Here is a 55,895-nt window from a genome sequence, read left to right as displayed (position 1 = left end):
AGACGGTAGTCGCCGCGCTGGAGACGCCCCATTCTTCGCCGTCGCCTTTGGCCGCGACGCCGGCTCCACCCGCCGCGCAGCGGATCGCGGAGGAGGAGGCGGACAGCGCGCCGCTGCCGCCGCCGCGTCCTTCCGAATTCGGCCTGCGCGTGCACATGCCCATCATCCGCAGCGCGCGAAAGACGGCCTCCGCGCCGGCGCCGGAAGAGGATAGCCGCTCCTTTTTCGAGAAGGTCTTCGGTCCCTTACGGCCGACTGGCGAGGCGCTCGCCTATGCGGCGCCGGAGATGGGGCTGTTCGACGGCCTCCGCAATGTGACGCGCGGCAATCCGACGGCGGCTTATGACAATCAGACGGCCGTCTACGACATCAGCGGACATACGGTCTATCTGCCGGACGGCACGCGTCTCGAGGCGCATTCGGGCCTCGGCGACAAATTCGACGATCCGCGTTTCGCGCATGTGCGGATGCGTGGCGTCACGCCGCCGCATACTTACGATCTCACCTTCCGCGAGCGCCCGTTTCATGGCGTGCGCGCGATCAGGCTGACGCCGATCGGCGGCGAGGGCGCCATCTTCGGCCGCGCCGGCCTGCTCGCGCATACCTACATGCTCGGTCCGCGCGGCGATTCCAACGGCTGCGTGTCGTTCAAGAATTACGCCGCCTTCCTGCGCGCCTTCGAGCGCGGCGAGATCAAGCGCCTCGTCGTCGTCGGCAAGCTGTGAGCGTTCCCGCTCGAAGCAATCGTTCCCGAGGAAGCAATGGTTCTTTCCTCCTGATGCGAAGGACTGCGACCCTTCCCCCTCATGCCGAGGAGGTCGCGCAGCGGCCGTCTCGAAGCACGAGGGGGAACTCCTATTGGGCCGCATGTGAAATTTCCCACATGCTTTAGAGACGTGGCCCGCTCGCCGCTCCTCGGCATCGATCGTTTTCGGTTTTCACAATCACAATCCCTTCGGCTCGTCGAATGCCGGTAGCTTGCGGCAGCCGAGCGCGCCATATTCCTCGACGCGCTTGCGCGCTCCCGGCGTGCCGCGCCGCGGCGGATCGAGCGCGATCCAGGAAAACAGCGTGAAGGCCGCGTCGCAGGGCTTGCCCACGGCGACATAGGCGTTGGCGAGATCGACGAACACGCGCTCATGCACTTTGGCGCGATCGTGGAACAATTCGATCGTCGTCTTATATTCGCCGATCGCGGCGTCATAGCGTTTGGCCGCGAACAGCGCCCTCGCGCGCAGATAATGAAAATCCGCATAGATCGGCTGTTCGGAGATCAGCGCGTCGGCGATCTTCAACGCGGTGTCGGCGTCGCCGATGCGCAGGAACAATTCGCCGGCGCGGCCTTTCTCCATGGCGCTGTCCGGGCAGGCCGCGGCAAAGCCGCCAAAGCTTCGCGCCGCGACGCGCTCCTCTCCTTCGGCGATCAGCGCCTCGGCGAGAGCCGTGATCGCGCGCTTGTCGCAGGGCTCGCGCAGCAGCTTGGCGAGCTGCGTCGAGATTTTCGGAGAGGCGACCAGCCGCGCGCGCAGCGGCTCCATCTCCAGCCGGGCGTAGACGGGCGCAAATTCGTCGGCCGGGGTCGGCGCGCCGACGGCGTTCGCGGCCGTATAGGCCTCGCGGCGCAAAAAATCGCCGAACTCGGGCGCGACGACGACAGCGAGGCCGAGAGCCCCGGCGACCGCCGCGACCACGCCGATCCAGAGTCGGCTCTTTTCCGGCGAAGGCGGCGGGGCGATGCGGTCCCCGCGATCGATCTCCATGGTCCGATCCCAAAATGTGCGCGTCGACAATAATGACGAAAACTAGACGAAGATCGCGGCGAAAGCGCGTCCGGCGTTTCCCTCGCTTCACACCTCCCCCAAAATCTCCTCCAGCGCGGCGTCCAGCGCCTCGGGCTCCGGCTCCTCTATCGTCGCGCTCTGCGTGAAGATCAGCGCGCAGCGCACATTTTTGTGCGGATAGAGCCGCCGCGCGGCGGCGCGATAGACGGCGAGCTGCCGCAATTGCGCCGGCGTCGCCGGATGGCGCGGCGCGCCGGTCTTGAAATCGGCGACGATGACGTCGGTTTCCGTCTCGGCGAGGCGATCGATGCGGCCGCAAATGGCGATCTCGCCGCGTGGGCTGTCGAGCCGGGCGACGATCTCCACCTCCGGCGCCGAGCCCGGACCGAATAAAGGCGCGAGCGAGCCATGGCCGATCACCGCGAGCACGGCGGAAACCAGCGCCTTGCGTTGCGCGGCGTCGAGCGGGGCGGCGCGCAGCTCCAGAAAGCGCAGCGCCGCCTCGGTGCGCCGCTCCGGCGGCGTGTCCGGCAGGCGTTGCAGCAGCGCATGGGTGAGCCGTCCGACCAGCAGCCGCTCGCGGTCACTCCGCGTCGGCGCGGCGGAATTCTCCTCGCCGGCGAAAGGATCGGCGGCCGCCAGCGCGGTGGCCGGCCGCAGGGGCGGGGCCGGCGCGCGCTCCTCCGGCGCCGGCGCGCGCGCGTAAAGCGGGACGATGGTCGCCGTGGCTTCTCGCGTCTCGTTCGCCGCCGTCGCGCCATGCGCCGCATCGCCATAGCGCAAAATCTGCTTCGTCTCGTCGAGCGGGTCCGGCGCGCTGTCGCAGGCGGGCTCGAGGGCGTTGCGGATCGCGTCGTACCAGCAGCCGGCGCCGCGTCCCGCCGGCCCATGGAAGCCGCCGACATAGAGCCGCTCTTCGGCGCGCGTCAGCGCCACATAGAGCAGCCTGCGATGCTCCTCCCGCGCCGCCTCGCGTAGCGCCTCGCGCGCGCTGGCGACGGCGGGCGGATCGGCGGCCATATTGCTGGACCAGACCAGCGCCGCGCCATCTTCCTCGCCGAGCCGGAAGATCTTCGGATCATGCCGGCCGGAGGGGCCGCCGCAAGTGTCCGGCAAAAAGACGATCTTCGCCTCCAGCCCTTTGGAGGCGTGCACGGTCATCACGCGCACGGCGTCGCCGGCCGCCTCCATGTCGCGCTTGACGGAGAGCTGCAGGCTCTCGACTCCCGCGAGAAATCCGGCGAGGCCCTGCGCCTGCTCGCGCTCGAAGGAGAGCGCGAGGCGCAAAAATTCGTCGATCGCGTCATTGGCCTCCTGGCCGAGCCGCCCGACCAGCCTCTCGCGCCCGCCGCCGGCGCTGAGAATATGGCTGTAGAAATCGAATGGCGCGCGCGTGCGCGCCTCGCGCGCCCAAGCGTCTACCCGCGCCGCCGCCTCTCTATGCGCCGGCTCCGGCGAGGCGGCGAGCGCATCGATGAGCGCGCCTTCGCGCTTGGGCGCGAGGGCGATGAGATCATCATCGGTGAAGCCGAAGAGCGGCGATTTCAGCAGCGTCGCCAAAGTGAGGTCGTCCTCGCGCAGCAGCGCGACGCGGCCGAGCGCGACGAGGTCCATGACTGCGATGTGGCCGGAGAGATCGAGACGATCGGCGCCGGCGACGGGAATCGCCTCCGCCTTCAGCGCGCGAATGACGCCCTCGAAAAAAGCGTCGCGCTTGCGCACGAGGATCATCACATCGCCGGGCCGCACGGGGCGCATCGCGCCCTTGTCCTCGACGCATTCGCCATTTTGCGGCGCGAGCAGCGCCTTCACCTTGCGTGCGATCTTGCGCGCGAGCCGCGCCGGCGGACCGGCCTCGTTCACATAATCGAGCGGCAGGCGCCAATCCGGCGGCGTCTCCGCGCCCGCGGACGCCTCTGGCTCCCAGATTTCGACGAGACCCGGAACATCGGTCTTCCAGGCCTCGTGCAATGGCGCGGGCTCGTCGCGGTCCGCAGCGAGGCCGCGTCTGTTCTCCTCGACGGAGAAGACGATATCCACCGCGCCCAGCACTTGCGGCGAGGAGCGGAAGGAGCGCGTCAGCCGCACCGTCTCGAAGCCGAGCTCGGCGTCGCGGAAACGGCGCGCGAAATCGCGGCGCATGGCGTCGAATTTCTCCGGCGCGGCGCCTTGAAAGGAGAAGATCGACTGCTTCTCGTCGCCCACGGCGAAGAAGGTGCGGATGCGCTGCGTGGCGCCGGCGCCGGCGCAGAATTCATCGGCGAGCGCGGCCAATATGTCCCATTGCGCCGCGCTCGTGTCCTGCGCCTCGTCGACGAGAATATGATCGATGCGCGAATCGAGCTTGTAGAGCACCCAGGAGGGGCTCGAGCTTTGAAACAGCCGGCGCGTGCGCTCGATGAGATCGTCGAAATCGAAGAGGCCGCGATTGCTCTTCATCCGCTCATAGGCGGAGAGAATGGCGTCGCCGATCCGCGCCAGCGCCATGGAGCGATCGAAAGCGGCGGCAGCCTTGCGCTTTTCCACCAGCGCGACGAGCCGATCGCGCTCATCCTCGAGCCGCGCCAGCAATGCGGGCTGCTGCTTTTGCAGTGCGGCCGAGATCATCTTCTGCTTGCCGAGCCCGCGCGGCTCGCCGTCCTTCTTGAAGAAGACCGACAAGTATTCCTCGACACATGCCGAGCGCTGGTCATTAGCGCCGCCGGCCAGCCCAGCAGCGATCATCAATTGCGCGCCGAGCTTCCCATCATTCGCGCCGCCGCCGCGCAGCGCCTGCGTGATTCCCGGCCAGTCACGAGGCGAAAGCCCGCCTTCGATAATCTCCCGCTCCACCGCCTCGAGCGTTTCGCCCTCGCGCAGCCCTAAGCGCTCGCGCAGCAGCTCCGCATAATCGCCGGACGACAGATTGCGATGCGCGGCCCTATGGCCGAGCAATTCCGCGATCAACTCGTCGAAGCCCCCGCCCGAGCAGAGCCGCGACACCGTCTCAAGCGCCGCGCGCAATTCGCCTTCGTCCAGCACGGCGCGGGCGAGCGTCTGCCGTCGCGCGCGCTCCAACAGCTCGGCGCGCTCCAAATCGTCGAGCACGCGGAAGGACGCCGCGACATTGGCCTCGAAGGGAAAGAGATGCAGAATCCTTTCGCAAAAGGCGTGGATGGTCTGAATTTTCAGCCCGCCGGGCGTCTCCACCGTGCGCGCGAACAGGCGCCGCGCGAAGACCAGCTCCGCGCGCGACGGCTGCGGCGCGCCGGTGGCGAGAATGGCGGCGGTCAGCGCCTCATCGTCGAGCAGCGCCCAGCCGGCGAGAATATCGAAAATGCGCGCCGCCATATTGGCGGCCGCGGCCTTTGTGTAAGTGAGGCAGAGAATGCGCGAAGGCGGAGCGCCGGCCAGCAGCAGCCGCACCACGCGCTGTGAGAGAACATGCGTTTTGCCCGAGCCCGCATGGGCCGCGACCCAGGCCGATTGCGCGGGATCGGAAGCGGCGCGCTGCCGCTCCCGCGTGTCCTTGGCGATGGGGCGTCTGTCGCTCATCCAATTTCCATTCGGAGCGAAGGAAAGCGCTCTACGGCGATGTCTTCTCTATGTTCTCGGCCACCACCTCGTCGATCATGCTGTCGAGATCGGTCGCCTTCGTCTCCTTGGCGAAGAGGAGCGCGACGATCGTCGAGGCGCCGAGCACGGCGAGATAGAGGCCGACCGATTCCGCTCCGTAATTTTGCGCGATCCATGTCGCCACAAAGGGCGTCAGCGCCGCGCCGAGTATGGAGGCGAGATTATAGGAGACGCCCGAGCCCGTATAGCGCGTGTTGGTGGGGAAGAGTTCCGGCAATATGGCCGACATAGGCCCGAAGGTGAGGCCCATCAGCGACATGCCGATGCTGAGGAAAACCAGAATGAGCCCGCGATTGGCGCTCTCGCCCGTGCCGATGAGATCCTTGGATAGGAAGAAGCGGAAGGAGAGGCCGAACAGCACAATGCCGGTCGTCACGATCAGCAGCAGCTTGCGGCGTCCGATCCTGTCGGCGAGATGCCCAGAGACGGGGATGAAGCCGGCGAAGAACAGCACGGATATGAGCTGCAGCACGAGGAAATCGCGATAGCCTATGCCGAGATTGCCGAGCGCGACCTTGCCTATGCCGTAGGAGAGAATCCACGTCGTCATCAGATAGAAGAGACCATAGGTCGCGACCATGATGAAAGTGCCGAGCAGGAGCTCTTTCGCATTGTTGCGAAACACATGGGCGAGCGGCGATTTCAATTTCTCGCCGCGCTCCAAGGCGCGGGCGAAGACCGGCGTCTCATGCAGCTTCAAGCGCACATAGAGGCCGAGTGTGACCAGCAGAATGGAGAGCAGAAAGGGCAGCCGCCAGCCCCAGGCGAGGAAATGCTCGTCCGGCGTCGCGCGCGTGGAATCGAAAGCGAAGAGAATGGTGAGCGTCAGAAAGAATCCATTGGCGAGAATGAATCCGAAAGGCGCGCCGAGCTGCGGCCACATCGCCGCCCAGGCGCGCTTGCCCTTATCGGCGGTCTCGGTGGCGAGCAGCGCCGCGCCGGACCATTCGCCGCCGAGGCCGACGCCCTGGCTGAAACGGAAAATGGTGAGCAGGACCGGCGCGAACAGGCCGATCTGATGATAGGTGGGCAGAAGGCCGATGGCGAAAGTGGCGAGGCCCATCAGTAGCAGCGAGCCGACCAGCGTCGCTTTTCGCCCGACGCGATCGCCGAAATGGCCGAAGAGCACGGAGCCGATCGGTCGCGCGACAAAGGCGACGCCGAATGTCGCCATGGAGGCGAGCAGCGCCGCGCTGCCCGCGCCGGCCGGGAAGAACAAGAGCGGAAACACCGACACGGCGGCGGTGGCGTAGATGTAGAAGTCGAAGAATTCGATCGTCGTGCCGACGAGGCTCGCGAAGATGATGCGATTTCTGTAGCTTTTATCCGACCCTTCGAGAGCCATTTCAAATTCCTCGCCCCTGTCCGAATGCAGCGCGTCGATCCGGCGTTTGCGAGGATCGAAGGCCGTTTCGGGAAACCATACAAGAAATGTAGTTTGACCGCTATCGAAGGCGGTCGCCGCCCCCGGCTCCGATCTTTTGCTTAGCGAGACGTGAATCTTCGGCTGCGTGGCGTCGTCTCGAAGCGGGAAGAATGGCACGAGAGGTGGACAAAGCCCGTCCGAATCGGGGGCGGCGGAAATGGGCGGCCGATTCCTTTCCGAAGCGTCAAAAAGTGTGGTGGAGGCTTCGTGTCTTCGATGGCGCAGGAAGCTGCGCCGATAGGCTTAGCGGAAAGTGAATCCCATGCCCGTTTCCGCCGTCCCGAAGTGAGAGCGGCGGCACGAGACGCGCACAAACCACGTCCGAATCGGGAGCGCTGAAAAACGGCGGCCGATTCCTTTCCGAAGCGTCAATCAGCGAGGTGAGGCTTCGTGAACGCCGCGCCTCGGCGCGCGACCACGCCGCTCGCTCACCGTGGCGGCGCGGCCTGCCGGGCCTCTCAGGGCAGCGTGCGGAAGAAAAGGCCCCTGACCCGGCCGTCGGGGGCGAGGTCGATGCGCCATTCGGTCTCGTTTTTTTCGAATTGCGCGCGATAGACGTCCCAGCCGTCCACGCCGACGCCGACGAAGCGAATCTCCCCGAGCGCGCCTTTCGCCGAGAGCTCCTCCGCGACCGCCTCCGCTCGCTCGCGCGCCAATGTGGCGAGCGGCTCCGTCATGCGCGCGGCGTCGATCTCTCCACGCCGGGCTTCGTCGATCGTTCGGCGGATCGCTTCTTCGCTGTCCGGCTGCGGCCGATTATCATGGATTCTGCGCGTCAGCTCATCCGCTGCGCGCTGGGCCTCCGTTTCATCGATCCGCCGCGCGACCAGCTCGACGCCGTTCTGATGGATCGTCAGCGCATTCACTGATTGGTCGCTGTCTATGGAAAAGACGAGCTGAGCCGGGACGACCTTGAGAAAGAACTCGGTCTCGCTTTCTGGAAAAACCTCATAGGCGGCCTGCCCGGTGACTTGACTGAAGAGCCGGTCGCCGACGCGCGTGATCGTGATCCCGCCCCCGATGGCGTCGAAGCGATAGGCGCCGACATAGCGATCGTAGATTTCTGGATTTACGGGCGTCGTCTTGCGCGGGCGCGCCTGCTCGTAGCGGCGCTGCGCGATCAGGTCGAGCGATGTCTGCGTCATGGTCGTCTCCTTTGCGAGCGTTATGAGTTCGTCGAGCGAGAGCGTCCCGCCCGTGGAGAGCTTCGTTCGGGCGGCGCCGACGAGCGCCAGCTTCTCGCCGATGCGCTGGCGCTGTTCGGTGAGCGCCGACTGCTGCATTTCCAGAGTTCGGTCGAGATCGACCGCGCGCCCCTCGAGCAGCGCGGCGATGCGTGAGAGGCTGAGGCCGAAGCGCTTTAGAGCGAGCACCTCGTGAAGGCGGGCGATCTCCTTTTCCCCGTACAGCCGCCAGCCCTTCGCCGAACGGGCCGGCGTCAGCAAGCCGCGCTGCTCATAGGTTCTGAGACCACGAATGGTGACGCCGATGCGCTCCGCGCATTCCGCCGCAGTCAGCAACACGTCTTTGCGCCTCGACTCTCTCACTGGACGAGCCCTCCTGTTCCTCAGGGTCTAATCTATGACCCAAGGGACGGCGCAAGCGTCATTTTGCGACCTCGGAAGCGGCGCGGAGTGACGCCCCGTGTCTGGCGTCGCCGCCGCGCGCAAGGCGCGGGATGTCGCGTCGATAGGCTCAGCGAAAAGTGAATGCGCCGCCGCCTCCGCCGTCTCGAAAGTGGAATTGCGGCACGAGACGTGGATAAACCCTGTCCGAATCGGGAGCGCCGAAAATGGGCCGTCGATTCCTTGCCGAAGCGTCAATCATCATGGTGAATGGCTTGTAAACGCCGAATCTTCGCGGCTCGGCGCGTCGCCGCCTTCACAGGCTTAGCGAGTGGTGAATCGTCGGCCTCCTCGCTCCGTCCCGAAAGTGGAATTGCGGCACGAGAGGCGCACAAACCCTGTCCGAATCGGGGGTGCCGAAAAAGGGGCGGCGATTCCTTGCCGAAGCGTCAATCATCATGGTGAAGGCTTCGTAAATGCGGTGTCTTCGTGGCTCGGCTCGTCACCGCCTTCATAGGCTTAGCGACGGGTGAATCGTCGGCCTCTTCGCGCCGTCCCGAAAGTGGAATTGCGGTACGAGACGCGCACAAACCCTGTCCGAATCGGGAGCGTCGAAAATAGGCTGTCGATTCCTTGCCGAAGCGTCAATCTTCATGGCGAAGGCTTCGTAAACGCGGTGTCTTCGCGGCTCGGCGCGTCGTCGCCTTCACAGGCTTAGCGAGTGGTGAATCGTCGGCCTCTTCGCGCGGTCCCGAAAGTGGAATTGCGGCACGAGACGGGCACAAACCCCGTCCGAATCGGGAGCGTCGAAAATCGGCGGCCGATTCCTTGCCGAAGCGTCAAAGAACAGGATGAACGCTTCGTGACTTCGCGGTGAAGCGTCACTCCTCGCCGCCGCCGCCCTCGCGCGACCATTCCTTCACCCGTGCGAGATGGTCGTAGTCGCTGTAGCGCGAGGCGAACTCCACCCATGGCCGCGAGGGATAAGGCGTGTCGGCGAGACGAAACTGATTCAGCAGCACGAAGAGATTGGCGCGATGCTCGGCGACGACGTCGCCGAAACTCTTGTCTTTGAATTTCAGCCATTGCGTCTCGCCGCCGGTCTTGCCGCCGAGCCGCACATAGGCGGCGCCGGCGACGCGCGGCGCGCCGATGGAGTCGAAGGAGCCGGCCTCGATCATCGCCGCCTCCAATGTCAGCTGCGGCGAGAAGCCCGCGCCGACTTGTGAGGCGGTCGGCGGATTGCCGGTCTTATAGTCGAAGACGAAAGCTTCACCGCTCGCGTCCACCTCTATGCGATCGGCGACGCAGGAGAGGGTGAAGACGCTGCCGTCGGCGAGCGTCAGCTTCCATCCGGCGCCTTTCTCTATGAAAATCTCGCGCGCCTGCTCGCGGCGTTCACGCTCGAAAGCGAGCGCATGATCGAGGCCGGCTTCTATGCGCGGCCAATCGAAGGCGAGGAAGGACGGATCATCCAAGAACTCGCCGAGCTCGGCGCGCGCGATCTCGACGAGAAGCGCGCGCGCGTCTTCGGGCAGTGGGCCTTTGGGATGCGCCTCCTGGAATTTCGCCAGCGCCGCATGGATCGCGACGCCGATCTCGCGCACGCCCTTGGGCGCACCGAGCGGCGGCAAGGGCGGCAGGCGCAGAATAGATTCGGCGAAGACGGAATAGGGGTCGCGGCGCAGCTTTTCGATGCGCGTGACGCTGAGCCGCGTCGGCCGCAGCTCCACGGGCGGGCGCGGCAGCGGGCGCGAGATGGCGCGAATCTCCTGCGGGCGATCCAGCGCGGCGGCGAGCGCGCATTTTTCATCGCCGCGCGCTTTGCAGGCGGCAAAGGCCTCGCCCGAGAGCGCCGCCAATCGCGCGATGAGGCGCGACACCACGGTCGGCGCGCCGTTGCGCTTTTTCGCGCGGCTGATGACGACCTTGGCCGCGCCGAATGCCATGGCGAAATCATGCGCCGTCTGGCCGATGCGGCGCTCCGGCGGCGAGAGGCCCAATTGCCGGCGCATGGCGCGATTGAGAAAGGCGCCGGATTCGGCTTGTGGCGGCCAGATCGTCTCGTCGAGCCCGGCGAGCAGCACGAGATCGGCGTCGAGCAGGCGCGCTTCCAGCAGCCCGAGAATCTTGAGGCGCGGATGCGCGCGGCGCGGGCTCGGCGCGCTCGCCTCGAAGGCGAGGCGATCGAAGAAAGAGGCATAGCCGGCGACGTCGAAGACGAGCGCGCTATCTGAGGCCTCCAGCGCGTCGAAGAGCTGCAGCAATTGCTCGACGCCCTCGCCCGCGGGCTCCGCGCCGGCGATTCGCTCCAACGCCAGCGCATGGGCGCGCGCCCGCTCGCCGAGGCGCGCCTCCGGCGTGAGCGCGGCGAGGGGAAGAAGCGCTTCATCGAGGCGGGCGAGGAGGTCGTCGATCGCGCGCCAATCCTCTTCGCTGATGCGCTTCAGCGCTGGATGGGCGTGCGTCTCTTCGGCGCGCCGGCGCGCCGGCGTGGCCATTGCGGCGAAGGAGCCGCCGCTCTCGACATTGCGCAGCACGGCGATCTCGACGAGCGGAGCGAGGCGCTCGATCTCCGCACGCTCGAGACCAAGGCGCGTCAGCGGATGGGCGAGAAGCGCGGCGGCGTCGATGGCCGAGGCGCCGTCCTCCGCCGTGGCGGCGACGAGCCGGGCCAGCGCGCCGATCGGCGTCGCGCCGATCGGGCGGCCGGCCGAATCGTCTACCTCCACGCCCCAGCGCGCCAGCTCGGCGCAGACGCGGCGGGCGATGTCGCGATCGGGCGTGATCAGCGCCGCCGTGCGGCCCGGCGTCTCCAGCGCCTCGCGCATGGAAAGGGCGAGGGCCAGCGCCTCCTCACGCTCGTCCGCCGCCTCGATGAAGGAGACGCCGGCGAGCGCATTCGCGAAGCCCTCGGCCGCGGCGGCGCGGAAGTCGCGCCAATAATCGGTGCAATCGGCGGGGCGCAGCGCCTCGGCCAGCAGCCGCGTCCGCGCCTGCAGCACGGGCGGAGCGAAGCCGATGGGGAGGACCTCCTCGCGCGTGACGCCCAGAGTGGAGAGGAGACGCTTCAGCAAAGTCTGCGGATGGGTGAAGCTCGGCTCGTCGCGCTCATTCTCGCCATCGTCGCCGACGCGGCGCCAGGCGGCTTCGTCCAGCTCGAGATCGAGGCCGGGCAGAATCACCGCCCCGCGCTCCAGCCGGGCGATCGCCGCCAAAAGGCGCGCCGTCGCCGGATGCGCGCCGGTAGAGCCGAGCGCGATCACCGGGCCGCGCGCGCCGCCGCGCTCGAGATGCGCGATCTGCGCCTCGATCAGCGCCGTCTGTCGCGCGGCGCGGTCGATGAGGCCGCGGGTAGAGAGAATATTCGGCCAATCCTCGAGCGCGATTTTCAGAAAATTGGCGGTGATCGCGAAGAAGCGGTCATAGGCCTCCTCGGCGAGGCCGGCGAGCGCGCCGGCGCTGAGCTTCTCGATCGCGAATTCGTCGATCAGCCGCGCCAGCTCGCCGGAGAGCGCATAGGCGCTGGCAGGGGAAGGGGCGATCAGCAGCATTTCGCGCGGGTCGTGCTCGACAGCGCCGGTCGAATCGATGGAGACGATGGCGTGGCGCAGCGCGCGCGCCCATTGCAGCACCAGCTCGGCTAGAATCAGCCGGCGGTCGAGCTCTTCGATCGCCGGCGCCAGCGCCAGCTCCAGCGTCGCCTCGCCCGAATCGAGATCGGCGTGGAACAGCGCCGAGGCCTCCTGCTCGTCGAGATCGCCGAGCGGCAATATGCGCGGCAGCAGCGCCGCCGGCGCCTCGATCGCGGTGGAGAATTGCGCCGCCAGCGCCCGCGCGGCGCGCTGAGTCGGCACATAGATCGTGGTGGCGGCCAGAGCCAGCGGGCCGCTCTCGCGCGAGAGGCCGGGGATGATCGCGCCATCCAGCAGCGCGCGCGTGAAGGCGCCGAGAAAGGAGGCGCCAGGGGCTATGGAAAATACGTAGCGAGGCGCCATTTTCCTACTCGGCGGGTGGAAAGAAAGCATGAGCGGAGCAATTCACACCTGAATTCTGTGTATTGCGCGTGATTGCGGAATTGAAACCCGCTGGAAGAGGAGAATACTCCGGGGCGGCGACCGTGGCGATGGTTTGGCGGTGCGCCGGCTTTTTCGAGAGCGAATAGGTTTCGAGGGAACTCGCCGATGGACCGATCGTCGAGCGATTCGCACGCCGAGCTCCGAGAGACTTCTGCGACGACGCGGCCTTCCCGCCGCGCCGCGGGGGGCGGGGACGATTTGCGCCACGCCGAGGCGGCGCGGCTGGAGGCCGTCCTCGCATGTCTGTCGGACGCTGTCTTGTCGATCGACGACAAGGGCGTGGTGGTCGGCGTCAATGGCGCCGCGGGCGCGCTGTTTCGCTGCTCCGCCGAGACGCTGCTCGGCCGGGAGGCGGCGCATTTGTTGCCTGGAAGCGGTCTCGCGGCGGGGGAGCGGCGATCGGACGGTCTCGCTCTGCGCCCCGATGGCTCGACCTTCCCCATTTCCCTCGCCGTCAATGAGACGCGCGGCGCCGTCCGCCAGCGCATCGCCGTCATTCGCGATCTCACCGAGGAGCGCGCCGCCGAGGCGCTGCTCTGTGAGCTGCGCTCGGAGCTCGCCTATGCCGGACGGCTCGCCGCAATGGGCGAGCTGGCCGCCGCGCTGGCGCATGAGATCAACCAGCCCTTTTCCGCCATCGCCACTTATGTCCGCACCGCGCGCTGGCTGCTGCAGCGTAAGCCCAAGCAGAGCGGCGAGGTCGAGGATATTCTCGACAAGGCCGGGGCGCAGGCGATGCGCGCCGGCGATATCGTGCGCCGCTTGCGCGAGTTCGTCACGCGCGGCGAATCGGTGAAGACGGTGCAGAGCCTCAGCGCTCTGGTCGAGGAGGCGAAATCGCTGGGCGTCGCCAGCGCGCGCCAGGTCGGCGCGCAGATCAGCGTCGCCGCCAAGGCCGAGAATGACGAGGTTCTCGCCGATCGCGTGCAGATCCAGCAGGTCATCGTCAATCTCATGCGCAACGCCGTCGAGGCGATGGACGGCGCGCCGCGGCGCGAGCTGTCGCTCTCCACCTCGGCGGCCGACGGCTATGCGCGGCTCGACGTGGCCGACACCGGCCATGGTCTGAAGGACGGCGCCGGCGCGCTGTTTCAGCCCTTCCGCAGCAGCAAGGCGAGCGGAATGGGCATAGGGCTTTCGATTTCCCGCTCCATTGTCGAGGCGCATGGCGGACGCATTTGGGCCGAGCCCAATCCGCGCGGCGGCGCGATTTTCAGCTTCACGCTTCCTCTCGCGGAAAGGGCCAGCCTATGAGACCAGCGCCGCTCGTGCACCTCGTGGACGATGATCCGGCGATCCGCGACGCGTTGACGCTGATGTTCCGCTCGCGCGGCTTTCGCTCGCGCGCCTATCGCGCGGCGGAGGAATGTCTCGCCGAGGCGGGGCCGAAGACATCGGGCTGCATCGTCGCCGATATGCGGCTGCCGGATATGTCCGGCGTCGAGCTGACGCGGCGCCTGCGCGCCTACGGGGCGACGCCTCCCGTCGTCATCATCACGGCTTGCGCCGGCGCCTCTCTCGCGGTGGAGGCGATGGCGGCCGGCGCCAGCGATCTCTTGGAAAAGCCCTTCGACGACGAGGCGCTGCTCGCCTCCGTGCGGCGCGCGCTGGCGGCGCGGCGCGGCGAAGGCGACATAGACGCCGAGACTCGCGCCGTTCTCGCGCGCTTCGGCGCGCTGAGCGAGGATGAGCGCCGCGTGCTGGCCGGCGTCGCCAAAGGCCGGCCGAGCCGCGACATAGCCGAAGGGCTCGGCCTCGAATTGCGCGCAGTGGAGCTGCACCGCGCCAATATCATGGCCAAGGCCAATATCGGCACGCTGGTCGAGCTGGCGCGGCTCTCGGTGATCGCCGCCAGCGTCAAGGCGAGCGAGGGACGCGAGCCTAATCCGCCGCTGCGGCGCCGCCGTTCAAATCCTCGGGGCGCGGCTGCAGCATGATGTTGTAGCCGGCGTCGACGAGGTGAATCTCGCCGGTCACGCCGCCCGACAGCTCCGACAGGAAATAGAGCGCCGAGCCGCCGATCTCGTCCAGCGTGATCATGCGGCGCAGCGGCGCATGGGCCTTTTGAAACGCGCCCATCGCGCGCGCGCCGGTGATGCCGGCGCCGGCCATTGTGCGGACGGGGCCGGGCGAGATGGCGTTCACGCGAATGCCGCGCGCGCCATAATCGGCCGCGAGATAGCGGACGGAGGAATCGAGCGCCGCCTTGGCGACGCCCATGACGTTGTAATTGGGCATCACATGCGTGCCGCCGCCGAAGGAGACGGTGAGCATGGTCCCGCCATTCTTCATCATCGCCGCGGCGCGTTTCGCCGCCTCGGTGAAGGAGAAGCAGGAGATGACCATGGTGCGGATGAAATTCTCGCGCGATGTGTCCGCGTAGAGGCCTTTCAGCTCGCTCTTGTCGGAATAGGCTAGCGAATGGACCAGAAAATCCAGCTCGCCCCATTCCTCCTGCAGCCGCGCGAAGACGGAATCGAGGGACGCGACATCTTCCACATCGCAGGGGATCACCAGATTGGAGCCGAGCTCCTCGGCGATCGGGCGGACGCGCTTGCCGAGCGCCTCGCCCTGATAGGTGAAGGCGAGCGAGGCGCCGTGCCGCGCCAGCGCTCGCGCTATGCCATAGGCGATGGAATGATCATTCGCGACTCCCATGACAAGGCCGCGTTTGCCCTGCATGAGGCCCGTTGAAACCGTCATCTTCGATTGGTCCTATTCTCGTCAGGCGTCCGGGTGCTTGAACACCAGCGACGCATTGGTGCCGCCGAAACCGAAGGAGTTGGAGAGCACGGCGCGCAGAGCGACATTGTCGCGCCGCTCGCGCAGGATCGGCATATCGGCGAATTCGGGATCGAGCTCTTCGATATTGGCGCTCTCGCAGATGAAGCCGTTCTGCATCATCAGCAGCGAATAGATCGCCTCCTGCACGCCGGTCGCGCCGAGCGAATGGCCGGTCAGCGATTTCGTCGCCGAGATCGGCGGGCATTTCTCGCCGCGGCCGAAGACCTCGCGGATCGCCTCGATCTCTTTCAGATCGCCGACCGGAGTCGAGGTGGCGTGCGGATTGATGTAGTCGATCGGCGTCTTCACGCCGGCGAGCGCCTGGCGCATGCAACGCATCGCGCCCTCGCCGGAAGGGGCGACCATGTCATGGCCGTCCGAGGTCGCGCCATAGCCGGCGATCTCGGCGTAGATCTTCGCGCCGCGCGCCTTGGCCCGCTCATATTCCTCGAGCACCAGCACGCCGGCGCCGCCGGCGATGACGAAGCCGTCGCGATTCTTGTCATAGGCGCGCGAGGCGGTGGCCGGGCGGTCGTTATAGGAGGAGGACATGGCGCCCATGGCGTCGAACAGCACGGAGAGCTCCCATTCGAGCTCCTCGCAGCCGCCGGCGAACATAATGTCCTGCTTGCCCCATTGGATCATCTCATAGGCGTTGCCGACGCAATGATTCGACGTCGCGCAGGCCGAGGAGATGGAATAGTTCACGCCCTTGATCTTGAACCAGGTGGCGAGCGTCGCCGAGGCGGTGGAGGACATGGCCTTGGGCACGGCGAAGGGGCCGACCTTCTTCGGCCCCTTGCTGCGGGCGATATCGGCCGATTCGACGACCACTTTGGTCGAAGGGCCGCCCGAGCCCATGATGATGCCGGTGCGCTCATTGGAAATCTCGTCCGGCGCGAGGCCGGAGTCGAGGATCGCCTGATCCATGGCGACATGATTCCAGGCCGTGCCCATGGCGTGGAAGCGCATGGCGCGCCGGTCGAGGAGGGTGGACGGGTCGAGAGTCGGCGCGCCATGCACCTGGCAGCGGAAGCCGAGCTCGGCATATTTGTCCGCCTTGACGATGCCGGATTTCGCCTCATGCAGAGAGGAGACGACTTCCTGCGTATTGTTGCCGATGGACGAAACGACGCCCATGCCGGTCACGACCACTCTTCTCATGTCCAAACTCCCTCGCGCCGGCGGGCTCGGTCGTCCCGTCTGGTTATGGCGGCGTCTCGCGCGCCCCGATCGGCGTTCCGTCAGGCCGTCACGCGGCTTCGGGCTTGGCGAGACCGACCTTCAGGTCTTTCGCTTCGTAAATACGTTCGCCGTCCACCTCCACCCAGCCATCGGCGATGCCGAGGACGAGCTTGGATTTGAACACGCGCTTGAAATCGACGCCGTAGCGGACGAGCTTATTGTGCGGCCGCACCTGGCCGCTGAATTTCACCTCGCCGACGCCGAGCGCCATGCCGCGGCCGGGCAGATCCAGCCAGCCCAGAAAAAAGCCGGTGAGCTGCCACAGCGAATCGACGCCCAGGCACCCCGGCATCACCGGATTGCCCTTGAAATGGCAATCGAAGAACCAGAGGCTCGGATTAATGTCCAGCTCGGCGCGCACATAGCCTTTGCCATGCGCGCCGCCCTCTTCGAAAATTTCTGTGATTCGGTCGAACATGAGCATGGGCGGCAGCGGAAGCTGCGCATTGCCGGGACCGAACAGCTCCTCCCGCGCGCAGGCGAGCAGATCCTCATATCCGAATGACGAGCGCCGTTCGCTCATGATGTTCCTTTTTGCGTCTTCGACGTGACGATTCCCGGTCGCGCCGCCGGCCGGAAGCCGCATTCGTTAACATAGGCGCCGGCCGGGTCAAAGGGGGCGAGCCGCTCGTTATACGCCGGCGAGGAAAAAGTTGTCTCTATGCCCGAGCTTCCCTATTGTAAGCGAAGAGACACATTGCCGGGCGGGAATGAGAGGCGAATGACGGTCGAGCGAGCCATGGTCGATGCGACGGAGCGGGTCGACGCCTTGCGGCGGCTGCGCAGCCGGCTGATGGCCGCCGGAATGCGGCCGACGCGCCAGCGCGTCGCGCTGGGCGGCCTGCTGTTCGGCAAGGGCGACCGCCATGTGACGGCCGAGAAGCTTTTCGAGGAGGCGCTGGCCGCCGATCTGCCGGTCTCGCTCGCCACCGTCTACAACACATTGCATCAATTCACCGATGTCGGCCTCTTGCGCGAGATCGCGGTCGATGGCGCGCGCATCTATTTCGACACCAATGTGTCGGAGCATCATCATTTTCTGCTCGACGGCGAAGGGCTGGTCGACATTCCCGGCGCCCATGTCGACGTCGCCAGCCTGCCGGCCCCGCCCGCGGGCATGAGGATCGCCCGAGTCGATGTGGTGGTCCGCCTGTGCAAGGACGAGGACTGAGGTCCGGCTTTATCCTCCCGAGCGCCTGCGGCGCTCGATCACTCGATCTTCTCCCCCGGATAGACGCCCCACAGGCCCTCCTGCTTCACATAGGCGTCGAAGCCCTCGCCCGAGACGCGGCACCAGGAGCCGTCGCAGCGACGCAGGCTGGCGACGACGCCGGGCGAGAGTTTCGCCACCGGCGTCGTTCTATCGCTGGCGTAGGCGAGGATCGGCTCCTTCTTCCAGGGCGCGACGAGGGCGGTGCGGCGGCCCGAGAGCAGCGAATGCAGCACCCAGCCCTCGGTTCCCTCCGAATCGCGAATTTTCCGCCAAATCTCGAATTCCGCGGTGATTTCAACCGGAAGGCCGGCGCGCTCGAACACCCAGAGCGTCGGGTGCTCCTTGCTCGGGCCCTCGTGCAGATTGACGCGGTCCGATTTGAGGCTGACATAACGCGGCAGCGGCAGGCCGGACGCCGAGCCGGTCTGCTGCTGCGCGCCGGCCTTCGCCGCCGCGCCGACGAGCAGTGCGACGATAATGAAACGGACCGCGGCGGCCGCGCATCTTCGGCTCGGAAGGGGCTTTTCGTCCATTTCTACTCTTCTCCCCGAAGACGCCTCTCGCAGCTGCGAACGACGCCTCGTCTTGTCTTTGTCCCGCCATCTGCTAGGAAGTTCGATAGGAAAGGGGCGTGGGCGGCGAAACGCTCTTTTCATCCATCGTCGTTAAGACATGGTTGAAGAGACGCAAAGCCGCCCCGAGGCGCGATCGGCGGAACGGCTCCCTCGGGCGCCGGACAGATCGGTCGATCCATGCGGGAGGACGAAGGGGAAGATGGCGAAAAAGAAGCCGCTCGTCGTGGTGACACGTCGGCTCCCCGAGGTGATCGAAACCCGCATGTGCGAGCTGTTCGACACGCGCCTCAATGTGAGCGACCGGCCGGCGACTCACGAGGAGCTTGTCGAGGCCGTCCGCACGGCGGATGTGCTGGTGCCGACGATCACCGACCGCATCGATTCCGGCCTCATCGGCCAGGCCGGCGACCAGTTGAAGCTCATCGCCAATTTCGGCAATGGCGTCGACCACATTGACGTCGCCTCGGCGCTGCGCCGCTCGATCACCGTCACCAATACGCCCGGCGTCCTCACCGAGGACACGGCCGATCTCACAATGGGCCTCATCCTGGCCGTGGCGCGCCGCCTCGTCGAGGGAGCCCGCACCATTCCAGACGGCTCCTGGGGCGGCTGGTCGCCCACTTGGATGCTCGGCCATCGCATCACCGGCAAGCGCCTCGGCATTGTCGGCATGGGCCGCATCGGCCAGGCGCTGGCCCGTCGCGCCAGCGCTTTCGGCCTCTCCATCCATTATCACAACCGCCGCCGCCTGCCGGTCGAGATCGAGGACCAGCTCGAGGCGACCTATTGGGAATCGCTCGACCAGATGCTGGCGCGCATCGACATTCTGTCGATCCACTGCCCGCATACGCCGGCGACCTATCATCTGCTCTCCGCCCGCAGGCTCAAGCAGCTGCGCCCGCACGCCATCATCGTGAACACCGCCCGCGGCGAGATCGTGGACGAGAATGCGCTGATCCGAATGCTGGAGGCCGATGAGATTTCCGGCGCGGGCCTCGACGTCTTCGAGCACGAGCCGGCTGTCTCGCCCAAGCTCGTCAAGCTCGCCAAGGCGGGCAAGGTGACGCTACTGCCGCATATGGGCTCGGCCACCAATGAGGGCCGCGTCGACATGGGCGAGAAGGTCATCATCAACATCAAGACCTTCATGGACGGGCACCGCCCGCCCGATCGCGTTCTGCCCAGCATGTTGTGAGGGCGCGTTTCCGCTTCTCGCTCGCGCGCGTCGGAGATTTCCGGCGCTTTTCCGTTCAGAAAAAAACCACAAGACGCGCGCCATATCTCCTGAAGCGATTCGCGAAGGGATCGTTCTCGAAAAGGATCGAAGGATGAGACGAATTCTGACCGCGCTCCGGATGCCGACGGCGCTTCTGGTCGGCCTCGCCGCCTGCGGCCCCGTGCTGGCCAAGGGCAAGCCGGCGCAAAAGGAGAAGGAGCAGCAGGAGGCGACGGCGCAGGAGCCGCCGCCGAACTATAAGCCCTTCCCACATAATTATATTTTCAATCTCAAGGACATAAACGGCAAGGCTCCGCCCGCCGACATTTGGATTCGCATCGACACGACGATGCGCGGCTCGGGCTTTTCCGGCTGCAAATCCTGGTCCGGCGTTTTCGTGGTCGGCGGCAATCGGCTCGGGCCCAAGGCCATGCCCGCCGTCGCCGACGCCAAATGCGATCCCGCATTGCAGGCGATCGAGCGCGATTTCTGGCAGGTGATGCTCTCCGGCCCCTATTGGGACACGCAGGGCTCGGACCTCATCCTCAAGGGCGCCAAGGGCGGCGTGCTGCGCTTCACCCGTTCGCTCTGATCCGTTCGGGGCTCGAGCCCGGCGAGGATCGCGCAATGCTCGAGGTTCTCGCGGTCTCCGGCTATCGTTCGCTGCGGGAGCTGATCCTCCCGCTCGCGCCGCTCAATGTCGTGACGGGCGCCAACGGCAGCGGAAAATCCAGCCTCTATCGCGCTCTGCGCCTTCTCGCCGACACCGCCCGCGGCCGGCTGGTGAGCTCGCTCGCGCGGGAGGGCGGCATTCAGTCCACCCTCTGGGCCGGGCCGGAGCAGATCGGCCGGGCCGTGCGCGCCGGCCGCTATCCGGTGCAAGGGCTTGCGCGCAAGGGGCCGGTGCAATTGCGGCTCGGCTTCGGCGCCGCCGATCTCTCCTACGCCGTCGATCTTGGTTTTCCCCCGCCCGGCCTCAGCACATCGGCTTTCTTGCTCGACCCTGCGATCAAGCGGGAATGCGTCTGGTCTGGGCCTTTGTTCCGGCCCTCTGCTCTGCTCGTCGATCGCCACGGGCCGGGACTCAGGGCCGTGGACGAGAGCGGCGCCTGGCGCGTGATTCCGACGCCGATCGCGGATTTCGAGAGCATGATGACGGAATTCTCCGATCCGCGCGCCGCGCCGGAGATGATTTCCGTGCGCCGAAAGCTGCAGTCCTGGCGCTTCTATGATTGTCTGCGCACGGATGTGGAGGCGCCCTGCCGAAGACCGCAGGTCGGCACGCATACGCCCATCCTCGCCGACGACGGCGCGGACATCGCCGCCGCGTTGCAGACCATTCTCGAGATCGGCGACGCCGAAGGGCTCGCGCGGGCCGTGGACGACGCTTTTCCCGGCGCCGCCATAGAGATTGAAACGCGCGATGGCTGGTTCGAGCTCGCCATGCGCCAGCACGGGCTGCTGCGGCCGTTGAAAGCGGCGGAACTCTCCGACGGAACCTTGCGCTATCTGATGCTGATCGCTGCGCTGCTGACGCCGCGTCCGCCGGAGCTGCTGGCGTTGGACGAGCCCGAGGCGAGCCTGCATCCCGATCTCATTCCCGCTCTGGCGCGGCTCATCGCCGCCGCGGCGCAGAAGTCGCAGATCGTCGTGGTGACGCATTGCCGCGAGCTGGCCGATCTGCTCGTCAGCGAGCCGGAGTCGCACGCGATCGAGCTGACCAAGGATTTCGGCGAAACGCGCCTCGCCGGCGAGGCCTTCCGGCCGCGCTGGGAATGGCCGAAGCGTTGACGCGCGTCAGCTCACCTTTTCTTCTTCCTGCGCCTTGGCGGAGAGGCGCTTCACGCGCTGCCAGAAGGCCCAGGCGCCGAAGATGACGAAGGGCATGGCGGCGGCCGCCGCCTCCTCGCCGGTGAAGCCGAAGGGCAGGTAGCCGGCGTCCTTCACGCCCTTGAAGAAATAGAGCGAGAGGCCGGCGACATAATAGCTGAGCGCGGCGATGGAGAGGCCGCCGACCAGCTTTTGCAGGCGCATCTGCAACCGCGCGCGGCGATTCATATCGTCGAGCAGATCGCGGTTCTGCTGCTCCATCTCGAAAGTGATGCCGGTGCGCATCAGATCAGTGGCGCGCTCCACCTGCCGGGCGAGACGGGCCTGCCGCGTCTCGAAGGCGTTGCAGGTCTCGATCGCCGGATCGAGCCGCGCGCTGAAGAAGGCCGAGATGGTGGTGTATTGGCTCTCCTTCGCCTCCTGGATGAGATTGAGGCGATTCTTGACGATGGCGTGATAGGCGCGGCTCGCGCCGAAGCGGAAGGCCGTGCGCGTCGACAGCGCCTCGCTCTGCGCCAGAAGGTCGCTGAGGCGTTTCAGCAGATCGCGGCTGGTGCGCATGTCCTGCGTCCGGCTCAGCGCCTGGGTGATGTCGGAGATTTCGCGCTCCATGGCGCGCAGCTCCGGCCCGGCCTCGCGCGCTTCGGGCAGGCCGAGCAGCGCCATCGTGCGATAGGTCTCGATTTCCAGCACGCGCTGGATCAGCCGCCCGATCTCCAGCGCGCCGACGGCGTTGGCCTTCACCAATAGGCGCGTGAAGCCGAAGGCGTCCGGCGCGAAATCGGTCATCACATGCGCCGCGCCCTTGGCCGCGCGGATCACGCAGAGGCTCTGCGAATTGAACAAATTGACGAAGGGCTCGTGCGAATGGCCGCTCTCGATCGCCGATAGATGCGCGGCGACGATCAGCCGGCCGGGAGGACGAAAGGCGATCTCGCCGGTTCCGATCGGATCGGGATGGGTGAAGGGATCGCCGGCGTCTTTCTCGGTCGACCAGGTGTAGGTGGTGAATTCCGTATGCTGCTCCCAGCGCAGTCGCCAATCGCCGATCGAGAGGCGCTGGAATTTGGCGTCATCCGGGCGCGGAACCAGCATATGGGCGCGGCAGAGATCGGCGAGAGCGGCGCGGTCGGCCCTGGCCTCCTCCTCATTGGTGGCGAAGGCGAAATGATAGACGCGCTGCGGCAGGGTGATCGGCAGGAACGGCCGCGCGTGCAATTCTGCGAGAACCGCGGCGCGGGCTTCGTGCTCGACGAAGCGTCCGACGATGGGCGCGCCGCTCTCCTGGTCTGACGCCATGCTCTTTGCTCTCTCGTCTCGTTTTGCTCTTCCCGGCGAGCTAGGTCCTCGCCGAATCGCTCTCGAGGATAGCGAGCGAGCCTGCCTCGGGAATGTGACAAAACGAGCGAAAAGGCGAGGCGTCGCCGCCTCGCCGTCAGCTGCGTCTGTCAGCGGTGATGAAAGCCGCCGCCATGGAAGCCGCCGCCACCGAAGCCGCCATGATGAAAGCCGCCACCGAAGCCGCCATGATGGAATCCGCCGCCGAATCCGCCATGATGGAATCCGCCGCCGAATCCGCCGACGCGGTGGAATCCGCCCCCGCCGAATCCGCCGATATAATGGGGACGATAGCCCCAGCCGCCGCCATAGCGGGGGCGATAGCCCCAGCCGCCGCCATAGACGACCGGGCCGCCGCCCCATCCATAGCCGGAATAGTAAGGATAGGGGTAGGGATAGCCGTAATCGTAGGGATAGGCGTAACTGGGCGCGTAGGCTCCGGCCGCGATCAGGCCGGTGGCCGCCGAGGTGACGACCGCCGCCGCCGGATCATAGCCATAGCGATAATAACGCAGCGCATGACGTCGATGCAGAGGCCGACGATGATGTGTGTAGCGCACGTAATGGCGATGCGGATAGCGGCTGTAATGGACCGCCTCGATCGCGCCGGGCGGGGAGACGACCGATTTGCCGGCGACGCTGGTGACGCCGGCGAGCGCGTCTCCCGAGGACATTATGATAGCGAAGGTCACGCCGATCGCGGCGAAAAAGCCGGATTTCCATGAGTTGTGCATTTTCTCCTCCTTACTGCGACGCAAAAGCATTTTGTATCAGGGCTCGAATTTCAGCTCTTTGGCGAAATGCGTCAGGCGGGCGGCGACGCGGGCGCGCACGCGCGTCGCGGTCGCCGGAAACTCTTCCAATATGCGCAGGAACAGCGCGCGGGTGATTTTGAGAATTGTCGCCGGCTCGCGCGCTATGGCGGTCGCCGGGCGCGTCGTCTCGGTGATGAGCGCGGTCTCGCCGATCAGCGCGAAGGGCCGCAGCACGCGCTCGGCGGGACGGCCGTCATCATGCTTCTCGAGGGCGATGGAGCCATTGGTCAGAATGAAGCCGCCGTCGGAGGGCTCGCCGCGGCGAAACAGCGCGTCGCCGGCGCGCAGCAGTTTGGTCTCGGCGCTGAATGTCAGAAGGCGCAGCGCCTCGATCTCGAAATCCTCGAATAGAGGAATGCGTCTCAGATTGGCGATGTCGTCGTCGAGAGCCATGTCTCGGATGCTTTCTTCGGGGCGTCTCGCCGGGCGTGGTCAGCGCGCGCGGGAGAAGACCAATCGATAGCCGTTCTTTTCGGTGAGAAGAAGGCGGGCTTCGGTCGGGTCGGTTTCGATCTTGCGCCGCAGCCGGCTGACGTGAGTCTCCAGCGTGCGCGTCGTCACGGTCGGATGATAGCCCCAAACCTCGCGCAACAACATGTCTTTCGTCACTACCGCGCCTCCAGCCGCCGCGAGGCGCGTCAGTATCTCCGCCTCTTTCTCGGTGAGCGGCACGCGCCGGTCGGCGACGCCCGAGAGCTCGAAGGCGCCCGGCCGATAGCGATAGGCGCCGATGGCGACGATCGGATGCGCCGGCTCCTCGGCTCCCGCCCGCAGCCGTGCGAGAAGATGGGCGAACCGGAAGGGCCGCGCGATATAGTCGGAAGTGTGCGGCGCCATAGGGTCGCCGGGCGCGCCGATGAGGAGGACGGTTCCGGGGAAGTTTTCGCGGGCCGAGCGCGCGAAGGCCTCGCCGATCGTGGCGTCGACGAGCAGAAGATCGCAACCGCCCGCAGAGAGCAGTCGCGTCGCCTCCTCGGCGGAGGCGGCGGACGCGACCGTGAATTCGGGATAGCGGGCTAGCTGCTCGGCGAGAGACGCGCGCAAGCCCGCCGCCGCGAGCAGCAATATGGCGCGCTTTTGCGGCGTCGGCGCTCCGGTCATGGCTCTATGATCGGCCAAGGGTGCGCGCCGTTCAAGGCGCAGGGCGAGGTGGAGAGAGGGATGAGCCAGGGTTTTTCCCGCCATCGCGGCGGGGTCACGGCGCTGAAGGTCGCGCGGCGGATCGGCGGACGGGAGCATGAGGGCCGGCTGATCGCGGGCGATCTCATGCTGCCCTGCGCGCTCGGCCGCTCCGGGATCACGCGCCGCAAGCGCGAGGGCGATGGCGCGACGCCGGCGGGAAGCCATGAGCTGCTCTATGTCTATCTACGGCGCGGCCGGGCTGCGACTCCGCGCTCCGTCGCCGCGCGCTTCCTCCGTCCGGACGATCTGTGGTGCGACGACGCCCGGTCCTTTCTCTATAACCGGCCGTTGCGTGGGAAGACGCCGCTCGGTCATGAGCGGCTCTGGCGGTCCGATCGGCTCTATGATGTCGTCGGCGTGCTCGACTACAACATCCGCCCGCGCGTGCTGGGGCGCGGCAGCGCCATTTTCTTCCATATAGCGACGGAGACGCTGGGGCCGACGGCGGGCTGCGTGGCGCTGCGGGCGCGCGATATGGCGCGGCTGCTGCCGCGTCTCGCCGCCGGTGTCCGCATTGTCGTCGATTAAGGCTTCGAATAGTCGCGCTCGCCCATAATGGCCGAGCCGATGCGGACATGCGTGGCGCCGAGCTGAATGGCGAGCTCGTAATCCGAGCTCATGCCCATGGAGAGCTCTTTCAGCCCGTTGCGGGCGGCGATCTCGGCGAGCAGGGCGAAATGCGGCGAGGCCTGCTCGCCGACCGGAGGCACGCACATCAGCCCGGCGATCTCCAGCCCATGCTTCTCGCGGCACTCGGCGATGAAGGCGTCGGCCTCATGCGGCAGGACGCCGGCCTTTTGCGGCTCCGCCCCGGTGTTGACTTGCACCAGCAGGCGCAGGCGTTTGCCTTGGCGGCGCATTTCCTCGGCCAGCGCCTCGGCGATCTTGGGCCGATCGACGCTCTCTATGACGTCGAAGGTCTCGACCGCCTCGCGTGTCTTATTGGATTGCAGCGGGCCGATGAGATGCAGCTCGACGCCGGAGAAGCGCTGGCGCAGCTCGCCCCATTTGGCGCGCGCCTCCCGCACTTTGTTCTCGCCATAGACGCGATGGCCGGCCTCGAGCAGCGGAACCGCGGCCTCTGCCGGAAAGGTCTTGGTGACGCAGACGAGGGTGATCTCGGCCGGATCGCGGCCGCAATCGCGGGCGCGCAGCGCGATGGCGTCCTTGGCGGCGTTCAGCCGATCGACGACGATCATGGGAGATGCGGCCTCAGCGGACGAATTTCAAAATAGTGAAAATGGCCCCGATGAGAACCAGATTGAAGCCGAACACCCACCGGAGAATATCCGTCTTGGACTGAGAGACTTCCAGCTTCAGGCGTCCTTCCACCTCGATGAGTTCTCGCTTCAAGCGCCCTTCGACTTCGGCGAGGTCGCGCTTCAGCAATTCCATGTCGTGCCGAACCTCGCCGACGTCCGCCTTTGTGGCCACGCTCTCGGAGAACGCCGTCTCCAACGCCTCGGCGGAGGCGCGCGCCTGCTCAGGCGAGAAGCCGCCGCGGGTGAGGCGATCGATATAGGCGAGGGGGTTGAAGAGCACTTGCGCCGACATGGCCCGGATATAGCACGCGCACTGCTTCCCGGCGAGAGGCGCCTTTGACAAGCCCCGCCCCGCCCGGCATTACAGGCGAAACTCCACAATTCGATCAGGACCGCTCGGACCCATGAGACCAGAACGCTACGACTTCGCCGCGGCCGAGCCCAAATGGCGAAAGATTTGGGACGAGCGGCAGGTTTTCACCTCCGGCGATACGACGAAGCCGAAATATTACGTGCTCGAAATGTTCCCCTATCCGTCGGGGCGCATTCATGTCGGCCATGTGCGCAATTATTCCATGGGCGACGTCATCGCCCGCTACAAGCGCGCCAAGGGCTTCGACGTGCTGCATCCCATGGGCTGGGACGCTTTCGGCCTGCCGGCGGAGAACGCCGCGCAGCAGAGCGGCTCGCATCCGGCGACCTGGACCTACGCCAATATCGCGAGCATGCGGACGCAGCTGAAATCCATGGGCCTGTCGCTCGACTGGTCGCGCGAGATCGCCACTTGCGACCCCGCCTATTACAAGCATCAGCAGAAGCTGTTCCTGGATTTCCTCGCCGGCGGCCTCGTCGACCGCAAACAGTCCAAGGTGAATTGGGACCCGGTGGACATGACCGTGCTCGCCAATGAGCAGGTCGTCGACGGGCGCGGCTGGCGCTCCGGCGCGCTGGTCGAGCAGCGCGAGCTGACGCAATGGTTCCTGCGCATCGGCAAATACGCCGATGATCTTCTCACCTCGCTGGACACGCTCGATCGCTGGCCGGAGAAGGTGCGGCTGATGCAGCGCAATTGGATCGGCCGCTCGGAAGGGCTGCTGGCGCGCTTCGCCATCGCCGGCGATCCGATGGGCGAGATCGAGGTCTTCACCACGCGGCCGGACACTTTGTTCGGCGCGAAATTCGTCGCGCTGGCGCCCGACCATCCGGTCGCGCGCGCGACCGCGGCGAAGGACCCGGCGCTCGCCGCTTTCGCCGAGGAATGCCGTCATATCGGCACGTCGGTGGCGGCGATCGAGACCGCCGAGAAGAAGGGCTATGACACGGGCCTGCGCGTCGTCCATCCCTTCGATCCCTCTTGGACGCTGCCCGTCTATGTCGCCAATTTCATCCTGATGGATTACGGCACGGGCGCGATCTTCGGCTGCCCGGCGCATGACCAGCGCGACCTCGATTTCGCCAATGCTTACGGCCTCGGCGCGACGCCGGTCGTCTGCCCGGAGGGCGTCGATCCTGCGACTCTCATCGTCAGTGAGACGGCTTTCGACGGCGAGGGACGGCTCGTCAATTCGCGCTTTCTCGACGGGCTCACCGTCGCAGAGGCGAAGGAGGAGGTCGCCAAGCGCCTCGAGACCGCGCAACTGCACGGCCGTCCGCAGGGCGAGCGCAAGATCAATTACAAGCTGCGCGATTGGGGCATTTCGCGGCAGCGCTATTGGGGCTGTCCGATCCCCATCATTCATTGCCCGGATTGCGGCGTCGTGCCCGTGCCGGACGCCGATCTTCCCGTGAAGCTGCCGGAGGATGTGACCTTCGACAGACCGGGCAATCCGCTCGACCATCATCCGACATGGAAGACTGTCGCCTGTCCGAAATGCGGAGCCGCCGCGCGGCGCGAAACCGACACGATGGACACTTTCGTCGATTCGTCCTGGTATTACGCGCGCTTCACCGATCCGCACAATGAGTCGGCGCCCGCCGCGCCAGAGCAGCTCGCGCGCTGGCTGCCGGTGGATCAGTACATTGGCGGCATTGAGCACGCGATTCTGCATCTGCTCTATTCGCGCTTCTTCTCGCGCGCCATTCGCGACACGGGCCATGGCGGCGTCGCCGAGCCTTTCGCCGGCCTCTTCACCCAGGGCATGGTGGTGCATGAGACCTATCGCGCCGCCTCCGGCAAATGGGTCGCGCCCAGCGAGCTGCGTTTCGAGACCGGCGACAAGGGCCGCCGCGCTTTCCTCATCGAGGGGGGCGAGGAGGTCGCGATCGGCGCGATCGAGAAAATGTCCAAGTCGAAGCGCAACACGGTCGATCCGGACGACATTATCGCCAGCTATGGGGCCGATACGGCGCGGCTCTTCGTGCTCTCCGATTCGCCGCCCGATCGCGATGTCGTGTGGACGGAGGAGGGCGTGCAGGGCGCCTGGCGCTTCGTGCAGCGCGTCTATCGTCTGGCCGGCGAGCTCGCCAATGCCGCGGCGCCTATCGGCGCCGGCGCGCCGGCCGAGTTCGGCGCGGCGGCGCTCGATGTGCGCAAGGCGACGCATCGCACCATCGCCGCCGTCGGCGACAATATCGAGCGCCTGCGCTTCAACACGGCGATCGCCCGCATTCGCGAATACGCCAATGAGCTGACCGCGGCGCTCGACAAGGTGGAGACGGTTCCGGTCTCCGCTGATCTCGCCTTCGCTTTCCGCGAGGCGGCGGATGTGTTCGTGCAGCTGATCGCGCCGATGACGCCGCATGTGGCGGAGGAGTGCTGGAGCGATCTCGGCCATTCCGAGATCGTCTCGCTGGCTCCTTGGCCGGAGGCCGATCCTACTCTCGTCGCGCAGGACATGATAAGCTTGCCGGTGCAGGTGAACGGCAAGAAGCGTGCGGAGATTCTCGTGGCCCATGACGCCGATGAGGCGACGATCCGCGAGGACGCGCTGGCGCAGGAGGCCGTGCTGCGCGCCATGGAAGGCAAGCCGTTGAAGAAATTCATTCTCGTTCCCAAGAGGATCGTCAATGTGGTCGTTTGAACGGCGGCGCGCTCTGTCCCCTTCCGAATCGGGCCGAGGGGCGTTTCCACCTCCCCCTGGAGGGGGGAGGTCGATCGCCGCAGGCGAGCGGGAGGGGGTGACGCCCGAGTCTCGGAAGCGACTCCACCCCGGACCACTTTGCGGTCCGACCCTCCCCCTGAAGCGGAGGGTGAGGCGCACCCTTTCCGGCGTTGGCCCGGCTGTCTTCGGCGTTTTCGCCGCTCTGGCGCTCTCGGCCTGCACAGTGCAGCCGCTCTATGGCCCCATCGGGACCGACGCCCCGCTGACGGCGGAGCTTCATGCGGTCGCGGTCGATCCGATCCCGGACCGCATCGGCCATTATGTCCGCAACGAGCTGATCTTCGCCCTGAACGGCACAGGCTCGGACGAGCCGCCGCGCTATCGGCTCATGGTCGCGCTGAAGGAGCGTGTGCAGACGCCGATCCTCGACACTGTCACCGGCCGCGCGACATCGGCGACCGTGATCGTCGACGCCGAATATAAGCTCATCAATATCGCCGACGAGCAGGTCATCACCAAAGGCGTCGCTTTCGGCGTCGCCAGCTATGATCGTTTCAGCAATCGTCTCGCCAATGTGCGCGCCGCGCGCGACGGCGAGATTCGCGACGCCAAAGTCATAGCGGATATGATCCGGACGCGGGTGGCGACGGCGTTGTCGAAGTGAGAGAGAATAGCGAGTAGAGCTACTCGCTACTCGCCGTTACCCGAGCGCCCATGACCGCCATCAAGACCCGCGACGCCGAGCGCTTCGTGAAGGCGCCGCCGGCCAATGTCTTCATGTTCTTGCTCCATGGCGCCGATGCCGGCCTCGTGCGCGAGCGCGCGCTCGCCATTGTCGCGCAGCGCGTCGACGATCGGCATGATCCGTTTCAATGCGTGGAGATGAGCGGCGACGCGGTCGCGGCCGATCCGCTGTCGCTGCTCGACGAAGCCAATACGATTCCGCTGTTCGGCGGCAGGCGCGCGATCATCGTCGAGACGGGCGGCAAATCCATTGTCTCGCCGCTCGAGCAATTGCTCGCCGCGCCGCCTGTGGATTGCGCCATCGTGCTCACGGCCGGCGCGCTGAAGCGCGATGCGCCGCTGCGCAAGCTGATCGAGCCGTCCAAGATCGCCGCGGCGATCGAGTGCAATCCAGACGATGAGCAGGATTTGCATGCGCTGATCGACAACAGCCTGCGCGAGGCGGGCTTTTCCGTCACGCCGGAAGCGCGGCTGCTGCTGCAGGCGGCGCTCGGCGAGGATCGCCGCATGAGCCGTTCCGAGCTCGCCAAGCTGATGCTCTATAAGCATGGCGCGAGCGCGATCGAGGCCGGCGATGTCGAGGATATCGTCGCGCATGCCTCCAATATCGCCTCCGATCGCTTGGTGCTGGACGCTTTCTCGGGGCAGGCCGACGCCGCTGGCGAAGCCTTCGACAGAGCGGTCGCCGGCGGCGGCGACGCCGGGCAGCTATTGAACGGCGCGCTGCGCTACGCGATGGCGCTGCATCGCGCGCGGCTCACCGTGGATCGCGAGGGACGGCCGGATTTCGGCATCACCATTTTGATGCGCAGCGGTTTCGGCTTCTCGCAGCGGCCGCAGCTCGAGCAGCATTTGCGTATCTGGTCCGCGGCGAAAGTGGCGGCGCTGCTGCCGGCCTTGCGCGACGCCAATCATCGCGCCCGCGCCAATGCCGCTCTGGCGGAGATGGAGGCAGGCCGCGCGCTGTTGCGCATAGCGAGTCAGGCCGGGCGGCGCTGAGCGCCCTCTCCCCCGCTTGCGCGGGAGAGGGGCGCTCGTCGCCTCAATGCGCGAGCGCTTTGACGATCTGCTCCACGGTCTTTTTCGCGTCGCCGAACAGCATCATCGTATTGGGGCGGAAGAACAGCTCATTCTCGACGCCGGCATAGCCGGAGCCCATGCCGCGCTTCAGGAACAGAACCGTCTTCGCCTTCTCGACATCGAGGATCGGCATGCCATAGATCGGCGATTGCGGATCGGTCTTGGCGGAAGGATTGGTCACGTCGTTCGCGCCGATGACGAAGGCGACATCCGCCTGGGCGAATTCGGAATTTATGTCCTCGAGCTCGAAGACCTCGTCATAGGGAACATTGGCCTCGGCGAGCAGCACATTCATATGGCCGGGCATACGGCCGGCGACGGGATGAATGGCGTATTTCACCTCGACGCCTTCCTTTTTCAGAAGGTCCGCCATCTCGCGCAGCGCGTGCTGCGCCTGCGCCACCGCCATTCCATAGCCCGGCACGATGATGATCTTGCCGGCGTTCTGCATGATGTAGGCGGCGTCTTCAGCCGAGCCTTGCTTGACCGGGCGCTTCTCCACCGCGCCCGTCGCCGCCGCCGTCTCGCCGCCGAAGCCGCCGAGAATGACGGAGACGAAGGAGCGGTTCATCCCCTTGCACATGATGTACGAGAGGATGGCGCCCGAGGAGCCGACCAGCGCGCCGGTGATGATGAGCGCGAGATTGCCGAGCGTGAAGCCGATGCCTGCCGCCGCCCAGCCCGAATAGGAATTGAGCATGGACACGACGACCGGCATATCGGCGCCGCCGATCGGAATGATGAGCGTCACGCCGAGCACGAAAGCGACGAGAATGATGAGAAACAGCCAGAAGCCGCTCTCCGTCGTCGCGAACAGGACGGTGAAGCCGAGCAGCGCCAGCCCCAGCAGAATATTGATCGTGTGACGCTCGGCGAGCAGGATCGGCTTGCCGCTCATCTTTTCGGCGAGCTTCATATAAGCGATGATCGAGCCGGAGAATGTGATCGCGCCGATCGCCGCGCCGAGCGACATTTCGAAGAGGCTTCCGCCTTCGATGTGGCCGGGCGCGCCTATGCCGAAAGCCTGCGGCGCATTGAAAGCAGCGCCCGCTACGAGAACTGCGGCGAGGCCGACGAAGGAATGGAACAAGGCGACGAGCTGCGGCATTTCCGTCATCAGCACGGTGCGCGCCTGCCACGCCCCGATTCCGCCGCCAATGGCGACGCCCGACAACATGAACAAAATTCCGCTGAAGCTCGGCGCGCGCAGCAGCAGCGTCGTCACCACGGCGACGCCCATGCCGATCATGCCGTAGAGATTGCCCTGTCGCGACGTCGCCGGCGAGGACAGGCCGCGCAGCGCCAGAATGAACAAAATTCCGGCGGCGAGATAGAGAAGGACCGCGAGATTGCCGCTCATGGCTCAGCCCTTCTTCTTGTACATCGACAGCATACGTTCGGTGACCATGAAGCCGCCGAAAATATTCACGCTGACGAGGCCGAGCGCGACGAAGCCGAACCATTGCGCCCACCACGCGCCGCCGCTGGCGTCGGCGTTTGGGTCGACGCCGACCGCGAGCAGCGCGCCGACGACGATGACGGAGGAGATGGCGTTGGTGACGGACATCAGCGGCGTGTGCAGCGCCGGCGTCACCGACCAGACGACATAATAGCCGACGAAAACCGCCAGCGCGAAAATCGCGAGGCGGAAGACGACCGGATCGACGCCGCCGGTGAGGCCGTGCGAGGAGGCCGCCGCCGCCACTTGCGCCAGCTGGTCGGAATAGGATTGCGCCTGATCGGCGAGCTGGCGCGTCGCCTCGGCTGCGCGGCGAGCCGTTTCGAGCATTTGCTGAGTCGTGTCGGATGCCATGTGCCAACGCCCTTTCTTCGCTCGGCCCTCACGGGGCCGGCGTGATCAAGCCGCAAATCGCGAATCGATGACGGCGCCGTCGCGGGTGAGGGCCGTCGCCTTCACCAATTCGTCGTTCCAATCGATGGCCAGAGTCTTCGTCTCTTTGGAGATGAGAGTCTCGACGAAGGCGAGCAGGTTTTTTGCGTAGAGGCTGGAGGCCGTCGCCGGCAGGCGGCCGGCGAGATTGACCGCGCCGACGATCTTCACGCCATTGTCGATGATCGTTTCGCCGGGCTTGGTCAGCTCGCAATTGCCGCCACGCTCGGCGGCGAGATCGATGATGACCGAGCCGGCGCGCATGGAGCGCGCCGCCGCCGCCGAGATGAGCACGGGCGCTGGCCGGCCCGGAATCAGCGCCGTCGTGACGACGATATCCTGCTTGGCGATATGCGCCGCGACCAGCTCCGCCTGCGCGGCTTGGTATTCCGGCGACATTTCCTTGGCGTAGCCGCCGGAGGTCTCGGCCTGGCGGAATTCGTCATTCTCGACGGCGATGAATTTCGCGCCGAGCGACTCGACTTGCTCCTTGGTGGCGGGCCGCACATCGGTGGCGGAGACGATGCCGCCGAGTCGGCGCGCGGTGGCGATCGCCTGCAGGCCGGCGACGCCGACGCCCATGATGAAGATTTTGGCGGCCGGAACCGTGCCCGCCGCAGTCATCATCATCGGAATGGCGCGGCTATATTCCGCCGCGGCGTCGATGACGGCGCGATAGCCGGCGATATTGGCCTGGGAGGAGAGAACGTCCATCACCTGCGCGCGGGTGATGCGCGGCATGAATTCCATGGCGAAGAGCGTCGCGCCGGTCTGGGCGAGGGCGGCGAGCTCTTTCTCATGTCCGAAAGGATCGGCGATGGCGACGATTGCGGCGCCGCGCGCTATGCCGGACAGCTCGCCCGGCGCCGGTCGGCGCACGCGCAGCACCACCTCGGCATTGTCGGAGGCGGCTGCTGCGCTCGGCGCTATGGCGGCGCCGGCGGCGGCGTAATCGGCGTCGGAGAAGCCGGATATGGCTCCGGCGCCCGATTGGACCACGACTTCCGCGCCGAGGTTCTCGAGCTTCTTGACGGTTTCCGGCGTCGCGGCGACGCGCGTCTCGTTTTTGTCAGTCTCGGCTTGAACAGCAATGCGCATTGACGAAACTCCATTTTGCGGAGAATCGGTTTCGCGTGGCCGGATGGCCGCGCGGTTCGCATTCGGTCAGAAACTGTAGAGAGGACCCGTGGAGCGGCGCATCGGCGATCGACGCGCCGGGTCTTCAGCGCGCGAGGAAGAAATACAGCAGAAGCAGCGTGACGACGCTGGCCGCCGTTCCCACCTTCAGCAGCGTCAGAAAGCCGTTATAGGTGGCGAGATGCTCCGCAATGTCTGACGAAGCCTCGTGATGATGGTCGGCCATTTCTCTCCCCTCGCGCTCTTGCGTTTCGGCTCGCCCGTCGAGGGGCGAAGCAGTGTGATGCTAGACGAGCGCGCTCGATCCTGCAATGTCGCAATCGTCGCGGTTTTGTCCACGCATTCGACAAAAAAGCCCCGGATCGCTCCGGGGCTTCTTTATTTCCTGTCTCGGATGGAGATCAGAAATCCATGCCGCCCATGCCGCCGCCGGGCGGCAGAGCCGGGCCGCTGTCCTTCTTCGGCTGCTCGGTGATCGTCGCCTCGGTGGTGACGATGAGCGCCGCGACGGAAGCCGCGTCCTGCAGAGCCGTGCGGACGACCTTGGTCGGGTCGATGATGCCGAGCTTCACCAGATCGCCATATTCGCCGGACTGAGCGTCATAGCCGAAGCTGTAGTCCGTGGCCTCGAGCAGCTTGCCGACCACGACCGCGCCGTCGCCGCCGGCGTTGTCGACGATCTGACGGGCCGGAGCCTGGATCGCCTTGCGGACGATCTCGACGCCGGTCTTCTGGTCGGAATTGGCGACCTTGACGTCGCCGAGCACGGCGATGGCGCGCAGCAGGGCGACGCCGCCGCCGGGCGAGATGCCTTCCTGCACCGCGGCGCGGGTGGCGTTCAGCGCATCGTCGACGCGGTCCTTCTTCTCCTTCACCTCGACCTCGGTCGCGCCGCCGACGCGGATCACCGCGACGCCGCCCGCGAGCTTGGCGAGACGCTCCTGCAGCTTCTCACGGTCGTAGTCCGAAGTGACTTCCTCGACCTGAGCCTTGATCTGAGCGACGCGGGCCTCGATGTCCTTCTTCTCGCCGGCGCCGTCGATGATCGTCGTGTTCTCCTTGTCGATGCGGATGCGCTTGGCGCGGCCGAGCAAGGGAAGCGTGACGTTCTCGAGCTTGATGCCGAGATCCTCGGAGACGACCTGGCCGCCGGTGAGGATGGCGATGTCCTCGAGCTGCGCCTTGCGACGATCGCCGAAGCCCGGGGCCTTCACGGCCGCGATCTTCAGGCCGCCGCGCAGCTTGTTGACGACGAGCGTGGCCAGAGCCTCGCCCTCGACATCCTCGGCGATGATGAGCAGCGGCTTGCCGGTCTGCACGACGGCCTCGAGGATCGGCAGCAGCGGCTGCAGCGTCGACAGCTTCTTCTCGTGGATGAGGATGTAGGGGTCCTCGAGCTCCGCGACGAGACGCTCGGCGTTGGTGATGAAATAGGGGGAAAGATAGCCGCGGTCGAACTGCAGGCCTTCGACGATGACGGTCTCGGAGTCGAGGCTCTTGGCCTCTTCCACCGTGATCACGCCCTCATTGCCGACCTTCTGCACCGCCTTGGCGATCTCCTGGCCGATGAAGCTGTCGCCATTGGCCGAGATGGTGCCGACCTGGGCGATCTCGTCGTTGGAGGTGACTTTCTTGGAATTCTTCTTGAGGTCGGCGACGACCGCCTCGACGGCGAGGTCGATGCCGCGCTTCAGATCCTGCGGGTTGAGGCCGGCCGCGACGGCCTTGGCGCCTTCCTTGGCGATGGCCGCGGCGAGCACGGTCGCCGTCGTGGTGCCGTCGCCGGCGAGGTCGTTCTGCTTGGAGGCGACCTCACGAACGAGCTGCGCGCCGAGATTCTCGAACTTGTCGGCGAGCTCGATCTCCTTGGCGACGGTGACGCCGTCCTTGGTGATGCGGGGAGCGCCGAAGCTCTTCTCGATGACGACGTTGCGGCCCTTGGGGCCGAGAGTGACCTTCACCGCATTGGCGAGGATTTCGACGCCGCGCAGGATACGGTCGCGGGCGTCGGAGGAAAAACGAATGTCCTTGGCTGCCATTTTCGTTCGGCTCCGTTGAAGAGAATAAGGTGCGAGGGTCTAGCGGCTCAGGCGATCACGCCCAGAATGTCGCTTTCCTTCATGATGAGGAGATCTTCACCGTCGATCTTGACCTCGGTGCCGGACCATTTGCCGAACAGCACGCGGTCGCCTTCCTTCACGTCGAGGGCGACGAGCTTGCCGCTCTCGTCGCGGGCGCCCGGGCCGACGGCGATGATCTTGCCCTCGGCGGGCTTCTCTTTCGCGGTGTCCGGAATGATGATGCCGCCTTTGGTCTTGTCTTCGCCTTCGAGGCGCTTGACCACGACGCGGTCGTGGAGGGGACGGAACGCCATGTCGTCTTCCTTCGTTGCTGCCCGGCCGGAGCGCGCGGGCGAAAGATTGAATAAAATGCCTATTAGCACTCAAAGAGGGCGAGTGCCAGCAGGCTGGTCGAGACATAGGAAGGGGCCCCCTCGCCTGTCAAGTGCGGGCCGCGCCGAAATCGGGCGCCAAAGTCGCAATTGCATAAATTTGTGTCTTGTCCTGCCTTTTATTCTCTCGTCGCGGCCGAATTCGGGCAATGTCCGGCGCCGGAGCGGGAGTGTTCCGCGAAGTTCTGCGGGCCTCGCCGCGTCGCCGCGCGCCGCGCGATAGGCCCGTGCTTCGGCATATGATTTGCTTGCTCGCGAGGCATGACAATGGACGCCGTGGAATCGACAAAGACCGCATTCGACGTCATCGGAGGACAGGATGCGATCGACCGTCTCGTCGAGACGTTCTACCGCAATATGGACGAGCTGCCGCAGGCGCGTGACATTCGCGCGATTCATGCTGCGGATCTCGGCCCCACCAAGGCGGTTCTGAAGCTCTATCTGGCCGAATGGCTGGGCGGACCGAAGAGCTATTCGGAACAGCGGGGACATCCTCGGTTGCGGATGCGTCACATGGGTTTCGCGATCGGCCCTGCCGAGCGCGATGCATGGATGGCCTGCATGACTGGCGCGCTCGATGAGGTGGTCGATGATGTGAGACTGCGTGACTCCCTGAAGCAGAACTTCGCCAAATTGGCGGATTGGCTACGTAACGATCCGGATAATCAACATGACAAGCATCACTGAAACGGCGTTTGCGACTTTGGAAGAGCAGAAGCGGCTGCTCAGCCCGGTTCACAAGGGACCGACCGAGAAGGCGGGGCGCTTCGGCTTCCGCGGCAAGCTCGCCCTGAAATTCGCCCAACAGTTCGCCGATGAGGCGCGCCCGCCGGAACTCTGCTCCGATCAGGTCATTGCGGTGGCGGAAGCCGGCAAGCCCACCTTCGACTTCTTCGCGCAGTGGGTCCTCTCCTTCGAGCATCTCGGAAACGTCGCCGAAGTGCTGAAGGGACTGCTCAGCCCGGAAGGCAAATATTTCATCTTCGCCAACAATATCGATCTGCTCAGCAAATATCAGGTCGAGATCGACGGCATCAACTTCTATGTGCTGCCGATCGACGAATCGACAGTCTACAACGAACTGCTCGAGCTGTTCTACATAGAGAAGAACGATCTCAAGAAAGCCACGACCGCCGGCAAGATCGACGCCGTCGCCAATGCGGGCATCGCCTTCGACCAGACTTTCGAGAAGATCACCTTCGAGAAGGGCCTGGAAGTGATGGGTCCGGTGCGCAACCGCAACGAGAATCGCCCGGTCTGACGCGACCGGACATCACGGTTTCGATCACGCAATCCAGGGGCTGTTTCGGCTCTGGATTGCTTTTTTGGGGGGGACCGACGCTTCTGCCGCGGCCATGGGCGGTCCGCTGGCCGACGCAGATGGTCAGTCGCCTTCCAGCCGCGCTTTTGCGCAGGCGCGGACCAGCTCGTCCTCGTCATCGAGGAAAGCGGGCAGCAATTCCGCCGCGCATCGCTCCGCGACGGTGAAGCGAATGCGCAGATCCTCGTCTTTGCTCATCGCCACGAGGCGGTCCTCGGGCAGCCGCTCGGCGACGACGAGGCGGACGAGCGGCTCCGGATCCTTGATCAGGAGATGCAGCTTGTCCAACGGGATACGGCGGGCCACCCAGCGCCGGACTTCCGGATCTTCGTCATGGACGGCGATGGTGAGCAATTCCGGGGCTATGCGTCGAACCACATGAATGCGGACCAGATAATCCGGATCCGAATACATGGCGAGCAGCGCGGCGCCCTCCAGCCGATTGGCGATGACGATGCGCACGCGCGGCTCTGGATCATGCGCGAGATGCGCGATGCGCGCGGCGGGGAGGCGCGACGCCACAGTCGCGCGGACCTCCGGCTCAGGATCGTCGAGTAGAGGCGGCAGCCGCAGGACCGAGGCGTAACGAGCCGCGCGCGCGCGCACCTCGAAATAGGCGTGATCCAGATAGGAATCAGCCAGTTGCGGATGCCCGCGAAAGAAAAGATCGACGCGTTTCGCGCGTCGATCGCGCACGCAGGCCGAGCCCTTGCGGCACAAGCCTTCGAGATTGAGCGCCACATGGGAGCATTCCCTGCAGCGAATGGGACGTCCGCGCCAGTCGAGCGGATCGTCGCTGATTCTCTCTGGTTCTGCGGCCATTGGGAGCCGTCTTCTTTCGTGGAATCAAAACTTCTTTACAGGGATATCATATTTTTGCAGCGCATAGCCGATTTGCCGGGGGGTGAGCCCGAGAAGCCGAGCCGCTTTGGCCTTCACCCAGCCGGCTTGTTCCATGGCCTCGATCAGCTTGTCCCGATCGGAACGATGATCCGTCTCGATGACGGTGCAGTTCTCGGCGCCGGGACAGGCGGCAGGTTGCGCCGGGGCGACGGGAGCCTCCGGCTCCTCGACGACAGGCGCCCGCGCGACCGCGGGCCGCGCGGGCGGCGGCGGAGCCTGCGGCTTGGACACGATCGGCAAAGGCGTGAAGCTCGGCGGATGGAGCCCGCCGATCGAGGTTTCACGCGAGCCGTTCCAGAGCACGGAGGACAGGCAGCCGTCGTTGCGACAGGAGAAATCCTTGTCTACGATCGCGTCGTTGCGCGCCAGCGTCGCAGTGCGATAGACGCAATTCTCGAGCTCCCGAATATTGCCCGGGAAGCTGCATTCATTGAGCACTTCCATCGCCGACTCGGAAAGCGTCAGATGGACATTCTGCTCATTATTGAAGCGGCGCAGGAATTCATTGGCGAGCGGCGCGAGATCGCCCCTTCGCTCGCGGAGCGGCGGCAGGAAAATCGGCACCACGCTGATCCGATAGTAGAGATCGGCGCGGAATTCGCCCTTCTGCACCGCTTCCTCGAGATTGCGGTTGGTGGCGCAGACGAAGCGCACATCGACCTTCATCGTCCGCGTGCCGCCGACGCGCTCGAATTCGCCTTCCTGCAGCACGCGCAGCAGCTTCGCCTGGAATGCGGGCGTGATGTCGCCGATCTCGTCCAGGAACAGAGTGCCGCCGTCGGCGAGCTCGAAGCGGCCTTTGCGCAAGGCGGCGGCGCCGGTGAAGGCGCCTCGCTCATGCCCGAAAAGCTCGGATTCCAGAACGCTTTCGGGCAGGGCCGCGCAATTCAGCTTGACGAAGGGCCTGCTCTGCCGTGGCGAGAGATTGTGGATCGCCGCCGCGAACAGCTCTTTGCCAGTGCCGGACTCGCCCCGCAGCAGCACGGTCGATTTGGCTTTCGCGACCACCCGAATCTTCTCGACGACCGCTCTGACCGCCGGGCTGTCGCCGACGATTCCTTTTATGCCTTCCAGCCGCGCCTCCACATGCGCGACCCGGTCGCCCTTCTCGAGCCTGGCCTTCTCCTGCATCAGCCGATCGCGATCACGGGCGATCAGCTTGTGGAGCCGAAGCGTCTGGCCCACCAGATTGGCGATCATTGTCAGGAAGCGGACGTCGTGATCGAAGCGCACGGATGAGCGGTCGCTATAAACGCGATCGACCGTCAATGTGCCGACGACGGAGTCGCCTTCCTTGATCGGAACGCCGATCAGCGAAAAGGGCTGCCCATCCGTCGGACCCCATTCGGAGAGATCCGTGCCCTCGAACAGCGGCGAGGCCATGACATTCTCGACCACCAGCGGCATTTTGGTCGCGACGATCTGGCCGACCGCGCGCTCGGGAAGATGCTCGAAGAATTTCTTGGCGTTTCCTTCGCTCCAGCCCGATCCGACGACCACTTCCGGGTCCCCATGTGAATCGAGCAGAGCGATGAGGCCGTGCCGCATGTCGAGAAAGCTCGACAGCAGCGCCAGCACCCCCGCCAGCGTTTTCTCGAGCCGGTTGGGCGAGGCCAACAGTTTCGAAATTTCGTAGATTCCGACGAGAGCAGATTCGCTCGGGTCGAACGCGCGAGCCTGAGCCGTGTTCATGCTGCTTCCAGCTTCGTATCCCATCGACGTGCCTGACGTTCCGCGGGAATCGATAGTTCACTGTGGAATGATTAGCAACTAACGTGCCGTTGCTGTGACGTCTTCTGGGCAGACTCGCGGCGGACGACGAGCCTGCGCCGCTCGATTCAGGCAACGCCTTGCGCTAGCTCGTAAATCACTGTCCAGCCGACGTATCCTTTGGGGTCGAGCACTTTCAAAATATCCAGATTTTCCATCGCCTTCGGCTTATTGCCGCGCTTGAGCTGGATGAAGCTCAACGCCTTCAAAGTGTACAATGCGAAGCGCTCCGGCGAGCCCGGCGCCGTTTCTTTCAGCGGCCAGCTATGCGGATCGAGCGGCCAGCCGCATTGGCGCAGCGCTTCCTCGAGGCCCTGATTCGCGACGATCCAGGCGATTTCCAGATTGCCCATATAAGTATGAATTTTATAGAGGCAGTAATAGGCGGGCAGCTCGTGCGGAGACAGCTCGAGCGCCTCTCGAAACAATTCGTCCGCGCGCGCCTTGTCGCTTCGATAGGCGAGGACGCCCTTCTGCAAGAGTTCATTGACGGCCGGCGACAATTCGCCGAAGTCCACGAGGTCGGATTCGCGAGTGAGATCGTTCATGCCGCGCCCGCAGGCAAATGTCGCGCCAATCGCGCGCCTCGCCAATCGACCGCTCGGCCCCACGGCGTGACGCGAAACCGCGGCGGCCGGGAACGTCGCGCGGACGCCGGAAGCCGGACAAGTGATCCCGAGCGGCATAGTGTCGCGTTAACGACAGCCTGCTGAGGCGCTTTCCGACATGTGTCGGTATTTGGACAGGTTCCAAACAAACGGTTTTTGTCTCATAGTTTCAATCAGCTAATCCGGCGTTGAGGCATGGCACGCTTGTTGCGAACCTCGGGCCCGGACACCGCTTCCGCGACAGCGCCGGCGCAATGGCAGACGGATATGTCGCGACTGCGTTCCGCAAGGGTTTGAAACTCTTCAAATCGTGAGGAACCGAACATGGAATCTCTTTCTACCGAAACCGCCGCGGTCGGCGGGGCTGAATCGATCGACGACGTGATGCAGAAGATCGCCGAGCACAAGGGCTGCGGCACCTCAGGCGGTTCCGGCAAGGCGAGCTGCGGCTCGGGCGCCGGCGAGAACGACCTGCCGCAGGAAATCTGGGACAAGGTCAAGAATCATCCTTGCTACAGCGAGGAAGCCCATCACCACTATGCGCGTATGCATGTCGCGGTCGCGCCGGCGTGCAACATTCAGTGCAACTACTGCAATCGCAAATATGATTGCGCCAACGAGTCGCGCCCTGGCGTCGTCTCCGAGAAGCTGACGCCCGAGCAGGCCTCCAAGAAGGTTCTGGCCGTCGCGTCGACGATCCCGCAGATGACCGTTCTCGGCATCGCCGGCCCGGGCGACCCGCTCGCCAATCCGGAGAAGACCTTCAAGACCTTCGAGCTGATCGCCGCGACTGCGCCGGACATCAAGCTCTGCCTGTCGACGAATGGTCTCGCTCTGCCGGAGCATGTCGACACGATCGCCAAGTTCAATGTCGATCACGTCACCATCACCATCAACATGGTCGATCCGGACGTCGGCGCGCAGATCTATCCCTGGATCTACTACAACCATAAGCGCATCTACGGCCGCGAGGCCGCCGAGATTCTGACGCAGCATCAGATGCGCGGCCTCGAGATGCTGACCGAGCGCGGCATTCTGTGCAAGGTCAACTCGGTCATGATCCCGGGCATCAACGACAAGCATCTCGTCGAGGTGAACCGGGCGGTGAAGTCGCGCGGGGCGTTCCTGCACAACATCATGCCGCTCATCTCGTCCCCCGAGCACGGCACCGTGTTCGGCCTCAACGGCCAGCGCGGCCCGACGGCTCAGGAGCTGAAGGCGCTGCAGGACAGCTGCGAAGGCGAGATGAACATGATGCGCCATTGCCGCCAGTGCCGCGCCGACGCGGTCGGGCTGCTCGGCGAGGATCGCAGCGCCGAGTTCACGACCGACAAGATCATGGCCATGGAAGTGACCTATGATCTCGAGAGCCGCAAGGCTTATCAGACGAAGGTCGAGGAAGAGCGCCTGAAGGTCGCCGCCGCCAAGAACGCCGAGCTGGCGACGCTCGCCGGCGAGGACAATGTCGACATCAAGATCCTGATCGCCGTGGCGACCAAGGGCTCTGGCCGCGTCAACGAGCACTTCGGCCACGCCAAGGAGTTCCAGATCTACGAGCTCAGCACCTCTGGCGCGAAGTTCGTCGGTCATCGCCGTGTCGACCTGTATTGCCAGGGCGGCTATGGCGAGGAGGACAGCCTCGACACGATCATCCGCGCGATCAATGATTGCACGGCGGTGTTCGTCGCCAAGATCGGCGGCTGCCCGAAGAACGATCTGGTCAAGGCCGGCATCGATCCGGTCGATGAATTCGCCTTCGAGTTCATCGAGCAATCGGCGATCACCTACTTCAAGCGCTATCTCGACAAGGTGAAGAGCGGCGAGATCGAGCACAAGGAGCGTGGCGACGCGACCATCCGTCAGGGCGCCTTCATCACGGCCTGACACCGAAGCGATAGACATTCGCCAACATCGAAGCACGAGCCGCGTTGCGGCCCGTGCTTCGATCGAAGCGCCGAATGAGCGGAAAATTCGAGTTATCGAAGGTCTGCGATTCTCGAACTCAATGACGGCTCGATGGAGGAGCAAGCAGATGACCTATAAGATCGTTGCTTCGCAATGCACGTCCTGCTCGGCGTGCGAAGCTGAATGCCCCAATGTGGCGATTTCCGAGAAGAACGGAACCTTCGTCATCAACCCGAAGAAGTGCACCGAGTGCATCGGCTATTTCGACGTGCCGCAATGCGTCGCCGTGTGCCCGGTCGACGACACCTGCGTCATCGACACGTCGCTGCCGCGTTATCAGGCTGCCGGGGGCGCGGCATGAACATTCAATTCACTCCCGCCGCGGAGAAGTTCATCCGTCGCCTCGTCATGTTCGACGGCGGTCCGGGCTATGGTCTGAGCCTCTATGTTTCTCCCGGCGGCTGCTCGGGCATGAGCGCGGAATTCTCCGTCCAGCCGGCGCCGCGTGAGGGCGAGCAGGCGTTCGACTTCCCGAACTTCAAGCTGTTTCTGCCTGCGCAGAGCCGCTTGCTGCTCGATGGCGTGACGATCGACTTCAAGGAGACGGCCACCTCCACCGGCTTTTCCTTCATCGATCCCAAGGCGAAGGCCTGCGGGTGCTCCTCGACGACGCAGACGGTCGTCGAGCTGCCGGAGCTCCCCGTGGCGTGAGTGGATAGGAACGCTTCATGTTGAACGGAGATGGCGCTCTACGCAATGAGGCCTTCGATACGGGAGACGAGATTCTCTCTTCCCCTGTCTTCGGCGCTGGATTGCCGGCGGAAGCCGAGCGTCATCTCCGCGAAGCGGCGCTTTCCTACCATCTCGGCGATGTCGCGGAACAGCACTTGTTCGAGGCGCGTCGCCTGGCTCCGACCCATGTGGCGGTGCTGATCGGGCTCTACCGGTTCTATTTTTACAAGAATCGTCTCGAGGACACGCTCGAGATCGCAAAGACATGCCTCACCCGTGCGGCGATCGACAATTCCTTGCCTCTCGACTGGCGCGAGGTGAGAAAGGGCGACGCCGACTTCGCCAATTACGAGGCCGTGCTGCCGCGTTTCTTCATGTTCGTGCTCAAAGGCTACGCCTATCTGCAGATGCGCATGGGCGAGCATGAAGAAGGGCGAGAGGCCGCGCAAAAGCTCCTCGAGCTCGACCCGACCGACAAGGTCGGCGCCACTTTGCTGCTCACCGTTCTCGCGCAACGGGAGGCCGAAGATGTCGACTGACGAGATCGACGAAGCCGTCGACTGGCTCGGCGTCCCTGTCGAATGCGCCGGATGTCCCCATGAGGAGCTCTTGGCCGAGGGGCGCTGCAAGCCGCTTCGCGCCTGCGTATTCGACCGCTATGCGCGTCGGATCGACCGCTTCTTCGACTGGAATCCGGAACTGGCGCGCCACTATATCGCGCATCCCTATTTCGAAGTGCGCGCCTGGGCCGCCAAGGCCGTGGAGATTTTTCTCCTTCCAGCGCTTTTGGACGATCCCGAAGAGACCGTTCGCTGGGCCGCGGCCCGGCGGCTTCCCGATCGCTATCTTCTCAAGCTTCGCAATGATCCGCACCGGGAGGTGCGCATCCGTGTCGCGCATCGGTTGGATCCCATCGATCTTCTGCCGATGATCGAGGATCGAGACTATTATGTTCGCCAAGTCGTCGCTCGTCGCATCTCGCCGGATCTCCTCGTGCTGATGATCGACGACGCCGAAGTCGAGGTCAGGCGCGTCGTGGCGGAGCGCATCGCGCCGCAAGCGCTGAAGCGCATGACGACCGACGCGGATGCGAGCGTTCGCTTCGAGGCGACGCAGCGGCTCGAGGTCGCGCAGCTTCCCGATCTCATCGGCGATTCGGACTGGCGCGTGCGCTATGAGGTGGCGCGCCGCGCCCCTCTCGCAGACATTCGACCGCTTCTCTCCGACGAGGATCCGATCGTGCAGGAAACCGCGGCGGCGCGTCTTGGCGCGACGCCGGATCCGTCTGGCAAGAAGGCTTTCGAGCGCAACCACAGCCACATCGAGGAACGGATATGAGCAATATCAACCGTGACGACGGCGCCGTCGAGCTCAACGACCCGCCCGCCTTCAATTATGGCGAAAAGGTCAAGTCGAAAAAGGTCGTGCGGAACGACGGAACTTTCCCCGGCAAGGATGTCGGCGAGATTCTCGTCAAAAAGGGCGAAATCGGCTACGTCTCGAGCATCGGCACATTTTTGCAGCAATTCTACATCTACGGCGTCGAGTTCGTGGAGACCGGCTATAAGGTCGGAATGCGCAAAAAGGAGCTCGAGCCCGTCGAGGTGGTGACCCAAGAGGCGGCTCAATGATCAAATATGACTGGGGTATGCGGGTGCGCGCCACTGTCGATCTCTTCAACGACGGTTCGCATCCGGGTCATGAGCCCGAGGCGCTTCTCGTCAAAGCCGGCGATCCGGGCGAAATCGTCCAGATCGGCCAGCATGTCGAGAGCGACACGCCGGTCTATATCGTCGAATTCGGCGGCAAGACCGTGATCGGCTGTTTCGAAGAGGAGATCGAGCCGGTCTGATCGGCGATTTTTCACACGACTCGCGGTATGAACATTGCTAAACGACTAGGGTCAATCTAACAGCGAGGCGCAGTGTGAAAGTCATGATCCGCAGAGGTTCCGACGGCATTCTTTCGGCCTATGTGCCGAAGAAGGATCTCGAAGAGCCGATCGTCGAACAGGAGAGCCCTCAATTGTGGGGCGGCACGGTGACGCTCGCCAATGGTTGGGTGCTTCAGCTGCCGGAGATGGCGGCGGAGACGTCGCTTCCGATCACGGTCGAAGCCAAGAAAATAAGTGGAGACTGACAAATGCCGATCGCGACCGAGCAACTCGAGGCGATCGACGCGACGCTCGCGACGGCGGCCGCCGATCATGCGGCCGTTTCCGCTCTGAGGCAAGTCGCTCCGGGCCTTACGGCGATAAGATGCGATAAGGCGGACATGCAGGATGAGACGCCGTTCCGCACCTACGAAAACTGCGACTTGTTTTTGATCGACGCGCGCGAGCATTGCGTCAAGATCACCGCAGACCCCTCTATCGCCACTGGATTGGTGGTTGCCCCGAAAAGGTGAGCGACAATGAAGACGTCCGTTCTGCCGATGAATGATCCGGACCTCGCCCAGAGCGATCTGGACGCGGTCGTCGAGACGATTACTTCGCCGCGGCTGTCGTCGGGCCCGAAGGTCGAGGAGTTCGAGGCGGAATTCGCGGCTTATCTCGGCCGCAAACATGCGATCGCGGTCTCCAGCGGCACGATCGGTCTGTTGCTCACCCTGCGCGCCTATGGAATCGGGCCCGGCGACGAAGTCGTCGCCTCGGCTCATTCTTTCCGTGAGACGACGCACGCCATTGCGCTGTGTGGCGCTCGTCCTGTTTTCGCGGACATAGATTATTGGGCCGGCACTCTCGCGCCCGAGAAGGCGGAAGCGGTCATCACAGACAAGACCAAGGCGATCGTCGCCGGCAACACCAACGGCCATCCCGCGCCATGGGAGCCGCTTCGCCAATTGGCCGAGGCGAAGAAGGTCGTGCTCATTGAAGACTCCACCGAGGCGATCGGATCTATCTACAAGGGCAAGCTCGTCGGCTCGTTCGGCGATTGTTCGATATTCGACTTCTCTCAGCCCGGCGTTATCGCCTGCGGCGAAGGCGGGATGATCGTCACCGATGACGACGATCGCGCTTCGGCGATCCGCAATTTGCGCAGCCGTCGCGTCGCAGAGCGGTCTTCCGTCGTCCTGGGCGCCTATCCTCCCATGCAGGCGGCGATGAGCGACATTACCGCAGCGCTCGGGCTCGCCCAATTTCGACGGCTGGAGCTGCTTCTCGCGCGTCGCACGCGCGTCGAGCGCTGGTTCTACCAATATGTGAAATCCTTCGAAGGGATCAAAGATCCTTTTATCGCGCCGGATGTCGACGAGGTTCACTGGTTCCTCTATGTCGTGCACCTCGGCACGCGCTTCTCGCGGTCCAGTCGCGATCAGATCATCGAAGATCTGCAGACCGAAAAGATCGACGCTTCCGCTTATTCGCATCCTCTGCATTTGCAGCGCTATTATTTCGATCTCGGCTACCGCCGCGGCAATTTTTTCGTGACCGAGAAAGTCGCCGACCGTGCGGTGGCTCTCCCGTTCCATGCGCATTTGACGGAAAACCAAGTCGCTTTCATCGTCGGCACGATGAAAGACGCCTCGATCAATGTCGGCGCAGGCACGGCCATTTATCTGTGATCCCGGCGCCGGCCGGCGGCCGGCGCCGATCCTTGCTCGAAATCATTGTCGATAAACGGACGTGTCTGCGTCGCGAGTGGTCCGCAGCATTCCCGGCTCGCGATCGAAACTGTCCAATATCGTGAGTTTGCGCGCGTTTTTCGACGCGAGGCGCAGACATGCGCCGCGCCTAGCACGAAGTTTAGAGTGGTTCGAAACTTGCTGGGCGAATGCTGTGAGGACCTTTGGCAAGGAGGAGTGAACGACATGCCGGTACTGACCATTCTGCCGTCGGGCAAGACCATCGAAGTTGAGCCGGGCAGCAGACTCCTGGACGCAATTTTGAAAGCGGAAGAAAAAATCCAAAGCAAATGCGGTGGCGAGGCCAAATGCGGCACCTGCCACTTGTTCGTCCAGGAAGGAAGGAAGAGCCTGTCGAAGACGACCCGCGCCGAAAACGAGCAGTTGGACACGATCGTCGGCGTGGGCTCGAAATCACGTCTCGCTTGCCAAGCCAATTTCGGAACCGAGAACGTCACGGTCGAGCTGCTCGGCTTCGACTCGGGTCGCTGAGAACCGGAGGGGAATCAAGATGAGCGACAAATCCGTCATCATTCATGTCCGCTTTTACAATGACGGCTCCGTGCAGGAGATCGGCGAGCGTCCCGCGAGCCTTTCCAGCCAGGAGTGGTTCACCAAGCTGACCAACGCCTACGCAATGGACTACATGGCGCTGTCGGGCGGTCGCGGCGCCTTCAAGCTGACGCCCGAAGAGCTCGACGTCGCCAAGAGCGCCACGCTTCAGTGACAGAGCAGGCAATCCGGGTTCGACGAGAGGAGAAACACAAGTGCTGAGCGCAATCAAAACGGGGTTTGAGCGAGGCCTCGTGATACCCTATCTCGGACCCGGCGTGCTGACGCTGGCGACAGGCGGGAACCCGGTTCCCGCTTCGCCCGAGGAACTGGTCGTGCAGCTGACCAAGGCCGCGACCGTTCCGCATAAAATCCGCAACAACCTCACCGCTGCGGCTCAATACATAGAGAACTTCAAGCATCGCAAGACCATCTCCGCCGCGATGAAGAAGGCGTTCGAGATCTCGCCGGAGCCGAGCGTCCTGCACAATTGGATCGCCGAGCAGCCGAGCCTGCCGCTGGTCGTCAACGCCTGGTACGACGATCTGCAGCAGAAGGCGCTGGCGGGGCGCAAGAGCTGGGGCATTGTGCAAGGCGTGTCGCAGGCCGAACATTTCGGCTATTGGGTGAATTATTTCCGACCCGACTCGTCGCTCGTGCCCAATAAGGAATTCCACCGCGACGGCTCGGGCGCCAAAGCTCCCGCCGAGGCGCCCGAAGAAACCTTGTCGTGGGAAACGCTGCTCTATCAGCCGATCGGTTCAGTGACGCCGGCGGCGAATTTCGTGATCTCTGACTCCGATTATGTCGAGGTCCTGACAGAGATCGACATTCAGACGCCGATTCCAGAGGCCGTTCAGTCGATCCGAAAAGGTCGCGGCTTTCTCTTCCTCGGTTGCCGTTTCACGACACAGCTCGAGCGCAATTTCGCCCGGCAGATCATGAAGCGTTCTTCCGACCAGCATTGGGCGGTGATCGAAGGCCCGCTGACCAAAAACGAGGCGAAGTTCCTCGCCGAGCAGAACATCACGCGAATTGAGACGCCGCTGGCCGAATTCGTCGCGAGCCTCACCGGGCAGGCGATCGTCGCCTCCAGCGCCGACGCGGCCGCTTGAACCGCGCGCGCATCGGCGCGGACCAAGTCAAATTCAGGAACCGAAAATGCTCGAAGACCTTCCAGTCGTATTCAAGTACCATGTGTTCACGTGCTTTCAGCAACGGCCGCCGGGACACCCGCGCGGCAGCTGCACGACGTCCGGCGCGAAGCCGCTATGGGATCGGCTGCAGGCGAAGCTCGGCGCGCAGCCTCTGCCCGACGTCTCCATGACGGCGACAGGATGTCTCGGCTTTTGCCGCGCCGGTCCTCTGATGGTCGTCTATCCGCAAGGCGTCTGGTACGCGCCGCGCACGCCCGAGGACATCGATGAAATCGTCCAATCGCATTTCATCGACGGCAATCCCGTCGAGCGGCTGATCATCGTGCCGCAGGTCTGACGCTGACGTAGTGACAATACGAAAACGCCCGCGATCGCCGCGGGCGTTTTTCATTTGTGAACCGCGCGAAATGGGCGCCGACGACAAAAAGGCCGGAGTCAGCGCTCCGGCCTCGATAGACTTACGCATGTATTCGTCGAATGTCAGAGAACGGTCAACGGAATGGCGACTCCTTGCCGACGACCGAGAAGAACGTCCACTTTCTGCCGCACGAACTCGACCGTCAGCGGCTTCACGATATAGCCATGGGCGCCGGCCGCCTGGCTCTCCTTGCCGAAGCCGTTCTGCAGCGAGTCCACGATCACCAGAACTTTGACGCCGGGAATCCGCTGCGGAATTTCCTTCAATATCGGAAGCCCCGCCGTCTTCACGACATTTTCCGACAAAATCAAGAGATCGGGCTTTGCCGACGCCGCCTTGTCGAAGGCGAAATCGAGGCTTCCGACCTCATGGGTCTCGTATTCATCGTGCAGCATGAACTGAAGCGCCGCCCGAATGATCTCGTCGTCGTCGACGACGAAAATGCGCTTGTTTTCGACCGCCCTGGACGTTTCGACGCCGATTTGCATCTCGTCTGCTCCGTAGTTGACTGCCCGCTTTCTAAGCAATCGCTATGCCGTGCGACAGTCGACAATCGCGACAGCGCTCGTCCGATTCTTACAATAGTTCCGAACGAGCCTGTCGCCTAAATGCCCTTCGTCCGATTCCGCGCATCACTGTCGGCTTTGACACACCCCCGATCGACGGCGCGTGCGCTGTCGATACCTGATTGAGATTAAATAATTATAAGGCGATTTCGAGGGCTGGCACGCTGCTTGCGAGACAGGGCCCGCAAGGCGAGTGGCTGCGGATTGGGCGGCCCCGATCACCAAGGGGGCGATCAAGCAACCGGCGCCGGGCTCGGTCGGACGAAACGACTTCGGCCTGCGCGCCGTGCGCGCCGATCGCAATGAAACGGTATCTTAAGGAGACAGAAATGTCAGAACTTCGACAGATCGCGTTCTACGGCAAGGGCGGTATTGGCAAGTCCACGACCTCCCAGAACACTCTCGCGGCTCTCGCTCAGACGGGCAAGAAGATCCTGATCGTCGGCTGCGACCCCAAGGCCGACTCGACCCGTCTGATCCTGCACGCCAAGGCCCAGGACACCATCCTGTCGCTCGCGGCTGAGGCTGGCTCGGTCGAGGACCTCGAGATCGAAGACGTCATGAAGATCGGCTTCGAGGACATCCGTTGCGTCGAGTCCGGTGGTCCGGAGCCGGGCGTCGGCTGCGCCGGCCGCGGCGTCATCACCTCGATCAACTTCCTCGAGGAGCAGGGCGCTTATGACGGCGTCGACTACGTCTCCTACGACGTGCTCGGCGACGTGGTTTGCGGCGGCTTCGCGATGCCGATCCGTGAGAACAAGGCTCAGGAAATCTACATCGTCATGTCCGGCGAGATGATGGCCATGTATGCGGCCAACAACATCTCCAAGGGCATTCTGAAATACGCCAACTCCGGCGGCGTGCGCCTGGGCGGGCTGGTCTGCAACGAGCGCCAGACCGACAAGGAGTACGAGCTGGCCGAGTCCCTCGCCAAGAAGCTCGGCACCCAGCTGATCTACTTCGTGCCGCGCGACAATATCGTTCAGCACGCCGAGCTGCGCCGCATGACGGTCGTCGAGTACGCTCCCGACTCCACGCAGGCCGGCCATTACCGCAACCTGGCCAACAAGGTCCATGCGAACAAGGGCAACGGCATCATTCCGACCCCGATCACCATGGACGAGCTCGAAGACCTCCTCATGGAGCACGGCATCATGAAGGCGGTCGACGAGTCGCAGGTCGGCAAGACCGCCGCGGACCTCGCCGCGATCGCGTAATCCGTTTGAAAGCTTGCGGCCCGGCCTCGCACGGGGCCGGGCCGATCTTTCAGACACTGACTAATCAGAAAGGGATGGCGTCATGAGCCTGGCTCAACCCGAATCCATCGAAGACCTCAAGGCGCGCAATAAGGCGCTGATCAAAGAGGTTCTCGAAGTTTATCCTGAAAAGACCGCCAAGCGCCGCGCGAAGCACCTCGGCACGTTCGAGGACGGCAAGCCGGATTGCGGCGTGAAGTCCAACATCAAGTCGATCCCCGGCGTGATGACGATCCGTGGCTGCGCTTACGCCGGTTCGAAGGGCGTCGTGTGGGGCCCGATCAAGGACATGATCCACATCAGCCACGGCCCGGTCGGCTGCGGTCAGTATTCCTGGGCGTCTCGCCGCAACTACTACATCGGCGTGACGGGCATCGACACTTTCGGCACGATGCAGTTCACCTCGGACTTCCAGGAAAAGGACATCGTGTTCGGCGGCGACAAGAAGCTCGCCAAGCTGATCGACGAAATCCAGGAGCTGTTCCCCCTCAACAAGGGCATCTCTGTCCAGTCCGAGTGCCCGATCGGCCTCATCGGCGACGACATCGAGGCTGTCTCCAAGGCCAAGACCAAGGAGTACAACGGCCATACGATCGTTCCGGTTCGCTGCGAAGGCTTCCGTGGCGTGTCGCAGTCGCTCGGCCACCATCTGGCCAATGACGCGATCCGCGACTGGGTGTTCGACAAGATGGAGGGCAAGCCCGCTCTCTTCGAAGCGACGCCTTACGACGTTGCGATCATCGGCGACTACAACATCGGCGGCGACGCCTGGTCTTCGCGCATTCTGCTCGAGGAAATGGGCCTCCGCGTCGTTGCGCAGTGGTCGGGTGACGGCACGATCGCCGAGCTCGAGGCGACCCCTCGCGCGAAGCTCAATGTGCTGCACTGCTACCGCTCGATGAACTACATCTCCCGTCACATGGAAGAAAAGTACGGGGTTCCGTGGGTCGAGTACAACTTCTTTGGTCCGTCGAAGATCGAAGAGTCGCTGCGCAAGATCGCCAGCCACTTCGACGACAAGATCAAGGAAGGCGCCGAGCGCGTCATCGCCAAATATCGTCCGCTGATGGACGCGGTGATCGCCAAGTACCGTCCGCGCCTCGAAGGCAAGAAGGTCATGCTGTTCGTCGGCGGTCTCCGCCCGCGTCACGTGATCGGCGCCTATGAGGATCTCGGCATGGAGATCGTCGGCACCGGCTATGAGTTCGGCCACAACGACGATTATCAGCGCACGACTCACTATGTGAAGGACGGCACGCTGATCTATGACGACGTGACCGGCTACGAGTTCGAGAAGTTCGTCGAGAAGATCCAGCCCGACCTGGTCGGCTCCGGCATCAAGGAAAAGTACGTCTTCCAGAAGATGGGCGTTCCTTTCCGCCAGATGCACAGCTGGGACTACTCCGGCCCGTATCACGGCTATGACGGCTTCGCGATCTTCGCTCGCGACATGGACATGGCGATCAACTCGCCGGTCTGGAAATTCGCCAAGGCGCCGTGGGCGGCTTGATCGACTGAGTTGCAAACGCTCTCTTCGCGAACGGGGTCTTCCCCGTTCGCGTTGAAGAGACCGAGGCCGGGTCGCCGCCTCGGTCCGAGAGAGCGGGCGCTCGCGGACAACGAGGGGAATCGACATGCCACAGAATGCAGATAACGTTCTCGACCATTTCAACCTATTCCGTCAGCCGGAATATCTCGAGATGTTCGAGAAGAAGAAGAAAGAGTTCGAGAATCATCACCCCGACGCCGAGGTCGAGCGCGTTCGCGAGTGGGCCAAGACGAAAGAGTATCAGGAGAAGAACTTCGCTCGCGAGGCTCTGACCGTCAATCCGGCGAAGGCCTGCCAGCCGCTCGGCGCGGTGTTCGCCTCCCTCGGCTTCGAGAGCACGATTCCCTTCGTGCACGGCTCGCAGGGCTGCGTGGCCTATTATCGCTCGCACTTCTCGCGTCACTTCAAGGAGCCGACCTCTTGTGTCTCCTCCTCGATGACCGAAGACGCGGCGGTGTTCGGCGGCCTCAACAACATGATCGACGGCCTCGCCAACACCTACAATATGTATAAGCCGAAGATGATCTCCGTCTCCACCACCTGCATGGCGGAAGTCATCGGCGACGACCTCAACGCCTTCATCAAGACGTCGAAGGAAAAGGGTTCGGTTCCGGCCGATTACGACGTTCCCTTCGCTCACACCCCGGCCTTCGTCGGCAGCCACGTCACCGGCTACGACAATGTCATGAAGGGCATGGTCGAGCATTTCTGGAACGGCAAAGCCGGCACGGCGCCGAAGCTCGAGCGCGTCCCGAACGAGAAGATCAACTTCATCGGCGGCTTCGACGGCTATGTCGTCGGCAATATCCGCGAAGTGAAGCGCATGTTCGACTCCATGGGCGTCGAATATACGATCTTCGGCGACCCGAGCGACGTGTGGGATACGCCCACCGACGGCGAGTTCCGCATGTATGACGGCGGCACCACGCTGGAGGACGCCGCCAATGCGATCCACGCCAAGGCGACCTTCTCGATGCAGCATTTCTCCACGGAGAAGACGCTGCCTCTGATCGCCGAGAGCGGCCAGGAAACCTATTCCTTCCATCATCCGATCGGCGTTCGCGCGACCGATGAATTTTTGATGAAGGTTTCCGAGGTCACTGGCAAGCCGATCTCCAAGGAGCTGACCCGCGAGCGCGGCCGTCTCGTCGACGCGATCGCCGATTCCTCGGCCCATCTGCACGGCAAGCGTTTCGCCATCTACGGCGATCCGGATCTGTGCTACGGCCTCGCGGCCTTCCTGATGGAGCTGGGCGCCGAGCCGATCACCGTGCTGGCCTCCAATGGCGGCAAGGTGTGGGAAGAGAAGATGAACGCTCTCTTCGCCAGCTCTCCCTTCGGCAAGAATTGCAAGGCCTATCCCGGCAAGGATCTGTGGCACATGCGTTCGTTGCTGTTCACGGAGCCGGTGGACTTCCTGATCGGCAACACCTACGGCAAGTATCTCGAGCGCGACACCGGCACGCCGCTGATCCGCATCGGCTTCCCGGTCTTCGATCGCCACCACTATCACCGCTATCCGGTGTGGGGCTATCAGGGCGGCCTGAACGTCCTGGTGTGGCTGCTCGACAAAGTCTTCGACGAGATCGATCGCAACACCAACGTCGTCGCGAAGTCGGACTACAGCTTCGACATTATTCGCTGACATTCACGAGCTTCCGCCGGGCCGCAATCGACCCGGCGGAACAACGAGAGCCTGATCCGTCGGGTCGATCGCCGCGCTGGCGCAATGCGTGCGCAGAGTGGGAGGCGATGGCCGTTGCAGGAGGCGCGGATGAGCACGCTGGCCGCAAAAGTTCAAGAAGTTTTCAACGAGCCCGGTTGCGACAAGAACAAGGGCAAATCCGAGAAAGAGCGAAAAAAGGGCTGCACGAAGCAATTGGCGCCGGGCGCCGCAGCCGGTGGATGCGCTTTCGACGGCGCCAAGATCGCTCTACAGCCCATCACCGACGTCGCCCATCTCGTTCATGGACCCATCGCCTGCGAAGGCAACTCCTGGGACAATCGCGGAGCCAAGACTTCGGGCTCCAGCCTCTACCGCACCGGTTTCACGACCGATATCGGCGAGACCGACGTCGTCTTCGGCGGTGAGAAGCGCCTCTACAAATCGATCAAGGAGATCATCGACAAATACGATCCGCCGGCGGTCTTCGTCTATCAGACCTGCGTTCCGGCGATGATCGGCGATGATATCGACGCCGTCTGCAAGGCCGCTGCGAAGAAATTCAACAAGCCCGTTATCCCGGTGAACTCGCCCGGCTTCGTGGGGCCGAAGAATCTCGGCAATAAGCTCGCGGGCGAGGCGATCCTCGAACATGTGATCGGGACGCAGGAGCCGGAATATACGACTCCTTACGATATCAACATCATCGGCGAATATAATCTCGCCGGCGAGTTGTGGCAGGTGAAACCTCTGCTCGACGAGCTCGGCATTCGTATCCTGTCCTGCATTTCCGGCGACGGCAAATACAATGAGGTCGCCTATTCCCATCGCGCCAAAGCGTCGATGATGGTGTGCTCCAAAGCGATGATCAACGTCGCTCGCAAGATGGAGGAACGCTACGACATTCCCTTCTTCGAAGGGTCTTTCTACGGCATCGGCGATATGAGCGATTCGCTTCGCGAGATCGCGCGCCTGCTCGTCGAGCGCGGCGCCCCCGCGGAGCTGAAGGATCGCACCGACGCGCTCATCGAGCGTGAGGAAGCGCGCGCCTGGGCGCGCATCGCTCCCTATAAGGAGCGCCTCACAGGCAAAAAGGTTCTGCTCATCACGGGCGGCGTCAAATCCTGGTCTGTCGTCGCCGCTCTGCAGGAAGCCGGCATGGAGCTCGTCGGCACCAGCGTCAAGAAGTCCACCAAGGAGGACAAGGAGCGCATCAAGGAACTGATGGGTCAGGACGCCCATATGATCGACGATATGACGCCGCGCGAAATGTATAAAATGCTCAAAGACGCGCAGGCGGATATCATGTTGTCGGGCGGCCGCTCGCAGTTCATCGCGCTGAAGGCGAAGATGCCCTGGCTCGACATCAACCAGGAGCGTCATCACGCCTATGCCGGCTATGAAGGGATGGTCGAGCTCGTGCACGAGATCGACAAGGCGCTCTTCAATCCGGTTTGGGAGCAGGTCCGCCGCCCGCCGCCGTGGCAGGAGAAGACCTGGGAAGAGCGAGCGAACGAGGCCATCGCCGCCGAGGTGGCCGAGCTCGCCGCCGATCCGGTCAAGGCCGAGCAGGTGCGTCGCGAAAAGCGCGTCTGCAAAT

Annotated in this window: 56 protein-coding genes (2 of these 56 cut by a window edge); 31 read left to right on the top strand and 25 right to left on the bottom strand. The window is 64.4% G+C overall.

All coding sequences use genetic code 11. The features are described from left to right. A protein-coding gene (locus KP010_RS11125) for a DUF2778 domain-containing protein (RefSeq protein ID WP_371824208.1) crosses the window boundary here: on the top strand, positions 1–725 show its 3' portion. It extends 172 nt beyond the left edge of the window; the window shows 725 of its 897 coding nt (coding positions 173–897); its start codon lies off the left edge, out of view; the stop codon is at positions 723–725. A 219-nt stretch (positions 726–944) separates the two neighbouring features. On the opposite strand, the gene KP010_RS11120 is transcribed toward KP010_RS11125, so the two are convergent. The 5 genes from KP010_RS11120 to addB all read right to left on the bottom strand — a co-directional run bounded on the left by KP010_RS11120 (position 945) and on the right by addB (position 12,385). Further along, a complete protein-coding gene (locus KP010_RS11120; RefSeq protein ID WP_146188376.1) occupies positions 945–1,760 on the bottom strand; it encodes a lipopolysaccharide assembly protein LapB in 816 nt (271 codons plus the stop codon). A gap of 87 nt (positions 1,761–1,847) precedes the next feature. After that, the gene (gene addA, locus KP010_RS11115) at positions 1,848–5,315 is read right to left on the bottom strand and encodes a double-strand break repair helicase AddA (protein ID WP_216280875.1); all 3,468 of its coding nucleotides are present in this window, start codon (positions 5,313–5,315) and stop codon (positions 1,848–1,850) included. Between the two features lie 31 nt (positions 5,316–5,346). Further along, complete coding sequence (locus KP010_RS11110) at positions 5,347–6,741, bottom strand: MFS transporter (RefSeq protein ID WP_142862693.1); 1,395 nt, start codon at positions 6,739–6,741, stop codon at positions 5,347–5,349. A 539-nt stretch (positions 6,742–7,280) separates the two neighbouring features. Then, the gene (locus KP010_RS11105) at positions 7,281–8,369 is read right to left on the bottom strand and encodes a MerR family transcriptional regulator (protein ID WP_142862692.1); all 1,089 of its coding nucleotides are present in this window, start codon (positions 8,367–8,369) and stop codon (positions 7,281–7,283) included. Between the two features lie 899 nt (positions 8,370–9,268). Further along, positions 9,269–12,385 carry a double-strand break repair protein AddB gene (addB, locus tag KP010_RS11100; RefSeq protein ID WP_142862691.1) on the bottom strand — a complete coding sequence of 1,039 codons (3,117 nt, stop codon included), beginning with the start codon at positions 12,383–12,385 and terminating at the stop codon, positions 9,269–9,271. Between the two features lie 186 nt (positions 12,386–12,571). Here addB and KP010_RS11095 point away from each other — a divergent pair, with 186 nt between their 5' ends. Together KP010_RS11095 and KP010_RS11090 are read left to right on the top strand one after the other, a co-directional pair. Next, the gene (locus KP010_RS11095; protein WP_108917340.1) at positions 12,572–13,720 is read left to right on the top strand and encodes a sensor histidine kinase; all 1,149 of its coding nucleotides are present in this window, start codon (positions 12,572–12,574) and stop codon (positions 13,718–13,720) included. After that, a complete protein-coding gene (locus KP010_RS11090; protein WP_142862690.1) occupies positions 13,717–14,403 on the top strand; it encodes a response regulator transcription factor in 687 nt (228 codons plus the stop codon). Before KP010_RS11095 ends, KP010_RS11090 begins: the two co-directional genes overlap by 4 nt. Here KP010_RS11090 and fabI read toward each other — a convergent pair. From fabI to fabA, 3 genes are all read right to left on the bottom strand, one after another. Continuing rightward, entirely contained in the window at positions 14,348–15,169 is an 822-nt protein-coding gene (fabI, locus tag KP010_RS11085; protein WP_142862689.1) for an enoyl-ACP reductase FabI, read from the bottom strand. The two genes, KP010_RS11090 and fabI, sit on opposite strands and share 56 nt — an antisense overlap. Before the next feature lie 21 nt (positions 15,170–15,190). Then, the gene (gene fabB, locus KP010_RS11080) at positions 15,191–16,414 is read right to left on the bottom strand and encodes a beta-ketoacyl-ACP synthase I (RefSeq protein ID WP_142862688.1); all 1,224 of its coding nucleotides are present in this window, start codon (positions 16,412–16,414) and stop codon (positions 15,191–15,193) included. Positions 16,415–16,502: 88 nt separating this feature from the next. Continuing rightward, entirely contained in the window at positions 16,503–17,018 is a 516-nt protein-coding gene (fabA, locus tag KP010_RS11075; protein ID WP_018267877.1) for a 3-hydroxyacyl-[acyl-carrier-protein] dehydratase FabA, read from the bottom strand. A gap of 216 nt (positions 17,019–17,234) precedes the next feature. Between fabA and irrA the strand changes: the two genes are divergently transcribed. Then, on the top strand, positions 17,235–17,666 hold the full coding sequence (gene irrA, locus KP010_RS11070) for an iron response transcriptional regulator IrrA (protein WP_246659815.1): 432 nt from the start codon (positions 17,235–17,237) through the stop codon (positions 17,664–17,666). Between the two features lie 38 nt (positions 17,667–17,704). Here irrA and KP010_RS11065 read toward each other — a convergent pair whose 3' ends face one another. Then, the gene (locus KP010_RS11065) at positions 17,705–18,241 is read right to left on the bottom strand and encodes an SH3 domain-containing protein (RefSeq protein ID WP_108917345.1); all 537 of its coding nucleotides are present in this window, start codon (positions 18,239–18,241) and stop codon (positions 17,705–17,707) included. A 241-nt stretch (positions 18,242–18,482) separates the two neighbouring features. On the opposite strand from KP010_RS11065, the gene KP010_RS11060 reads away from it, so the two are divergent. The 3 genes from KP010_RS11060 (at position 18,483) to KP010_RS11050 (ending at position 21,290) form a co-directional block, all read left to right on the top strand. Continuing rightward, positions 18,483–19,478, top strand: a complete 996-nt coding sequence (locus KP010_RS11060; protein ID WP_024881173.1) for a D-glycerate dehydrogenase — start codon at positions 18,483–18,485, stop codon at positions 19,476–19,478. A 133-nt stretch (positions 19,479–19,611) separates the two neighbouring features. Next, complete coding sequence (locus tag KP010_RS11055; protein WP_246659814.1) at positions 19,612–20,091, top strand: META domain-containing protein; 480 nt, start codon at positions 19,612–19,614, stop codon at positions 20,089–20,091. 35 nt (positions 20,092–20,126) lie between these two features. Beyond that, positions 20,127–21,290 (top strand): AAA family ATPase, encoded by a 1,164-nt coding sequence (locus tag KP010_RS11050; RefSeq protein WP_142862686.1) that lies wholly within the window; start codon positions 20,127–20,129, stop codon positions 21,288–21,290. A gap of 6 nt (positions 21,291–21,296) precedes the next feature. Here the strand turns inward: KP010_RS11050 and KP010_RS11045 are convergent, their stop codons facing one another. From KP010_RS11045 to KP010_RS11030, 4 genes are all read right to left on the bottom strand, one after another. Beyond that, on the bottom strand, positions 21,297–22,628 hold the full coding sequence (locus KP010_RS11045) for a DUF3422 family protein (protein WP_142862685.1): 1,332 nt from the start codon (positions 22,626–22,628) through the stop codon (positions 21,297–21,299). A 149-nt stretch (positions 22,629–22,777) separates the two neighbouring features. Continuing rightward, positions 22,778–23,401 (bottom strand): hypothetical protein, encoded by a 624-nt coding sequence (locus KP010_RS11040; protein ID WP_185966478.1) that lies wholly within the window; start codon positions 23,399–23,401, stop codon positions 22,778–22,780. 36 nt (positions 23,402–23,437) lie between these two features. Continuing rightward, positions 23,438–23,875 carry a cyclic nucleotide-binding domain-containing protein gene (locus KP010_RS11035; protein WP_108917351.1) on the bottom strand — a complete coding sequence of 146 codons (438 nt, stop codon included), beginning with the start codon at positions 23,873–23,875 and terminating at the stop codon, positions 23,438–23,440. A 39-nt stretch (positions 23,876–23,914) separates the two neighbouring features. Next, complete coding sequence (locus tag KP010_RS11030) at positions 23,915–24,583, bottom strand: response regulator transcription factor (protein WP_185966477.1); 669 nt, start codon at positions 24,581–24,583, stop codon at positions 23,915–23,917. Between the two features lie 60 nt (positions 24,584–24,643). On the opposite strand from KP010_RS11030, the gene KP010_RS11025 reads away from it, so the two are divergent. Next, positions 24,644–25,192, top strand: coding sequence for a L,D-transpeptidase (locus KP010_RS11025; RefSeq protein WP_108917371.1), 549 nt, complete (start codon positions 24,644–24,646; stop codon positions 25,190–25,192). Here KP010_RS11025 and KP010_RS11020 read toward each other — a convergent pair. Both KP010_RS11020 and KP010_RS11015 read right to left on the bottom strand, forming a co-directional pair. After that, entirely contained in the window at positions 25,189–25,863 is a 675-nt protein-coding gene (locus KP010_RS11020; RefSeq protein WP_142862683.1) for a YggS family pyridoxal phosphate-dependent enzyme, read from the bottom strand. The genes KP010_RS11025 and KP010_RS11020 overlap by 4 nt on opposite strands. 13 nt (positions 25,864–25,876) lie before the next feature. Beyond that, positions 25,877–26,206, bottom strand: a complete 330-nt coding sequence (locus tag KP010_RS11015) for a hypothetical protein (RefSeq protein WP_185966476.1) — start codon at positions 26,204–26,206, stop codon at positions 25,877–25,879. Between the two features lie 124 nt (positions 26,207–26,330). Here KP010_RS11015 and leuS point away from each other — a divergent pair, with 124 nt between their 5' ends. From leuS to holA, 3 genes are all read left to right on the top strand, one after another. Continuing rightward, a complete protein-coding gene (leuS, locus tag KP010_RS11010) occupies positions 26,331–28,946 on the top strand; it encodes a leucine--tRNA ligase (RefSeq protein ID WP_216280874.1) in 2,616 nt (871 codons plus the stop codon). A gap of 169 nt (positions 28,947–29,115) precedes the next feature. Continuing rightward, entirely contained in the window at positions 29,116–29,631 is a 516-nt protein-coding gene (locus tag KP010_RS11005) for an LPS assembly lipoprotein LptE (RefSeq protein WP_216280873.1), read from the top strand. Between the two features lie 50 nt (positions 29,632–29,681). After that, positions 29,682–30,710: a DNA polymerase III subunit delta gene (gene holA / locus KP010_RS11000; protein WP_216280872.1), complete on the top strand. Its 1,029-nt coding sequence runs from the start codon at positions 29,682–29,684 to the stop codon at positions 30,708–30,710. Positions 30,711–30,753: 43 nt separating this feature from the next. On the opposite strand, the gene KP010_RS10995 is transcribed toward holA, so the two are convergent. The 6 genes from KP010_RS10995 to groES form a co-directional block, all read right to left on the bottom strand. Next, a complete protein-coding gene (locus tag KP010_RS10995) occupies positions 30,754–32,151 on the bottom strand; it encodes an NAD(P)(+) transhydrogenase (Re/Si-specific) subunit beta (RefSeq protein ID WP_142862678.1) in 1,398 nt (465 codons plus the stop codon). A 3-nt stretch (positions 32,152–32,154) separates the two neighbouring features. After that, complete coding sequence (locus tag KP010_RS10990; RefSeq protein ID WP_142862677.1) at positions 32,155–32,604, bottom strand: NAD(P) transhydrogenase subunit alpha; 450 nt, start codon at positions 32,602–32,604, stop codon at positions 32,155–32,157. 45 nt (positions 32,605–32,649) lie between these two features. Next, positions 32,650–33,780: a Re/Si-specific NAD(P)(+) transhydrogenase subunit alpha gene (locus tag KP010_RS10985; protein WP_142862676.1), complete on the bottom strand. Its 1,131-nt coding sequence runs from the start codon at positions 33,778–33,780 to the stop codon at positions 32,650–32,652. Between the two features lie 124 nt (positions 33,781–33,904). Then, positions 33,905–34,045, bottom strand: a complete 141-nt coding sequence (locus KP010_RS10980) for an aa3-type cytochrome c oxidase subunit IV (protein WP_108917361.1) — start codon at positions 34,043–34,045, stop codon at positions 33,905–33,907. 175 nt (positions 34,046–34,220) lie between these two features. Continuing rightward, positions 34,221–35,858, bottom strand: a complete 1,638-nt coding sequence (gene groL / locus KP010_RS10975) for a chaperonin GroEL (protein ID WP_142862675.1) — start codon at positions 35,856–35,858, stop codon at positions 34,221–34,223. A 47-nt stretch (positions 35,859–35,905) separates the two neighbouring features. After that, positions 35,906–36,193 carry a co-chaperone GroES gene (groES, locus tag KP010_RS10970; RefSeq protein ID WP_018267899.1) on the bottom strand — a complete coding sequence of 96 codons (288 nt, stop codon included), beginning with the start codon at positions 36,191–36,193 and terminating at the stop codon, positions 35,906–35,908. Between the two features lie 345 nt (positions 36,194–36,538). Between groES and KP010_RS10965 the strand changes: the two genes are divergently transcribed. Together KP010_RS10965 and KP010_RS10960 are read left to right on the top strand one after the other, a co-directional pair. Beyond that, complete coding sequence (locus KP010_RS10965) at positions 36,539–36,958, top strand: group II truncated hemoglobin (RefSeq protein WP_142862674.1); 420 nt, start codon at positions 36,539–36,541, stop codon at positions 36,956–36,958. Next, on the top strand, positions 36,942–37,532 hold the full coding sequence (locus tag KP010_RS10960) for a hypothetical protein (protein WP_108917364.1): 591 nt from the start codon (positions 36,942–36,944) through the stop codon (positions 37,530–37,532). The genes KP010_RS10965 and KP010_RS10960 overlap by 17 nt, the downstream gene beginning before the upstream one ends. A 123-nt stretch (positions 37,533–37,655) precedes the next feature. On the opposite strand, the gene KP010_RS10955 is transcribed toward KP010_RS10960, so the two are convergent. From KP010_RS10955 to KP010_RS10945, 3 genes are all read right to left on the bottom strand, one after another. After that, positions 37,656–38,414, bottom strand: coding sequence for a 4Fe4S-binding leucine-rich repeat protein (locus tag KP010_RS10955; protein WP_244594671.1), 759 nt, complete (start codon positions 38,412–38,414; stop codon positions 37,656–37,658). A 24-nt stretch (positions 38,415–38,438) separates the two neighbouring features. After that, positions 38,439–40,211, bottom strand: a complete 1,773-nt coding sequence (gene nifA / locus KP010_RS10950; protein WP_185966475.1) for a nif-specific transcriptional activator NifA — start codon at positions 40,209–40,211, stop codon at positions 38,439–38,441. A gap of 122 nt (positions 40,212–40,333) precedes the next feature. After that, on the bottom strand, positions 40,334–40,813 hold the full coding sequence (locus tag KP010_RS10945) for a M48 family metallopeptidase (RefSeq protein WP_142862672.1): 480 nt from the start codon (positions 40,811–40,813) through the stop codon (positions 40,334–40,336). Positions 40,814–41,197: 384 nt separating this feature from the next. Between KP010_RS10945 and nifB the strand changes: the two genes are divergently transcribed. The 14 genes from nifB to KP010_RS10875 all read left to right on the top strand — a co-directional run bounded on the left by nifB (position 41,198) and on the right by KP010_RS10875 (position 49,180). Further along, complete coding sequence (gene nifB / locus KP010_RS10940; protein WP_108917367.1) at positions 41,198–42,757, top strand: nitrogenase cofactor biosynthesis protein NifB; 1,560 nt, start codon at positions 41,198–41,200, stop codon at positions 42,755–42,757. Between the two features lie 148 nt (positions 42,758–42,905). Beyond that, the gene (locus tag KP010_RS10935) at positions 42,906–43,139 is read left to right on the top strand and encodes a 4Fe-4S dicluster domain-containing protein (protein ID WP_004448253.1); all 234 of its coding nucleotides are present in this window, start codon (positions 42,906–42,908) and stop codon (positions 43,137–43,139) included. Beyond that, positions 43,136–43,489, top strand: coding sequence for an iron-sulfur cluster assembly accessory protein (locus tag KP010_RS10930; RefSeq protein WP_142862403.1), 354 nt, complete (start codon positions 43,136–43,138; stop codon positions 43,487–43,489). Before KP010_RS10935 ends, KP010_RS10930 begins: the two co-directional genes overlap by 4 nt. Positions 43,490–43,506: 17 nt before the next feature. After that, entirely contained in the window at positions 43,507–44,049 is a 543-nt protein-coding gene (locus KP010_RS10925; protein WP_109027615.1) for a hypothetical protein, read from the top strand. Further along, the gene (locus KP010_RS10920) at positions 44,039–44,848 is read left to right on the top strand and encodes a 4Fe4S-binding leucine-rich repeat protein (RefSeq protein ID WP_142862404.1); all 810 of its coding nucleotides are present in this window, start codon (positions 44,039–44,041) and stop codon (positions 44,846–44,848) included. Before KP010_RS10925 ends, KP010_RS10920 begins: the two co-directional genes overlap by 11 nt. Continuing rightward, positions 44,845–45,141, top strand: coding sequence for a nitrogen fixation protein NifZ (locus tag KP010_RS10915; RefSeq protein ID WP_018267910.1), 297 nt, complete (start codon positions 44,845–44,847; stop codon positions 45,139–45,141). The genes KP010_RS10920 and KP010_RS10915 overlap by 4 nt, the downstream gene beginning before the upstream one ends. After that, on the top strand, positions 45,138–45,362 hold the full coding sequence (locus KP010_RS10910; RefSeq protein WP_109027617.1) for a nitrogen fixation protein NifZ: 225 nt from the start codon (positions 45,138–45,140) through the stop codon (positions 45,360–45,362). The genes KP010_RS10915 and KP010_RS10910 overlap by 4 nt, the downstream gene beginning before the upstream one ends. Positions 45,363–45,436: 74 nt before the next feature. Then, the gene (gene nifT / locus KP010_RS10905) at positions 45,437–45,649 is read left to right on the top strand and encodes a putative nitrogen fixation protein NifT (RefSeq protein ID WP_109027618.1); all 213 of its coding nucleotides are present in this window, start codon (positions 45,437–45,439) and stop codon (positions 45,647–45,649) included. Positions 45,650–45,652: 3 nt separating this feature from the next. Continuing rightward, entirely contained in the window at positions 45,653–45,916 is a 264-nt protein-coding gene (locus KP010_RS10900; RefSeq protein WP_142862405.1) for a hypothetical protein, read from the top strand. Between the two features lie 6 nt (positions 45,917–45,922). Continuing rightward, positions 45,923–47,074, top strand: coding sequence for a DegT/DnrJ/EryC1/StrS aminotransferase family protein (locus KP010_RS10895; protein WP_142862406.1), 1,152 nt, complete (start codon positions 45,923–45,925; stop codon positions 47,072–47,074). 246 nt (positions 47,075–47,320) lie between these two features. After that, a complete protein-coding gene (locus tag KP010_RS10890) occupies positions 47,321–47,626 on the top strand; it encodes a 2Fe-2S iron-sulfur cluster-binding protein (protein ID WP_142862407.1) in 306 nt (101 codons plus the stop codon). Between the two features lie 19 nt (positions 47,627–47,645). Further along, positions 47,646–47,861 (top strand): hypothetical protein, encoded by a 216-nt coding sequence (locus tag KP010_RS10885; protein WP_018267916.1) that lies wholly within the window; start codon positions 47,646–47,648, stop codon positions 47,859–47,861. A 79-nt stretch (positions 47,862–47,940) separates the two neighbouring features. After that, positions 47,941–48,801, top strand: coding sequence for an SIR2 family protein (locus KP010_RS10880; RefSeq protein WP_371824207.1), 861 nt, complete (start codon positions 47,941–47,943; stop codon positions 48,799–48,801). 46 nt (positions 48,802–48,847) lie between these two features. Next, the gene (locus tag KP010_RS10875; protein ID WP_109027622.1) at positions 48,848–49,180 is read left to right on the top strand and encodes a ferredoxin; all 333 of its coding nucleotides are present in this window, start codon (positions 48,848–48,850) and stop codon (positions 49,178–49,180) included. Between the two features lie 143 nt (positions 49,181–49,323). On the opposite strand, the gene KP010_RS10870 is transcribed toward KP010_RS10875, so the two are convergent. Further along, on the bottom strand, positions 49,324–49,749 hold the full coding sequence (locus KP010_RS10870; protein ID WP_109027623.1) for a response regulator: 426 nt from the start codon (positions 49,747–49,749) through the stop codon (positions 49,324–49,326). Between the two features lie 407 nt (positions 49,750–50,156). Here KP010_RS10870 and nifH point away from each other — a divergent pair, with 407 nt between their 5' ends. The 4 genes from nifH to nifE form a co-directional block, all read left to right on the top strand. Further along, positions 50,157–51,044, top strand: coding sequence for a nitrogenase iron protein (gene nifH, locus KP010_RS10865; protein ID WP_109027624.1), 888 nt, complete (start codon positions 50,157–50,159; stop codon positions 51,042–51,044). Positions 51,045–51,126: 82 nt separating this feature from the next. Then, positions 51,127–52,593, top strand: coding sequence for a nitrogenase molybdenum-iron protein alpha chain (gene nifD, locus KP010_RS10860; RefSeq protein ID WP_018267921.1), 1,467 nt, complete (start codon positions 51,127–51,129; stop codon positions 52,591–52,593). A 124-nt stretch (positions 52,594–52,717) separates the two neighbouring features. Next, positions 52,718–54,277 (top strand): nitrogenase molybdenum-iron protein subunit beta, encoded by a 1,560-nt coding sequence (nifK, locus tag KP010_RS10855; RefSeq protein ID WP_142862408.1) that lies wholly within the window; start codon positions 52,718–52,720, stop codon positions 54,275–54,277. Positions 54,278–54,406: 129 nt separating this feature from the next. Further along, a protein-coding gene (gene nifE / locus KP010_RS10850; protein WP_142862409.1) for a nitrogenase iron-molybdenum cofactor biosynthesis protein NifE crosses the window boundary here: on the top strand, positions 54,407–55,895 show its 5' portion. Its footprint extends 182 nt past the window's final position; only the first 1,489 of its 1,671 coding nucleotides appear in the window; the start codon lies at positions 54,407–54,409; its stop codon lies beyond the right edge, outside the window.

The sequence above is a fragment of the Methylosinus sp. KRF6 genome, from assembly GCF_018887255.1.
Classification (GTDB): Bacteria; Pseudomonadota; Alphaproteobacteria; order Rhizobiales; family Beijerinckiaceae; genus Methylosinus; species Methylosinus sporium.
The sequence above is the reverse complement of the archived record's forward strand: the minus strand, read 5'-3'. Positions and strand labels throughout refer to the sequence as shown.

Excerpts from the sequence above, each read along its gene's own strand:
- KP010_RS10945 (WP_142862672.1), bottom strand. The coding sequence starts at position 40,813 with ATGAACGATCTCACTCGCGAATCCGACCTCGTGGACTTCGGCGAATTG.
- leuS (WP_216280874.1), top strand. The coding sequence starts at position 26,331 with ATGAGACCAGAACGCTACGACTTCGCCGCGGCCGAGCCCAAATGGCGA.
- KP010_RS11020 (WP_142862683.1), bottom strand. The coding sequence starts at position 25,863 with ATGATCGTCGTCGATCGGCTGAACGCCGCCAAGGACGCCATCGCGCTG.
- fabB (WP_142862688.1), bottom strand. The coding sequence starts at position 16,414 with ATGAGAAGAGTGGTCGTGACCGGCATGGGCGTCGTTTCGTCCATCGGC.
- KP010_RS10925 (WP_109027615.1), top strand. The coding sequence starts at position 43,507 with ATGTTGAACGGAGATGGCGCTCTACGCAATGAGGCCTTCGATACGGGA.
- KP010_RS10995 (WP_142862678.1), bottom strand. The coding sequence starts at position 32,151 with ATGAGCGGCAATCTCGCGGTCCTTCTCTATCTCGCCGCCGGAATTTTG.
- fabA (WP_018267877.1), bottom strand. The coding sequence starts at position 17,018 with ATGAGCGAACGGCGCTCGTCATTCGGATATGAGGATCTGCTCGCCTGC.
- KP010_RS10960 (WP_108917364.1), top strand. The coding sequence starts at position 36,942 with ATGACAAGCATCACTGAAACGGCGTTTGCGACTTTGGAAGAGCAGAAG.
- KP010_RS10895 (WP_142862406.1), top strand. The coding sequence starts at position 45,923 with ATGAAGACGTCCGTTCTGCCGATGAATGATCCGGACCTCGCCCAGAGC.
- KP010_RS10930 (WP_142862403.1), top strand. The coding sequence starts at position 43,136 with ATGAACATTCAATTCACTCCCGCCGCGGAGAAGTTCATCCGTCGCCTC.
- KP010_RS11065 (WP_108917345.1), bottom strand. The coding sequence starts at position 18,241 with ATGGACGAAAAGCCCCTTCCGAGCCGAAGATGCGCGGCCGCCGCGGTC.
- KP010_RS11095 (WP_108917340.1), top strand. The coding sequence starts at position 12,572 with ATGGACCGATCGTCGAGCGATTCGCACGCCGAGCTCCGAGAGACTTCT.
- nifD (WP_018267921.1), top strand. The coding sequence starts at position 51,127 with ATGAGCCTGGCTCAACCCGAATCCATCGAAGACCTCAAGGCGCGCAAT.
- KP010_RS10935 (WP_004448253.1), top strand. The coding sequence starts at position 42,906 with ATGACCTATAAGATCGTTGCTTCGCAATGCACGTCCTGCTCGGCGTGC.
- holA (WP_216280872.1), top strand. The coding sequence starts at position 29,682 with ATGACCGCCATCAAGACCCGCGACGCCGAGCGCTTCGTGAAGGCGCCG.
- KP010_RS10890 (WP_142862407.1), top strand. The coding sequence starts at position 47,321 with ATGCCGGTACTGACCATTCTGCCGTCGGGCAAGACCATCGAAGTTGAG.
- KP010_RS11090 (WP_142862690.1), top strand. The coding sequence starts at position 13,717 with ATGAGACCAGCGCCGCTCGTGCACCTCGTGGACGATGATCCGGCGATC.
- KP010_RS10885 (WP_018267916.1), top strand. The coding sequence starts at position 47,646 with ATGAGCGACAAATCCGTCATCATTCATGTCCGCTTTTACAATGACGGC.
- addA (WP_216280875.1), bottom strand. The coding sequence starts at position 5,315 with ATGAGCGACAGACGCCCCATCGCCAAGGACACGCGGGAGCGGCAGCGC.
- KP010_RS11030 (WP_185966477.1), bottom strand. The coding sequence starts at position 24,583 with ATGACCGGAGCGCCGACGCCGCAAAAGCGCGCCATATTGCTGCTCGCG.
- KP010_RS10990 (WP_142862677.1), bottom strand. The coding sequence starts at position 32,604 with ATGGCATCCGACACGACTCAGCAAATGCTCGAAACGGCTCGCCGCGCA.
- nifA (WP_185966475.1), bottom strand. The coding sequence starts at position 40,211 with ATGGGATACGAAGCTGGAAGCAGCATGAACACGGCTCAGGCTCGCGCG.
- irrA (WP_246659815.1), top strand. The coding sequence starts at position 17,235 with ATGGTCGATGCGACGGAGCGGGTCGACGCCTTGCGGCGGCTGCGCAGC.
- KP010_RS11045 (WP_142862685.1), bottom strand. The coding sequence starts at position 22,628 with ATGGCGTCAGACCAGGAGAGCGGCGCGCCCATCGTCGGACGCTTCGTC.
- KP010_RS10910 (WP_109027617.1), top strand. The coding sequence starts at position 45,138 with ATGATCAAATATGACTGGGGTATGCGGGTGCGCGCCACTGTCGATCTC.
- KP010_RS11035 (WP_108917351.1), bottom strand. The coding sequence starts at position 23,875 with ATGGCTCTCGACGACGACATCGCCAATCTGAGACGCATTCCTCTATTC.
- KP010_RS10920 (WP_142862404.1), top strand. The coding sequence starts at position 44,039 with ATGTCGACTGACGAGATCGACGAAGCCGTCGACTGGCTCGGCGTCCCT.
- nifH (WP_109027624.1), top strand. The coding sequence starts at position 50,157 with ATGTCAGAACTTCGACAGATCGCGTTCTACGGCAAGGGCGGTATTGGC.
- KP010_RS10985 (WP_142862676.1), bottom strand. The coding sequence starts at position 33,780 with ATGCGCATTGCTGTTCAAGCCGAGACTGACAAAAACGAGACGCGCGTC.
- nifK (WP_142862408.1), top strand. The coding sequence starts at position 52,718 with ATGCCACAGAATGCAGATAACGTTCTCGACCATTTCAACCTATTCCGT.
- KP010_RS11055 (WP_246659814.1), top strand. The coding sequence starts at position 19,612 with ATGAGACGAATTCTGACCGCGCTCCGGATGCCGACGGCGCTTCTGGTC.
- KP010_RS11040 (WP_185966478.1), bottom strand. The coding sequence starts at position 23,401 with ATGCACAACTCATGGAAATCCGGCTTTTTCGCCGCGATCGGCGTGACC.
- KP010_RS10965 (WP_142862674.1), top strand. The coding sequence starts at position 36,539 with ATGGACGCCGTGGAATCGACAAAGACCGCATTCGACGTCATCGGAGGA.
- groL (WP_142862675.1), bottom strand. The coding sequence starts at position 35,858 with ATGGCAGCCAAGGACATTCGTTTTTCCTCCGACGCCCGCGACCGTATC.
- KP010_RS11060 (WP_024881173.1), top strand. The coding sequence starts at position 18,483 with ATGGCGAAAAAGAAGCCGCTCGTCGTGGTGACACGTCGGCTCCCCGAG.
- addB (WP_142862691.1), bottom strand. The coding sequence starts at position 12,385 with ATGGCGCCTCGCTACGTATTTTCCATAGCCCCTGGCGCCTCCTTTCTC.
- KP010_RS10875 (WP_109027622.1), top strand. The coding sequence starts at position 48,848 with ATGCTCGAAGACCTTCCAGTCGTATTCAAGTACCATGTGTTCACGTGC.
- KP010_RS11050 (WP_142862686.1), top strand. The coding sequence starts at position 20,127 with ATGCTCGAGGTTCTCGCGGTCTCCGGCTATCGTTCGCTGCGGGAGCTG.
- KP010_RS10915 (WP_018267910.1), top strand. The coding sequence starts at position 44,845 with ATGAGCAATATCAACCGTGACGACGGCGCCGTCGAGCTCAACGACCCG.
- KP010_RS11120 (WP_146188376.1), bottom strand. The coding sequence starts at position 1,760 with ATGGAGATCGATCGCGGGGACCGCATCGCCCCGCCGCCTTCGCCGGAA.
- KP010_RS11110 (WP_142862693.1), bottom strand. The coding sequence starts at position 6,741 with ATGGCTCTCGAAGGGTCGGATAAAAGCTACAGAAATCGCATCATCTTC.
- fabI (WP_142862689.1), bottom strand. The coding sequence starts at position 15,169 with ATGACGGTTTCAACGGGCCTCATGCAGGGCAAACGCGGCCTTGTCATG.
- KP010_RS10870 (WP_109027623.1), bottom strand. The coding sequence starts at position 49,749 with ATGCAAATCGGCGTCGAAACGTCCAGGGCGGTCGAAAACAAGCGCATT.
- KP010_RS10900 (WP_142862405.1), top strand. The coding sequence starts at position 45,653 with ATGCCGATCGCGACCGAGCAACTCGAGGCGATCGACGCGACGCTCGCG.
- KP010_RS10955 (WP_244594671.1), bottom strand. The coding sequence starts at position 38,414 with ATGGCCGCAGAACCAGAGAGAATCAGCGACGATCCGCTCGACTGGCGC.
- KP010_RS10980 (WP_108917361.1), bottom strand. The coding sequence starts at position 34,045 with ATGGCCGACCATCATCACGAGGCTTCGTCAGACATTGCGGAGCATCTC.
- nifB (WP_108917367.1), top strand. The coding sequence starts at position 41,198 with ATGGAATCTCTTTCTACCGAAACCGCCGCGGTCGGCGGGGCTGAATCG.
- KP010_RS11025 (WP_108917371.1), top strand. The coding sequence starts at position 24,644 with ATGAGCCAGGGTTTTTCCCGCCATCGCGGCGGGGTCACGGCGCTGAAG.
- groES (WP_018267899.1), bottom strand. The coding sequence starts at position 36,193 with ATGGCGTTCCGTCCCCTCCACGACCGCGTCGTGGTCAAGCGCCTCGAA.